The following is a 56,953-nucleotide window of genomic DNA, read 5'->3' on the forward strand; positions in this document are numbered from 1 at the left end:
TCTCGAGGCGGCGCTGGTCCGAATGCGAAACTTTAATGGAGATACCGGGGCGCATGTCCCGGACTCGCATACCAACCCGTCCGGGGGGAATCCCTAATCGGACTCAACCGTCAGGTTCTATCCACTAGGTGGCGGGGTTATTTTGAAGGAAAGCTGACTTTCGAAGCTCGATCCAAAGGAGATCGGGCGCCGACCAACCCGCACAAGAAACGCCGATGTCTCCCCGTATCCATCTCTAGATTGCGTCGCGATAGAAGAATTCTATCATCACTTATGGCAGGGAGATGTATGCGACAGCCGTTATTGCGATCGAGCTTACTAAAGCGCTGGCCAGGGATCATAACGCTGCTTAGGGCATGGGCCAGTTTGTGGTGCTTGAACTATCCCGGTATAATCGATCGTTGTTTTCGATTTGCGGAGATGCTGATTATCATTTCATTGGTAACAGTGCTCCTCGGAGCCGTTGGGTCGCGACTGGAGATCCCCTTCCAAATAATTTCTTCTCTGGCGGCGAGTCTGTATTTGATTATCCCGTTAGGGAGTTGGTTCGTATCGATTGGATCAATCCGTAGGAGTAAGTATAGGCGGGTGTATTCCGCCATTTTATCTATACTCCATGCGCCTTTGGTGGTCCTATATACCGCGACGCTATCTTCAATGTTACTGGCGACGGTTGACATTGACAGGGAAAAAATAAGGGAAAAGTACTTTGAGGCAGAGCGTCGCCAGTTAACGGCCGGGTGCGTCAGCGTTAACCGATATGTCAGTTATGAAACGATGAAAAAGAATTGCGGCTTGAGACCTCCGCCGCAGATACCGGCTTTGCCATCACGTCAGTGAATGGTCGCAGTTGGCGAAACCCGTTAATCCACAAAGTGCGCGGTTGCGGCCCGGCGCATTTCTGGCGACTGATGCCCGCCCGTCACCCAGACAGCGCCACCGGTTCCTTTGCCGACAGCAGCCAGTCGAGCGCCTCGCCGTGGGTGGCGACGAAGCGGGTGAAGGACGGGTCGAAGATGCGGCGGAGCTGGAGGCGGGCCAGCATCGCGCCGGTCACGATCGCCACCGCGCGGGCGCGCGTCATGGTCGGCAGATGCCCGGCGATCGCGGCGATGGTGTCGGGCGCCTGGACCGGGCTTTGCGACACGTCGATGATGAGCCCGTAGCGTTCCAGCTGCGCCTCCGTGACCCGCGCGGTCAGGTCGCCGGCCAGCCGCTCGACGCTGTCGGCGGTCAGCATGCCGGTCACGTCGAGGCGAATCAGCGCATGAGTGCGGTCTACGACGATCTTGTACATCAGCCCCCCCGGTTTGCGCGCACCATGGCGGCGAAATGTTGAGGAGCGGTTGCCGACGTGCCGGATGTTGATCGTTTGTAACTGATTTCAGACGTTTTTCATCGACCGCGCCTCGCCGCGCCGCGCGTCACGGCAGCGTGTCGATCCAGCCGGGCAGGTCGGCGAGGCGCGTGAGCTGGCGGAAGCGCGGATGGTCGGCGGGTGTGGCGGCGGCTTCGTGGCTCCATGCCAGCGGCTGCGGGATGAACGCGCCCCACGCGCCCGCCTCCAGCGCCGGCAGGATGTCCGAACGCATCGAGTCGCCGGCCATCACCGCGCGATCGGGCGCACAGCCGTAGCGGTGGAAGACGCGCACGAACGTGTCGGCATGCTTGTCGCTGACGATCTCCACCCCGGTGAACAGCTGCCCCAGCCCGGAGGCGGCGAGCTTCACTTCCTGGTGCAGCAGGTCGCCCTTGGTCACCAGCACCAGCTTCGCACGGTCCGCCAGCGCCGCCACCGTCTCTCCGATGCCGTCGAGCAACTCGACCGGATGGTCCAGCAGCGTGCGCCCGATATCGAGGATGCGCGCGACATGCCCCGCGGGCAGCGCGTCGCCGGCCAGTTCCAGCGCGGTTTCGATCATCGACAGCGTGAAGCTCTTCGCGCCATAGCCGTAGCGCTTGAGGTTGCGGATCTCCACCGCCTCCATCCGCGCGCGCGCCGCGGCATCGTCGGCATAGGGCGCGACCAGATCGGCGAACGCCTGCTCCGCCGCGGCGAAGAAGCGCATGTTGTGCCACAGCGTGTCGTCGGCATCGAGGCAGATGAGGTCGATCGGCATGGCGGCTGGCCATAGAGCGTCCGGGCGGGTGCGGAAAGTCCGCGGGCGGCGGGCCGGATCATTTCGCCGCCGCATATCGTTACGCACCCAACCAACAACCGTCGGGAGAGATTTTCGTGAAGGCCATCATCACCCTGACCGCCACGGCCGCCGTCGCGCTGTCGCTTGCGGCGTGCGACCGGAAGACCGGATCGACCACCGTCACCACCAATGCGGCGACCGGCGAGGTGTCCGCGACCAGCAGCGGCACGGGCGCGCAGCCGGTGAAGCTGGAGCCGGGAAAGTGGGAAATCCGCACGCAGGTGAGCGACCTGAAGATGAAGAACATGCCCAAGGGCGTCGGCGCCAACCCGCCGCCCGCGACGATGAGCGTGTGCATCACCCCCGAACAGGCCGCGAAGGGGCCGGAGGAGATGCTGAAGCAGGCCGGGTCGGACTGCACCGTCACCAGTTCCAGCTACACCGGGGGCAAGATGGAATCGGAGCTGACGTGCAAGATGCCCGGCGGCGGGACGATGCACGCCAGGACGAAGGGCACGTTCAGCAGCACCGCCTTCACCACCGACCAGCAGATGGAGATCACCGGCACGACCGAGATGTCGCAGAAGGTGCATAGCGAGGCCAAGCGCGTCGGCGCGTGCGACGCGGCGAAGTGAGGCACGGGCGGCCGGGGATCGTGCGGGTTCCCGGCCGTCAGAATTCGCGCACCACCCGCATCCCCATCGCCGGGCGGACGCGCTGGCCGGCCGTCTTTTCCGCGCCGCCGGTGACCTGCACGTTGACGTGCCGCGTCAGCCGCTGGTGGACCTGCGGGAACAGGCGGACGCGGCGTTGCGCGCCGCCCGCGACGTTCAGTTCCAGCCCCGCGACCGTGCCCGCCGCGACGTCGTAGAAGGCGGTGCTGTTGAGCAGCGGGACGTTGCGCCCGGCGGTGCGGCGCCATGCGATATCGTCCAGCCCGACCATCGTCATCATGCTCCACCGCGGCGAGAAGCGGTGCCCGGCCATGTAGAGCAGGCTGTTGCTGTAATGCCCGCTGTCGCGATCGTAGATGCCCAGATACTGGACGCCGTGCGCGCTGCGCCCGTCCGCTGACGCGCCGAACGCGGCTTGCAGCCCCAGTTTCAGCGCCTCCAGCCGGGCGCCGTTGAAGGGCAGTTCGAATTCCACCGCCTTGCCGTCGGCAAAGGCATATTCCAGTTCCGGCGCCCATTCCGCCTCGCGCGGGCGGAACGGCGACGGGGTGAGCGCCAGCGCGTTCACCTCCAGTTCCCCGCGCGCCGCGCCCAGCGGGCGCATCATGTCGAACACCATCGGTTCGGGGATGACCGGATAGCGGCTTTCCGCGGCGGCGGGCGCGGCGGCGATGCCCGCGAACAGGAGCGTGGCGACGGCGATGCGCATGGCGATGTTCCCGATGATGATAGGATCGGGCCAATCTAGCCCCCGCGGCGCGGCGCAGCGTGAACGCCGTGTGACATTGCGTTGCGGAAGGGCATTGCGGGGCGCGCCCTTTCGCGGGGCGGGCGGTGTGCCTACACCCCCCGGCATGACCGAATCCGACTTCATCGCGCGGCTGCGCACGTTGCCGCTGCACCCCGGCGCGCGCGGGCTGGCGGACGACGTGGCGGTGGTGGGCGGGTTGATCGTGACCAGCGATACGCTGGTGGAGGGGGTGCATTTCCTGCCCGGCGATCCGGCGGCGGACGTCGCGTGGAAGCTGGTGGCGACGAACCTGTCCGACCTGGCCGCCAAGGGGGCGGCGGTGGAGGGGGTGATGCTCAACTATCCGCTTCGCGATGCCGACTGGGATGCGGCGTTCCTCGACGGGCTGGCGGCGGTGCTGGGGGCGTATGACGTGGCGCTGATCGGCGGGGATACGGTGTCCTTGCCGGCGGGCGCGCCGCGCGTGCTGACGTTGACCGCGTTCGGGACCGCGTTCGGGACCGCGTTCGGGACCGAGTTCGGGCGCGATGCGCGCGCGCCGGCGCGGTCGGGCGCGCGGGTGGGCGACGCCCTGTGGGTGACGGGGACGATCGGCGGCGCGGGCGCGGGGCTGGCGATCGCGCGCGCCGGCACCGGCGACGCGGCATTGCTGGCGCGATACCGCCGCCCGGTGCCGCGGCTGGCGGAGGGGCGCGCGCTGGCGCCGCTGGTCCATGCGATGATGGACGTGTCCGACGGATTGCTGATCGATGCCGCGCGGATGGCGGCGGCGAGCGGCGTGGCGGTGACGGTCGCGCTGGACGCGGTGCCGCTGCCCGCCGGGGTGGACGACGCGCTGGCGGCGGCGACCGCGGGGGACGATTACGAGCTGCTGTTCGCCGCGCCGCCGGGGTTCGTGCCGCCGGTGCCCGCGACCCGCGTCGGCGCGTTCGCGGCGGGCGAGGGGCTGGCGCTGACCCGCGACGGGGCGGCGGTGCCGCTGCCGCGTCAGCTCGGGTTCCAGCATGGGTTGTCCGGCATGGGTTGCGCTGACCCCCGGGCATGATAGCCTCCACCCCTCGCGCGAGGCACCGGCGACAGACCGGGTCCGCGCCAACAGGAGGGATGTGAGGCATGACGACCGTCTACCTTGCCATCGTCTGCGGCCTGATCGCCGTACTCTATGGCTTCGCCACCAGCCGACAGGTGCTTGCCGCATCGCCGGGCAACGAACGGATGCAGGACATCGCCAGCGCCATCCAGGAGGGCGCGCGCGCGTATCTGAGCCGGCAATATACCACGATCGCGATCGTCGGCGTCATCGTCGCGGTGGTGCTGTGGGTGACGCTGGGGACGCTGTCGACGGTCGGGTTCGCGATCGGTGCGATCCTGTCGGGGGTCGCCGGGTTCGTCGGCATGAACATTTCCGTGCGCGCCAACGTGCGCACCGCGGAGGCGGCGCGCGGATCGTTGCAGGGCGGGCTGACCATGGCGTTCCGGTCCGGCGCGGTGACGGGGATGCTGGTCGCCGGGCTGGGGCTGCTCGCGATCGCGGGGTTCTTCTGGTACCTGACCGGTCCGGCCGGGCGGCTGCCCAACGACCGCGAGATCGTCGAGGCGCTGACCGCGCTGGCGTTCGGGGCGTCGCTGATCTCGATCTTCGCGCGGCTGGGCGGGGGCATCTTCACCAAGGCCGCCGACGTCGGCGCCGACCTGGTCGGCAAGGTGGAGGCGGGCATCCCGGAGGACGACCCGCGCAACCCCGCGGTCATCGCCGACAATGTCGGCGACAATGTCGGCGACTGCGCGGGCATGGCCGCCGACCTGTTCGAAACCTATGTCGTGACGCTGGGCGTGACGATGGTGTCGATCGCGCTGCTGATCCAGGCGGACGCGGCCGAGCTGATGCGGCTGATGAGCCTGCCGTTGATCGTCGGCGGCGTGTGCATCGTCACCTCGATCATCGGCACGTACATGGTCCGGCTGGGCGCCAGCGGATCGATCATGGGCGCGCTGTACAAGGGGTTCTGGACCTCCGCGATCCTGTCCGTCCCCGCGATCTGGTTCGCCACGCAGATGACGCTGGGCGACATGAACAAGGTGATCGGCGGCGCCGGCTTCCTGGACGAGGGCGCCGATACCGCCACCGCGACCGCGGGATTCACCGGGCTGGACCTGTTCTGGTGCATGCTGATCGGGCTGGCGGTGACCGGGCTGATCGTGTGGATCACAGAATATTACACCGGCACCGCCTATCGCCCGGTCAAGTCGATCGCCAAGGCGAGCGAGACCGGGCATGGCACCAACGTGATCCAGGGGCTGGCGATCAGCCTGGAGGCAACGGCGCTGCCGACGCTGGTGATCGTCGTCGCGGTGGTGGCCGCGTACAAGCTGGCGGGGATCATCGGCATCGCCTTTTCCGCGACCTCCATGCTGGCGCTGGCGGGGATGGTCGTGGCGCTGGACGCTTATGGCCCGGTCACCGACAATGCCGGCGGCATCGCGGAGATGGCCGGGCTGGACGACGAGGTGCGGCACAAGACCGACGCGCTGGACGCGGTGGGCAACACCACCAAGGCGGTGACCAAGGGCTATGCGATCGGCTCGGCCGGGCTGGCGGCGCTGGTGCTGTTCGGCGCCTATACCACCGACCTCGAAACCTATTTCCCGGACCTGACGGTCGATTTCTCGCTGAGCAACCCGTACGTCATCGTCGGGCTGCTGCTCGGCGCGCTGCTGCCGTACCTGTTCGGCGCGTTCGGGATGACCGCGGTGGGCCGCGCGGCGGGCGCGGTGGTGGAGGAGGTGCGCGGGCAGTTCCGCGACAACCCCGGCATCATGGAAGGGACCAGCCGCCCCGATTACGCGCGCACCGTCGACCTGGTCACCCGCGCGGCGATCCGCGAGATGATCGTGCCCTCGCTGTTGCCGGTGCTGTCGCCGATCGCGCTGTATTTCATCGTGCGCGCGGTCGACGGGCAGGCGGCGGGCTTCGCCGCGCTGGGCGCGATGCTGCTGGGGGTGATCGTGTCGGGGCTGTTCGTCGCGCTGTCGATGACCAGCGGCGGCGGCGCGTGGGACAATGCCAAGAAGTATATCGAAGACGGCAACCACGGCGGCAAGGGATCGGAAGCGCACAAGGCCGCGGTGACCGGCGACACGGTGGGCGACCCGTACAAGGACACCGCCGGCCCGGCGGTGAACCCGATGATCAAGATCACCAACATCGTCGCGCTGCTGCTGCTGGCGGCGCTGGCGGCGAACGGGGGGTGAGGGGGAGCGTCCCCGGTGCGGCTGGCGTGCCGGGGACACCCGCCGATTGATCCGTAACGGCGCGACCGGCACGGTCGCCGCCATAATGGCGCAAGAGAGACGCGCGTCTGTCCGACATCCGCGCTGAAATGCGTGCATGGCCGCATCCTCCAACCGCCCCGCCAATCACCTGTATTACGGTGACAACCTCGACGTCCTGCGCCGCGAGATCGCGGACGGCAGCGTCGACCTGGTCTATCTCGACCCGCCGTTCAATTCGAACGCCAACTATAACATCCTGTTCAAATCGCCGACGGGTGCTGCCGCTGATGCACAGGTCGAGGTGTTTGGGGACACATGGAAATGGACGGATGCATCCGAGATTGCGTTCGATGAGGTAAGATACAGCGGCAATTTGCGTGCATTTGAGCTTTTGCGTGCGATGCGGACGTTTCTTGGCGATAACGACATGATGGCGTATTTGTCGATGATGGCGATCCGGATGATCGAAATTCATCGAAAACTGAAAGAAACGGGAAGTGTATTCCTCCACTGCGATCCGACGGCTAGCCATTACCTGAAGCTTCTGCTCGATGCGGTCTTCGGAGCGCGTCGTTACCGCAATGAGATCATATGGTGCTACACCGGACCAGGATCGCCAGGGATGAGGCAGTTCATGCGTAAACATGACGTGATTTTCTGGTTTAACAAGGGTGATAGCTGGACCTTTAATGGGGACGCCGTGCGCGTGGCGCACAGTCCGAAGACACGCGAGAATTACAAGCCCGGCCTTACTGGCTCGGGATTTGTCGGGGCGGATCACGTAATCCACGAGCGAGGCAAGATTCCGGAAGATTATTGGACTTACGCGATTGCGCCGCGGGGTAGGGAGTATCTGGGCTACCCCACCCAAAAGCCCGTGGCCTTGCTCGAACGGATCATCGCGGCGTCGTCCAACGAGGGCGATGTGGTGCTCGATCCGTTCTGCGGGTGCGGGACGGCGGTGCATGCGGCGCAGAAGCTGGGGCGGCAGTGGATCGGGATCGACGTGACGCATCTGGCGATCTCGCTGATCGAGAAGCGGATGCAGGCGGCGTTTCCGGGCGTCGCCTTTACGGTGGAGGGGACGCCCAAGGATCTGGAATCGGCGATGGATCTGGCGCGGCGCGACAAATACCAGTTCCAGTGGTGGGCGGTGTCGATGGTCGATGCGATGCCATACGGTGGGAGGAAGAAGGGCGCCGACGGCGGGGTCGACGGCATCATCTACTTCAAGCCGGACGGGAAGCGGACCGAACGGGCGATCGTCTCGGTCAAGGGCGGCGACAATGTCGGTGTCGGGATGATCCGCGACCTGCATTCCGCGATGGAGCGCGAGAAGGCGCCGGCGGGCATCTTCCTGTGCAAGGCGACGCCGACCGGGGCGATGGAAAAGGAAGCCGCCGCGGTCGGACGGTTCGCCGCGGCGGCGACCGGCAAGACCTATCCGCGGCTCCAGATCATCACACTGGCCGAGCTGTTCCGCGGGAAGACCCCCGACCTGCCGCTGGTTGATCCGACCGCCGCTTTCCGCCGCGCCGCGCGGGAGGATACCGCGCGGCAGGCGTCGCTGTTCTGAACGGCCCCTTGCGCGGCCGGCGCGCGCTCGCCATCTTTCGTCGTGACGCGCGGGGAACGCCGGCAGCGCGCCCGCATGATGCGGCGCGCGCTTGCCTTCCCTTTTGCCGCCATCTGGGCTATGGTGCCGCGCATTGAACGCGAAAGAGACACCGTTTGGCGAAAGAAGAACTTCTCGAGATGCGCGGGCAGGTAGTGGAACTGCTGCCCAATGCGATGTTCCGTGTCCGGCTCGAAAACGACCATGAGATCCTGGGGCATACCGCCGGCAAGATGCGCAAGAACCGCATCCGCGTGCTGGTGGGGGACGAGGTGCTGGTCGAACTGACCCCCTATGACCTGACCAAGGGGCGGATCACCTATCGCTTCATGCCCGGTCGCGGCGGCCCCGGCCCGTCCTGACGACGACCGTTCCGCCGGATCGGCACGATGCCGGCCGGCGGCATGACCGCGGGTCACCCATGACGACGCTCGTCCTCGCTTCTTCCTCCCCGCGCCGCCGCGACCTGCTGGCGCGGATCGGCGTGGTGCCCGCGCGCATCCATTCCCCTGACATCGACGAGACGCCGCACCCGCGCGAGCTGCCGCGCGCCTATGCGCTGCGGCTGGCGGAGGAGAAGGCGCGCGCGGTGCCGCGCGCGGCGGGCGAGGCGGTGCTGGCGGGGGACACGACGATCGCGGTGGGGCGGCGCATCCTGCCCCCGGCGGAGAGCGAGGCCGTGCAGCGCGACCTGCTGCGGCTGCTGTCCGGGCGGCGGCACCATGCGCTGTCGGCGGTGTGCGTGATCGCGCCCGACGGGGCGGTGCGCACCCGGCTGGCCGATACGATCGTCGCGTTCAAGCCGCTGTCGGACGTCGAGATCGACGCCTATGTCGCGTGCGGCGAGGGGCTGGGCAAGGCGGGCGGCTATGCGATCCAGGGACGCGCGGAGGCGTTCGTGCGCTTCCTGCACGGCAGCCATTCGGGGGTGATCGGCCTACCGCTGTTCGAGACGCGCGCGTTGCTGGCGGCGGCGGGCATCCTGCTTGGCTGAATGGCTGTATGAGGACGGGGTGGGCGAGGCGCGCGCCGCGCTGGTCGCCGACGACCGTATCGTGGCCGCGCGGATCGAACTGCCCGACACGCTGCGCGTCGGCACGGTGGCGCGCGCGCGGCTGACCGAGCGGATGGTCGCGACGCTGGACGACGGGCGCGAGGTGATGCTGGACCGCGCGCCGCCCGGCGTGACGCTGGGCGCGGCGCTGACCGTCGAGGTGGTGCGCGAGGCGATCCCGGAGCCGGGCCGTGCCAAGCGCGCCCGCGCGCGGGCGAGCGATGCCGCCCCGGCCCCCGGCCCCGATTTGCTGGCGCGGATCGCCGCCACCGGGCATCCCGTGCGCCACCTGCGCGCGCATGAGGCGGATGCGCTGGAGGCGGCGGGCTGGTCAGAGGTGCTGGAGGAGGCATCGGGGGGCGAGATCGCGTTCGCGGGCGGCATGCTGCGGCTGTCGCCGACCCCGGCGATGACGCTGTTCGACGTCGACGGCGACATGGCCGGCGAGGCGCTGGCGGTGCGCGCGGCGACCGCGGCGGCGCTGGCGATCCGCCGCCACGGCATCGGCGGGTCGATCGGCATCGACTTCCCGACCGTGACCGGCAAGGCCGCGCGCCAGGCGGTGGCGGCGGCGATCGACGCCGCGCTGCCGCCGCCGTTCGAACGCACCGCGGTCAACGGCTTCGGCTTCCTGCAGATCGTGCGCCCGCGCCCGCGCGCGTCGCTGCCCGAACGGCTGCGCGACGATCCCGTCGGCGCGGCGGCGCGGGCCGCGCTGCGCCTGATCGAGCGGACGCCGGTGTCGGCGCCGGCGCGCTTCCGCCTGCCCGATGCGGTGCGCGCGCGGATCGAGGCGACGCCGGCATGGATCGGGGCGATCGTGCGCCGGACGGGTCGCGCCCCCATATTCGACCGATGACGAAACGCTGCCCGATCTGCGCCGCGCCGGCCGTGCGCGATCATGCCCCCTTCTGTTCGCGCGGCTGCGCGAGCCGCGACCTCTTGCGCTGGCTGGAGGAGGGCTATCGCCTGCCCGGTGCGCCCGCCGATCCGGAAATGATCGACGCGGCGGGTGCGGAGGGGCTGGACAGGCGCCGCGACACCGATTAGGGACCGCGCCTCATCGCTGTTCGCGATATGCCCAAGTAGCTCAGTTGGTAGAGCATGCGACTGAAAATCGCAGTGTCGGTGGTTCGATCCCGCCCTTGGGCACCATTTTCCCACATCGTCGTCGTGCAACGCCGCACACCGCGGGGGTGACGGCGGGACGCGCACGCACGCGCCCCGCCGTTCGGGGTCAGACCAGCGCGAATTCGTCGAACTTGATCGGATCGCGCGCCGGATAGCGCGTGTCGAACGCGTAGCTGCTGATCGTTCCCGTGCCGGTGTCGAGGATGCTGTAGGCGGTGATGTCGTTGCTCGACACGAACGGCACCGAGGTGGTCGACCCGGCCAGCTCGACCATCGGCTGACGCAGCGAGGGAAAGATCGCCGCGCGGTCGTGCGGGTCGCCTTCGCGCGGATAATCGTCCTGGTTCCAGGTGAAGGAGGTGCCCGAGGGCGATCCGGCCGCGGGCACCGCGGTACGGCGCGGCGCCAGGTTTTCGACATAGGCGCCGTAGCTGTTCCCGACGTTCGACGTCTCGATATAGTTGAGCGTCCCGACCTTCGACCGGCACCACAGGTGCGAATGGCCGACATGGACCAGCTGCACCCCCGCGCCGATCAGCAGCGGTTCGATGTCGCTGCGCCACAGGTCCTGCGACAGCGGATAATCGTATTTCACGAAGCGCATCCGCCCGGCATCGACGATCGGCTGGATCTGCGTGTTCCAGGTCGTCGCGTCGATCGGGAAGGGGATCGGCCCCAGGGTGCGGACCGCGCCGCCCGCGTCGGCATATTCGAAGCTGGCCTGCGTCTGCGCCATGACGGGCACGGCATTGTCGCCCAGCCCGAACACCGACTGGTGGACCATCACCACCTTGTACCTGGCGGTGCGGAACGCCTCGCTGGCCAGCACGCCCTGCAGCCAGGCATATTGGCGCGATCCCTTCGCGAAGGGATGGAACTGGAAGTCGCCGAAGCCCCATTCGGCGGGCTTGTTCATCGATGCGGTCGCTTCGGACAGCTTGCCGCGCCCGGTCGCCCCCCAGCTGCGCCAGATGCGGTTGCCGTCCATCGCGATCAGGAACAGGTCGCCGATCCGCTGCGCATAGTAGCGTCCGCCCCCCGGCCCCTGCGGCAGGGTGAAGATTTCGTTGTAGGAGACGATCTCGAACGAATTGTCCTGGATCCAGCGTTCGCGGATCGCATCGCTGCCCGACGGGTTCACGGTCGCCTTGACCTTCTCATAGGCGATTTCGGCATACCAGCGCGGCTGCGGATCGTTGAACATGGTGTTGAGCGTGTTGGCCGCGTTCCAGCGCCCCGAATATTCGTGATTGCCCAGGATCGGATAGATCCAGCCGTTCTGGAGCAGCGCGCCGCCGGTATAGGTGGAGGTCGGCTGCCATTTTCGCATCGTCCCCTGCAACGCGCCGAAGAACGGCGGCAGGTTGAGGACGCTGTTGTCGAACCATTCCGACGCGCGATTGGGCACGTTGACCAGATCGCCGGCGAAGAAGATGCCGTCGATCGGCCCCTGCGTTTCGAACACGCGTTCGTAATTGGCGGAGGCCATCTTCTTGAGCTGGAGGTCCGAGGTCAGCAGGATGCGCGTCTTCTGCCCGGCGGCGGGCAGCGGCTGGAGCGTCGCCTCGCCGCTGCGCATCGTCTTCACCCCGTCGTTGCTGATCGCGACATAGGGGATGCGCTCGCCCGGCTTCAGCCCGGTGACCAGCGCCTCGTGCTTCCAGATGTCGCGCTGCGTCAGGCCGGTGTAGCTGCGCCCCGCGACGGTCGAGGCGGCATCCTCGTACATGCGCGACAGCGGGGTGGAGGTGGCGGCGACCTGTGCGCCGAAATTCGCGCCGTAGCGCACGGCGTGGTCGCGGCCCTTGAACTCGGTGAACCACACGACGCGCACCGAATCGGCGGTCGGCAGCTGGAGCATCGGTTCGCTGAGCACCAGCGGCTCGCTGGCGAAGGCGGCGGTCGGCAGCGGGGCGGCGGTGGGCGTGGGGGAGGGCGCGGGCGCCGGGGCGGCGTTGTCGCCGTCGCCGTCGCATGCCGCGACCATCCCGCTGCCCGCCGTCGCGATCGCCAGCAGGCTGGCGCGGCGCGTGAATTCCCGTCTGTTCATGTCGTGCCCCCCGGTTGAGTGCCGGAACGGTGGGACATTGACTCTACATTGGCATGAAGTTTCGATGACGTCGCAATGTCACCGTCATGTCGAAGCGTTGCCGTCCCACGCCGCGACCAGCGCCTCGCCCGTTTCGGGGCGCAGGGTGAAGATGCCGCTGTCGGCGTGGCGGGTTGGGTGGACGCGGTTGGTCAGCAGCGTCCACGCCAGCCCGCGGTCGTGATCGACCCACAGGCCGGTGCCGGTGAAGCCGGTATGGCCGATCGTGCCGGGGGAACAGGCCTGGCCGCCCGACCAGCCGGGGTGGCGGATTTCCCAGCCGTGGGTGCGGTGCCCCTCCACCGGGGTGCGGATCGCGTCCAGCATCGCGGGCGACGCGCCGCTGCCGTCGAGCAGCCCGCGCGCGAAGTCGAGGACGCCGTCGACCGTCCCGAACAGCCCGGCATGGCCGGTGCGCCCGCCCATCGCGAAGCAATTTTCGTCATGCACCTCGCCCTGGAGGACGCGGCCGCGCCACGCGCAATGTTCGGTGGCGACGGCGGGGCCGGGGGGCGGTCCCCAGCTCAGCCCCGCGCCCAGCGGCTGTGCGTCGAGGCCGGCGCCGGTCAGCCGCTCCACCACGATGCCCAGCAAGATGAAGTTGATGTCCGAATAGACCGGCGGCCCGTGGCGCCATTCGCGCTGGAGGACGAACGCGCGCAGCCGGGCCGGATCGTCGCCATAGGTGTAGATCGGTTCCACCGCGGGCAGGAAGGTGCGGTGGACCAGGCAGTCGCGGAACGTCAGGCGGCGTTCGGGCGCGCCGGCGACGTCATACTGGCGCAGGTCGGGGATGGCGTCGGTCAGCGGGCGGTCGAGGTCGAGGCGCCCTTCGTCCGCCAGTCGCAGGACGAAGCTGGTGGTGGCGATCACCTTGCTGACCGAGGCGAGGTCGAACCAGTGGGCCGTGGTCAGCGGCTCGGGCGTCGGCACGCGCCGCGCCAGCCCGGTGCAGCGCACCGCGCGGCGCCCGTCGGCGGTGACGAGGCCCAGGATCGCGCCGGGGATGCGCGCGGCATCGACATAGGCGCGCGCGGGCGCGAAGGCGGCGTCGGCGATGGTATCGAGGTCGGTCATGCGTGATCCTCCGGCCGGGCGACGACGCGCGCCAGCAACGGCAGCAGCGGAATGGCGGCCAGGCTGACGAACCCGGACAGCAGGAAGAAGCCGTCATAGCCGATCGCGCCGACCATCGTCCCGCCCGCGCCCGCCAGGAGCCGCGGCAACAGGAAGGCGAAGCCGGTCAGGAACGCATATTGCGCGCCCGGATAGCGCGGGTTCACCAGCAGCGAGAGATAGACGACGAACACCGCGCCGGCAAAGCCGTTGCCGAACTGGTCGGCGGCGGTGGAGACGTACAGCAGGGCTTCGTCGACGCGCTGATGCGCGAGCCACACGAAGCCGAAATTGCCCGCCGCGGCGACGACCGCGCCCAGCGCGAGCAGCCAGGTCATCCGCCAGCGCGTCGCCAGCCAGCCGCCCAGCCCGACGCCCGCCATGCTGGCGACCAGCGCGACCAGGCTGTCGGCGCGGCCGATCTGCGTCAGCGAATAGCCCAGCCCCTTGATCATCGGTTTCGACAGGTTGAGCGCCAGCACGTCGCCCATCCGGTACAGCGACACGAACGCCATCAGCAGCAGCGCCGCGCCGCCGTAGCGCCAGAAGAAATCGACATAGGGGCCGAGCACCGTCGAGGTGCGCAGTCGCGACGTCGGCGGTGCGTTGCGGATCCACGGCAGCGCCGCGCCCATCGCCAGGAACGGCACCATGCACAGGACGAGGACATAGGGCGTCACGTTGCTGCCCGCGCCGATCCCCAGCCCCGCGGCGGCCGACAGCGCGGCCCAGCCGACCGCGGCGGTCAGCAGCGCGGCGGCGCCGAGGATGACGAGGCTGGCGACCAGCCCGGTGGCCAGGGCCACCCAGCGCCCGCCGCCGCCCCCTTCGCCGTCCGGGCGCATCGCGACCAGCAGCGGGAAGGGCAGGAACGCCGCGACCGCGATCAGCAGATAGGCCGCGACCCAGCCCGCGCCGTCGGCGACGATCAGCGCCCCCGATCCCGCCGCGACCATCGCGGTGCGATAGCCCCACAGGTTCGCCGCGACGATCGGCCCCTGTTCGTCCTGCGTCGGATACAGTTCGATGCGCCAGGCGTCAGCGGCGACCTCCAGCGTGGTCGTCCAGAAGGCGAGCAGCACCGCGAACAGCGCGGTGACCGCCAGGCTGGCATCGCCCGCGGTCAGCGCCATCGCGATCATCGCGGAGAAGATGCCGAGCTGCGCCAGCATGATCCAGCCGCGCCGCTTGCCCCAGAACCGCCCGAAGCCGGGGATCGAGTAGCGATCGAGCAGCGGCGCCCAGACGAACTTGAGCGTCGGCAGCAGTTGCACCCAGGCGAAGAAGCCGATCACCGCCAACGCGACGCCATGCGCCTGCAACCGCAGCGTCAGCACGGTCGAGAACATGTAGAAGGGCAGTCCCGCCGCAAACCCCAGCAGCGCGTACAGCGCCATGCCGCGCGGATCGCGGGGGCGGGGCGTGTCGGCAGGTACGGGCGCGGCGTCGGTCATCGGCACATCCGGGGGCAGGGGGGACGGCGGCACGGTCCGCGCTTCGCCCGACCGCGTCAATCCCGCCCCCAACCCGCGGTTATGGCCAAGTGCCGCCAATTCATGGCACAGGGCGCGCGCGCCACGGCAAGGGACGGACATGACGACGACGCGCTACTTCCTGGGGATCGACGCGGGCGGCAGCCATTGCCGCGCGCGCATCGCCGATGCGACCGGCCGGGTGATCGGCAGCGGCGCGACCGGCCCGGCCAATGCGCGCGTGGGGATGGAGCAGCTGCGCGCGACGCTGGACGCCGCGATCGCGCAGGCGGCGGCGCAAGCGGGGCTGGACGCCGACGACCTGCGTCAAATGAGCGCGGGGATGGGGATCGCCGGCATCTCGCGTCCCGGCGTGCGCGAGGCGCTGGCGGCGCTCGACTGGTCGTTCGCGTCGGTCGCCTACGTCACCGATGCGGTGATCGCGAACCTGGGCGCGCATCGCGGCGCGGACGGCGCGATCCTGATCCTGGGGACGGGCAGCATCGCGCAGCTGCGCATCAACGGCACCGACGTGGCGATCGGCGGATACGGCTTCCCGATTTCCGACGAGGGCAGCGGCGCGGCGTTGGGGCTGTCGGCGGTGCGCCATGCGCTGCGCGCGCTGGACGGGCGCAGCCAGCGCACGCCGCTGAGCCTGGCGGTATCGGACCGTTTCGGCCATGCCATTCCGCAGGCGATCGCCTGGATGGATCGCGCGACCCCGCGCGATTATGCCGCGCTGGCGCCGCTGGTGATGGACCATGCCGAGGCGGGCGACGCGATCGCGCGCTCGATCGTCGAGGACGCGGCGGCGCATGTCGAACGTTTCATCGAGACCATTTTCGAACGCGGTGCGCCGTCGTGCGTGCTGATGGGCGGGTTGGCACCGCGGCTGCGCCCCTGGCTGCGCGCGCGTACCGTCGCGCAGCTGGGCGAGGCGCAGGGCGACGCGCTGGACGGCGCGCTGTTGCTGGCGGGGCTGGAAACGGCGGCCTGACGCCGGCCGGACTCCGGAATGTTCAGCCGGCGCGGCCGGGCGCCCCGCCGCGCACCGCCGCCAGCAGCCGTTCGGCATTGTACGGCTTGGTCAGCAGCAGCGCGCCGGGCAGGCGCGGGGCGACCCCGCCGGTGTCGCCGCTGGCCACCACCACGCGGATGCCGGGACGGATCGCCTCCGCGCGCTGCGCCAGTTCGATCCCCGACGTGCCGGGCAGGTGGATGTCGGTGACCAGTACTTCGACGCGCGCGGTTTGCAGCGTGGCCATCGCCTCCTCCGCGCTGGCGGCCTCGATCACGACATGCCCGCCGTCGCGCAGCGCCTCCGCAGTGGCGGTGCGGATCAGCGCGTCGTCCTCGACCAGCAGCACGGTCAACCCGGTGGCGGCGGGCGGCGGGGGCGGGGCGTTCGCCGGGCGGGCGATCGACTGGTTGCGCTGGCGCTGGTTGGCCAGGACGTGGCGGAATTTCCGGGCCAGCGCCTCGCGCGTGTACGGCTTGGACAGCAGCTCCACGCCCGCGTCCAGCCGCCCGCCGTGGACGATCGAGTTTTCGGTATAGCCCGAGGTGAACAGCACCGCGAGGTCGGGCAGCCGCTGCCGCGCCTTGCGCGCCAGTTCCGGGCTTTTGAGCGCGCCGGGCATCACCACGTCGGTGAACAGCATGTCGATGGCGATGCCGCTTTCGATGACGTTGAGCGCGCTTTGCGCGTCCACCGCCTTCAGCACGCGATAGCCGAGGTCGGTCAGCATCTCGACCACGGTGGCGCGCACCTCGTCGTCGTCCTCCACCACCAGCACGGTTTCGGTGCCGCCGGTGATCGGGCCGGTATCGACCGCGACCTCGATATCCTCGCTCTCCATCGCGCGCGGCAGATAGAGGCGGATCGTGGTGCCGTGGCCGACCTCCGAATAGATCTTCACATGGCCGCCGGACTGTTTGACGAAGCCGTAGACCATCGACAGGCCCAGCCCCGAACCCTTGCCCTCCGCCTTGGTGGAGAAGAACGGCTCGAACGCCTTTTCCAGCACGTCCGACGCCATGCCGCTGCCGGTGTCGGTGACCGCCAGCATCACGTACTGGCCGGGCGTCACCTCGTCATGGGTGCGGGCATATTCGTCGTCGAGATGGGCGTTGGCCAGCTCGATCGTCAGCCGTCCCTGGCCCTCCATCGCGTCGCGCGCGTTGATCGCCAGGTTCAGCAGCGCATTCTCGATCTGGCCCGGGTCGATGAAGGTGTTCCACAGCCCGCCGCCGAAGACGGTCTCGATCTCCACCCCCTCGCCGATCGCGCGGCGCAGGATGTCCTCCATCCCCTGGACGAAGCGGGTGACGTTGACGACCTTCGGCTCCAGCGCCTGGCGCCGGCCGAACGCCAGCAGCTGCGCCGCCAGCCGCGACCCGCGCGCCACGCCCGCCAGCGCGTTGGCGACGCGCGTTTCGGCGCGCGGATTGCCCGCGATATCCTTGGCCAGCAATTGCAGGTTGCCCGACACGACCTGCAGCAGATTGTTGAAATCGTGCGCGACGCCGCCGGTTAGCTTGCCGACCGTCTCCATCTTCTGCGCCTGCGCCAGCTTCGCCTCGGCATCGCGGCGGGTGGCGATTTCGGCGATGACGCGCGCCTCCAGGTTCTCGTTGAGCTGGCGCAGCTGCTCCTCGGCGCGCTCGCGGTGCAGGATCTGGCGTTCCAGCTGCTCGGCATGTTCGCGCAATGCCGCCTCCGCCGCGCGGCGGTGTGTGATGTCGGTGTGGACGCCGACCCATTCCACGATCTCCCCCGCGTCGTCCAGCAGCGGGACCGCGCGGATCGCGAAGGTGCGCCACTGGTCGCCGGAGCGGACGCGATGTTCGAACACGAACGTCGATTTGGACGCGACGGCGCGTTCCCACGCTGCGATCGTCGGGGCGCCGTCGTCGGGATGGACCGCATCGGCCCAGCCATAGCCCTGGTATTCGGCCTCGCTCTGCCCGGTCAGCGCGGCCCAGCCGGCCTGTTCGCCGATCATCCGGCCGGCGGCGTCGTTGGTCCACAGGACACCGTGCATCGCGTCCATCGCCGCGCGGAAGCGGGCGTTGGCGGTGGCCAGCGCCTCTTCCCGCTGGGCGCGTTCCTCGACATCGAACACCAGCACGTGGAAACCGGAGACGCTGCCGTCCGGATCGCGCCGCGGCAAGTAGCGCACGTCGGCGCGCCGCCAGCTGCCGTCGCCATGCTGGATCGTGGCGTCGGACGCGATCGTCTCGCCCGCCAGCGCCCGTTCCATCATGGCATGCCGCGCGGTGTAGTTCGCCTCCCCGATCACCTCGCGTGCGTGGCGCCCGACGATCTGGGCCGGGGTAAGCCCGAACCACTCCCGGTAATATTCATTCGCGAAGCGATAGACGTGATCGCGGTCGATGAACGCGACCAGCACCGGCAGCACGTCGGTGACGGCGCGCAATTCCGTCTCGCTCGCCGCCAGCCGGCGTTCCAGCTGCAGCCGGTCGGTATTGTCGAGCACGGTGCACATCACCCCGCCGACGGTGCCGTCCGCTTCGTACACCGGGGTGTAGAACAGATCGAGATAGACCTGTTCGGGAACGCCCGAGCGCAGCAGCGTCATCGGCTGGTCGCGGAACGACTGGATCTCGCCGCGAAAGCCGCGTTCCAGCATGACGCGGTTCCAGTCCCAGATCTCTGGCCACACCCCCGGCACCGAGCCGCCCAGCGCGCGCGGATGGTTGGCGCCCGCGATCACGGCATAGGCATCGTTGTAGATCATGATGTGGTCCGGCCCCCACATCAGCACCTTGGGCACGGGCGAATTGAGGACGTTCGACGCGGTGGTGCGCAGCGTCGGCGACCAGCCGTCGATCGGCCCCAGCGAGGTCCGCGACCAATCCACCGCGCGCACCAGCGCCGCGGCCTCGCCGCCGCCCACCGGCCAGGCCGCATCCCCGGCGCCGCGCGAATGTAACGTGCTCATGACGGCGGTGTGATGCCGGTGCCGGTTGGCGTCAATATCCTTCGCTAAGTTGTTATCGCTGCACGGTTGTTTCCTGCTGGCCGGTCCCCAGCCAGGCCTGGCGGAAGCGGCGCTGGGCCGCGGTCAGCGGGACCCCCGCGGCTTCGGCGCGCACCACCTCCAGCGCCGGATCGGACCGGACGCGCAGCATCGCCTGCCGCTCGCGCCCGTCGCGCGGGACGAAGCGCAGCGCGACGTCGCTGCCCGGCGCCAGCCGCGCCAGCGCCGCGTCCCAGTCCGCCACCGTGGCGAGCGGCGTGCCGCCCAGCGCGACGATCCGGTCGCCCTTGTCGGCGCCGGCGGCATAGAGCGGCGATCCCGGCGGCGGCGCGGACGCGAGCGTGACCGCGCCGTCGGCCGTGGCCGTCGCCGTGCGCGTGCCGATCCAGCCGTGCGCTGGATGGGCGGGGCGCAGCACCAGCCCCGCCTGCGCCAGCAGCGGTGCCATGTCGGGCAGCGCATGCCCCTCGACCGTCTGCGCGAAGAACCGGTCGGCGAAGGCGGCATCGCCGGTCAGCGTCGCCAGCGCGGCGCGCAGATCGGCGGTGACATAGGGCTTTTCGGTGCGGCCATGCGTGCGCCACAGCAGCCGCATGTAATCGTCGAGCGTCAGCCCGGGGAATTGCCGGCGCAGCGACAGGTCCAGCGCCAGCGCGACCACCGCGCCATAGGGGTAATAGGACAGGAAGACGTTGGGGCTGACCGGGTCGATCGAGGTCGCGGCATCGGCGAAGGGCGCGCGCAGGCTCATCTCCATCGGTCCGGCCAGCTGCCGGGCGGGCGCGTTGACGACGGCATCGAGCGTGCGCGACATGCCCGACAGCCACGCATCGGTGGTCGACAGGGCGGCGCGGTGGATCAGCAGCGGGCCGTAATATTGCGTGAACCCTTCGGCGAACCACAGCGACGGCGTGGGATTGGCGCGGGTGAAGTCGAACGGTTCCAGCTCCGCCGGGCGCAACCGCTCGACGTTCCAGGCATGGACGAATTCGTGCGCGACGGTGCCCAGCTGGTCGGCATTGCCGCCGTGCAGCGGTGCGGTGCCGGTGACGATCGTGGAGTTGCGATGCTCCATCCCGTCGCCGCTGGCCTGCGGCATGTAATCGGCGATGAACGTGTAGCTGCCATGGTCGAAGCGCGGCCATTCCCCGAACAGCGCGCGATGCTGCGGCACCAGCGCCTTGATCTGCGCGGCGAAGCGGTCCGCGTCGGCGGGGGTGCCGGGGTGATGCACCGCCAGCCGGATCGTATAGCGGTCCGCGCCGTCGCCGACCTGCCATTCGCGCACGTCGTGGCGCGACAGCTCGGTCGGGCTGTCCATCAGATATTGCAGGTTGGCGGCGCGGTAGCGGCCGGGGGTGTTCGTCGCGGCCAGTTGCGTCGCGACGGTCCAGTCGGGCGCGGCGGGGGTGAAGGTGAGGTCGATCGGGCGATCGTCATAGCCGGTCGCCCACAGGATCGTGGCGGGCATGTTGAGATGCGCGTGGGTGGTGTCGATCTGCGCATAGGTGCCGTCGCCGCGATCGCCGTACAGCGTATAGGAGACGCGCACCGTCCCGTCGTGGCCCGCCACGCGCCAGCCATAGGGATCGGTGCGTTCCAGCGGCAGCGCGCGGCCCGCGCCGTCGGTGGCGGAGACGGCATAGACGTTCTTGGCGAATTCATGCAGCGCGTAGCGCCCCGGCGAGGAGCGCGACATCTGGACGCGCAGCGGCCCGGCCGGCACGCCGCGCCACGTCGCGACGATGCGTGCCTGGTGATGCGCGGCGTCGGGGAAGGAGATGTCGTAGCTTACGGGCGCGTCGGTTTCGGCAGAGGCGGGCGCGGCGGCCGCAAGGGCCAGCAGCAGTGCCGCCGGTCGTGTCAGGATGCGCATCGTCCGTTCCCCCGCAAGATCATGCCGCCCTGCTATCGCGTGCGGCGCGGCGTCGTCACGCGAATTTCGCGGCCATGTCGCACTCGGGGGCAACGATGGCGATGCTGCGATGTTGTCAACGCACTGTTTTGCCGCGTGAAAGGAATGCCCCATGCCCGTCCGCCTCAAACCGATCGACCGGCAGGTGATCGTCGTGACCGGCGCCAGTTCCGGGATCGGGCTGGCCACCGCGCGGATGGCGGCGGCGCGCGGGGCGAAGGTGCTGCTGGTGTCGCGCGACGGCGACGCACTGGCGCGGATCGTGCGCGAGATCGACGCGGCGGGGGGCAGCGCCGACTTCGCGACCGGCGATGTCGGCGACCTGCGCGATGTGCAGCGCGCCGCGGCGAAGGCGGTGGAGCGGTTCGGGCGGATCGACAGCTGGATCAACGTGGCGGGCGTGGCGATCTACGCCAAGCTGGTCGATACGCCGATGGACGAGCACGAGCGGCTGATGCGCACCAATTACTGGGGCGTCGTCAACGGATGCCTGACCGCGATCGAGCATCTGCAGCGCGCGGGCGGGGCGCTGATCACCGTCGGGTCGATCGTGTCCGACATCCCGTCGCCGGGGATGGGCGCCTATGCCGCGTCGAAACATGCGATCAAGGGCTATGTCGGCGCGTTGCGGATCGAGGTGGAGGCCGACCGGCTGCCGATCGCGATCACGCTGGTCAAGCCGTCGGGGATCGACACGCCGATCGCGCAGCACGCCGCCAACCATCTGGACGGCGAGGCGAAGCTGCCGCCGCCGGTCTATGCCCCCGAACTGGTCGCCGAGGCGATCCTGCGCGCGGCGCAGCGCCCCACGCGCGACGTGACCGTCGGCGGCGGGGGCAGGATGCAGGTGCTGGTGGCGCAGCATGTTCCCGCGCTGCTCGACCGGCTGGGCGGCACGCTGCTGCCGATGCTGCGCGACCCGCGCCGCGCGCCGACGCCGCAGGACAATCTGGACGCGCCGAACGACAATGGCCGGGTGCATTCGGGCATCCAGCCCGGGCGGCGCGTCAGCGCGTACCAGGCGGCGCAGCGCCATCCGCTGGCGACGGCGAGCGTGGTCGGCGCCGCGCTGGGGCTGGCGGTGCTGGCACGCTGGGGCACGCGGCGCGGGTAAGGGCATTGCCGCGGTGGGGCGATCCGGGGCACAAAGGCGCACATGACGATGTGGCGTATCGGGCTGGCGTTGATGCTGGCCGTCGTTCCCGTGGTGCCCGCGCCGGCCGTGGCGGCCGCGCCATCGCTGCTGGAGGTCGACCGGCGGCTGGCGGGGATCGCGTGGCGGCTGACCACCGCCAATGCCGCGCTGTGCCGCGATACGCAGCCCGTGACCGGCGCGACACTGCACGCGATCGACCAGTATCCGGCCGAGGTCGCCGCCGGCGGGCAATATGCCGCGCCAGTGATGGTCGAGCTGGTACTGCCCGATACCCCCGCGGCGCGCGCCGGGCTGGCGGAGAATGACGGCCTGCTGGCGGTGGCCGGGACGCCGGTGCCCGCCCCGGAGGCGACCGGCACGGTGACCAGCGCGACCCGCAACGCGGCGCAGGCGCTGATCGCGGTGCGCCCGGTCGCCGCGCCGCTGCCGCTGACGATCCGCCGCGGGGTGGGCGCGGCGGCGCGGACGATCACCGTCGCTCCGGTGCCCGGGTGCCGCGTGGAGTTCGAGGTGCTGGCGGGCAACAAGCTGGGCGCATCGTCCGACGGGCAGGTGGTGCAGGTGGGCGGGCGGCTGTTCGAGCTGTTCGACGACGACCAGATCGCGGTCGTGGTGGCGCACGAACTGGGCCATGCGGTGCTGCGCCATCGTGCGCGGCTGGAGGCGGCGGGCGTGCGCTGGGGCGTGCTGTCCGAATTCGGTCGCAACGGCCGGCTGTTCCGCGAAACCGAGACGGAGGCGGACCTGATGGGCGCATATCTGCTGCGCAATGCCGGCTGGGACCCGCGCATCGCGGTCACCTTCTGGCGCGAACAGGGGGGCAAGATCGACGGCGGGCTGTTCCGCAGCCGCACGCATCCGTCGTCCGCCGCGCGCGCCGCCGCGATCGAGCGCGAACTGGCGACGATGCCCGCCGATGCGCCGACCCCTTATGTGCCGCCGCTGCTGGAGCGCCGCGATGCCCCGTTGCGATAGGCGCGCGGCGGTGCGGGTGCTGCTGACGGGGGCGGTGCTGGCGGTGGCGGCGTGTTCGCCGGGGCCGGGGGGTGACGCGTCCCGGGCGCAGGGCGAGGCGCAGGAGGCGTGGGACCCCGCCCCGCCGAGCGCGGGTGATGCGCTGGCGTTGCTGAAGCGACATTTCGCGGCCGAGCCGGCGTGCGGTGCGTTCTTCGCGATGCCGTGGGACGTGTCGACCGACAGCGCGCACAACCGGGGCCGCGCCGAGGCGCTGGTGCAGGCCGGGCTGCTGCGTGCCGGCGGGGAAAGCCGCCTACCGGGCGCGGGCGGCGGGCAGCCGGCGATCCGCTTCGTACCGACCGAGCGCGGCGCGGCGACGTTCCGCGCGCCCGCCGCCGGGGAGGGCGGGGTGCCGGGGCTGATCTGCTACGGCACGGTGGTGGTGGAGGATGCCACGGTCACCGATGCGGACCCGATGATGCGGCGCGCCGCGATCCGCTATCGCTACCGGCTGGGCGACGTGCCCGGCTGGGTGCGCGAACCGGCCGTCGCCGCGATCTGGCCGTGGCTGTCCGAACGGCTGGCCGCGCCGGGCGAGGACAATGCGCGGCTAATCTGGCGCGACGGCGAATGGCGGCTGGACGGAACGCCGCGCCCCGGTGCGTTCGACCTGCGCGACCTGACCCATTAGAGCGGTTCGCGACCAGGTTGAACCATCGTCATCGCCCTGCGGGCGCCCGCTTCGCGGCGGGACGCTGTCGATCCGGTGCGGCGTTGCTTGTCGGTCACGATGCCCCGGCATCGCTCCCTCCGCGCGCCTTGCACCGAACCGACAACGCCTCCGTGCCGATAATTCAACCTGATCGCAAACCGCTCTAAATCGGAACGGGTTGATCCGATTGGCGCAATCGACTAGGTCGCCGGCAGCTCTTGGGGAGTAGCCACCCGCTGTCGCGGGGCCATCGTCAACACACTCGATCGGAAACGGTCGTGGCGGCGGCAGCGGTCGAGTGACCGCCCGGCGAGACCAGGGACGCCGCCGCTTCGCCATGGGTCCGGGAGCGGCGCTGCGTCCTGTGGTCGTCGTCGGTCCCCGGGAAGATTGTCATGCCAGGTATCATCACGCTGGGCGCGCTGGGCGCCAGCCTGTCGGTCGATGCGTTCGCCGCGGCGCTGGGCAAGGGCGCGCAGCAGCAGCGCGCGCGGTGGAGCGACGCGCTGCGCGTCGGCCTGGTGTTCGGCGTGTTCGAGGCGGCGACCCCGGCGGTCGGCTGGCTGCTGGGCTATCTGGTCAACGACTGGATCGCCGACTGGGACCATTGGGTATCGTTCGGCCTGTTGCTGGCGATCGGCGGGCACATGATCGTGCAGGCGCTGAAGGGTGACGACCCCGACGCGCCGGCGGCCGTGGTCCCCGCGCCGGGCGAGGCGCCCGATTACCTGCGGCTGTCGCTGACCGCGATCGCGACCAGCATCGACGCGGCGGCGGTGGGGGTCACGCTGGCACTGATGGACGTCAACGTCCTGGTCGCGTGCATCGTGATCGGGGCGACGACCAGCGTCGTGGCGACCGCCGGGGTGATGCTGGGCAAGCGCGTCGGCGCGTATCTGGGCCATTACGCGACCGTCGCGGGGGGCGTGGTGCTGATCGCGGTGGGTAGCGCGATCCTGTACCAGCACCTGACCGCGTGACCCGCGGCACATGAAAAACCCCGGTGGACGATCGGGTCGTCCACCGGGGCCGAATGCCTTATGCGGCTTCCTTCGCGCGGCTGGCGCGCTTGCGCTCATGCGGGTCGAGGTGGCGCTTGCGCAGGCGGATCGACTTGGGCGTGACTTCGACCATCTCGTCGTCGTCGATATAGGCGATCGCCTGTTCCAGCGTCATCTTCTTCGGCGGGGTGAGGCGGATCGCATCGTCCTTGCCGCCGCTCGCGCGGAAGTTCGTCAGCTGCTTGGCCTTCATCGGATTGACCTCCAGGTCATCCGTCTTGGCGTTCTCGCCGATGATCATGCCTTCGTACAGCGCCTCGCCGTGGCCGACGAACAGGATGCCGCGATCCTCGAGCGGGCCGAGCGCATAGCCCTGCGCCTCGCCCGCGCCGTTCGAGATCAGGACGCCGTTCTTGCGACCTTCGATGTTGCCCTTGTGCGGGCCATACTTCTCGAACAGGCGGTTCATGATGCCGGTGCCGCGCGTGTCCGACAGGAATTCGCCGTGATAGCCGATCATGCCGCGCGACGGGGCCGAGAAGGTGATGCGCGTCTTGCCGCCGGTCGACGGGCGCATGTCGGTCATCTCCGCCTTGCGCAGGTTCATCTTCTCGACGACCGTGCCCGAGTGTTCCTCGTCCACGTCGATGATGACGGTTTCGTACGGCTCGGTCTTCTTGCCGTTCTCGTCCTCGCCGAACAGCACGCGCGGGCGGCTGATGCCCAGCTCGAACCCTTCGCGGCGCATCGTCTCGATCAGCACGCCCAGCTGAAGCTCGCCGCGGCCGGCCACCTCGAAGCTGTCGCGGTCGGCGGCCTCGGTCACCTTGATCGCGACGTTGGTCTCCGCCTCGCGCATCAGGCGGTCGCGGATCATGCGGCTGGTGACCTTGCTGCCCTCACGCCCCGCCATCGGCGAATCGTTGACCGCAAAACGCATCGACAGCGTCGGCGGGTCGATCGGCTGGGCCTGGATCGGCGTCGACACCGAGGTGTCGGCGATCGTGTTGGCGACGGTCGCGACGGTCAGCCCGGCGAGGCTGATGATGTCGCCCGCGCGCGCTTCCTCGACCGGCACGCGCTCCAGCCCGCGGAAGCTCATCAGCTTCGACGCGCGGCCGGTTTCGATGACATTGCCCTGGTTGTCGAGCGCGTGGATCGGCTGGTTCAGCTTCACCACGCCCGACTGGACGCGGCCGGTGAGGATGCGGCCCAGGAAGTTGTCGCGGTCGAGCAGCGTGACGAGGAAGCTGAACGGCGCGTCCTGGTCCAGCGACGGCGGGGGCACGTGATCGACGATTTTCTGGAACAGCGGGGTCAGCGTGCCTTCGCGACGGTCCATGTCCTCCGACGCATAGCCGTTGCGGCCCGAGGCGTAGAGCACCGGGAAGTCGAGCTGTTCGTCATTCGCCTCCAGCGCGACGAACAGGTCGAACACCTCGTCCAGCACTTCCTGGATGCGCGCGTCCGACCGGTCGACCTTGTTGACGACGACGATCGGGCGCAGGCCCAGCGCCAGCGCCTTGCCGGTCACGAACTTGGTCTGCGGCATCGCGCCCTCGGCCGCGTCGACCAGCAGGATCACGCCGTCGACCATCGACAGGATGCGTTCCACCTCGCCGCCGAAGTCGGCGTGGCCGGGGGTGTCGACGATGTTGATGCGCGTGCCTTCCCACTCGATCGAGGTGGGCTTGGCCAGGATGGTGATCCCGCGCTCCTTTTCCAGGTCGTTCGAGTCCATAGCCCGTTCCTCGACCCGCTGGTTGTCGCGGAAGGTGCCGGACTGGCGGAAAAGCTGGTCGACGAGGGTCGTCTTGCCATGATCGACGTGCGCGATGATGGCGATGTTGCGCAGGTTCATACGGGTTCCTGAGGGTGGCCCGCGAGCGCCGCAGGCTGTTATCGCCGGCGCCCATAGCGGAAACTCGACGCGAGCGCCAGTGGGGCAGACGTGTCGCCCTCACCCTTCCGGCGCTGCGCGCCTCCCTCCCTCTCCCGCCGGGAGAGGGAAGGGGGTAGCGGCGGTCGTCAGTAGCGCGCCGACAGTTCCACGCCGTAGAAGCGCGGCTCGCCCGCGATATAGGTCGGCCCGCCGAACCCGCCGCCGGTGTTGCCCGCGTCGAGCAGGTAGCGCTTGTTGGTGACGTTCCGCGCGAACCCGCCGATCGTGTAGCGGCCGTCGGCCAGCTCCACGCCGGCGCGGGCGTTGACCAGCGTGTAGCCGCCCTGGCTGATCGCGTCGTTGTTGGGCAGTTCGAAGAACACCTTGCTCTGATAGGTGGCCGAGGGTGTGGCGTAGAAGGTCATGCCCTCACCCAGCGGCAGGCGCAGCGTCGCGCCGCCCGAGGCGGTGTACTGCGGCTGCAACCGAAAGCGCGCGCCCGAGAAGGCCGGGGCGAGATTGTTGCCGCGGTCGATCTTCCCGTCGAGATAGGCGAAGGCGCCGAACAGCGACAGCGCCGATACCGGCCGCCACGTCGCCTCCAGCTCGACGCCGGGGTTCTTGGCCGACCCGGCGCTCTGCGTGCGGGCGACGCCGTCGGCGCCGATCACCGAGACCTGGAACCCGCGATAGCTCTGGTAGAAGGCGGACAGCGTGCCGGTCAGCGTGCGGCTGGCGACCTTCACCCCGGCCTCGAAATTCCAGACGTTCTCCTCGGGCACCAGCTGGACGCGCGGGATGACGACGCCGCCCGCATTCTGCGCGTCGAGCTGCACCACCGGCGAACGGCGGCCCTTCGCCACGGTGCCGTACAGGTTGAGCGTGTCGGACACGCGCAGCAGCGCGTTGACGCGCGGCAGGATCGCCGAATAGCTCTGCACCGCGGAGAAGCGGCGCCCGGCGGTATTGGCCGTGCCCAGCAGGCTGGAGGCGATGCCCAGCCCCGCCAGGATGCGCGAGTTGGGCTGGACGTTCTCATAGCCCGAGCGGCGCTTTTCGATCAGCACGCGCGCGCCGGCGGTCAGTTCCAGCGCCGGCGTGGGCAGCCAGGTGGCGTCGGCGAACACCGAATAGGCCTGGTTGCGGCCGAAGTTGGTGAAATAGGAGGCGTAGGGGATCTGCGTCGCGGCGCCGCGCGTCAGCAGCGCGGTGGCGCGCGTGGCGGGGATGGTGCCGTTGGCCGCGACGCAGGCGGTGCCGGTCGGCAGCCCGGCGGCGTTCAGCGCGGCGCGGATCGGCGCGTAGGCGGCGGACACGGAGCAGGCCAGATAGGTGCCCTCCTCGGTCGAGAAGGGCACGCGCTGGAAGCCGTCCTCGAAGAAGCCGTTCCAGCCGAACGAGGCGCGGTAGCGGTCGCCCTCGAAGTTGAAGCGGCCTTCGTGGCTCCACTGGTCGCCCTGCGCGTCCTCGGCGAATTCGAGGTACCAGGCCGGGCCGCCGTCGGCGTCGAACACCTCGTTGCTGTTGAACCGGCGATAGCCGTTGACGGTGGTGAAGGTGACGCCCGGCGCCAGATCGACCGAGAGGGTCAGGTTCGCGTCATAGACGTCGCGCTTCAGCCCCAGCTTGCGCGCGCCCAGCACCTGCGCGCTGTACGGCGAGCCGGACAGTTCGGCCACGCCGAAGTCGCCGGTTTGCCCGCCGGTCGGCGCGAACACGCGGCTCTTGAACGGGGTGCCGGTGTTGCGCTGGCCGTCATAGGTGAGGATCAGGTCGGCGGTGACGGCATTGCTGGGCGTGTAGCGCAGCGACAGGCGCCCGCCGGCCTGCTTCTGCCCGTACAGGTCGTCCTGGTCGACGCGGCCCTGGTTCTGGTTGGGGACGTTGGGGTCGCCCGCGATGTTGCGGACATAGCCGTCGCGATACTTCACCCCGAAGCCGAGCCGCGCGGCGAACACGTCGCTGCCGGCGTTGACGAAGCCGGTCACCTGCGTGCGGTTGAAATTGCCGTAGGTCGCGGTGATCGCATCCGAGAAGCCGGCGCGCGGCTTGGCCGAGATGATCGACACCGCGCCGACCGCCGCGGCGGTGCCGAACAGCGTCGCCTGCGGCCCCTTCACCACCTCGACCCGCTCCAGGTCGTACAGGTCCTGATAGGCGCCGCGCGAGCGCGAGATGTCGACGCCGTTGTAGTAGAGCGTGACGCGCGCGCCCTGCTGCGCCGATCCGCTGTCGGAGGTGATGCCGCGGATCACGATGCCGGGGTTGTTCGCGCTCTGCTCCTGGATGCGCAGGCCCGGCACGTACATCGCCACTTCCGCCAGCGAATTGACGCCGATGTCGGCCATCCGCTGTCCGGTGACCGCCGACACGGTCAGCGGCACGTCCTCGATCCGCTGCTCGGTCTTCTGCGCGGTGATGATGATGTCGTCGCCGTTGGCGGTGCCGGGCTGGGCGGGCGCCGACGACGACGCTTGCGCGAAGGCGGGCATGGAAACGGTCAGCAGCAGCGTGGCGACGCTGCCGGCGAGAAGGCGCGACATGGATGATTCCCCCGGTGATGTTCGTGTGTTGTCTTGAGGGCGCCGCTAGCGTGACTTCGTGACACATCCGTGTCGTGTGCGCCGCCCTCGACACCGCGGCCACGGCGTCTTACATCGCTAATACGGTTGAAACGGGCGCGCGGTCGGTGGACAATGCGCCGGTACGCGAAGCGAAGCGAAGGAAGAAGGTTCATGGCGACGACGCCCGACACGGCACCTGCAACGGCCGAGCCAGCGCTGGTCCTGACCCCGCCGGACCCGATCCCGACGGTGCAGGCCGAACGCGCCGCCGGGCTGGTGCCCGTCGACCAGGGGACAAGGACCGAGCTGGAGAAGCGCGTCGACCAGTTCGTCGACCAGCTGATCGCGGAGGACGTCAACAGCCCCGAATTCGGCAAGCGCGTGGATGCCATCACCGCGATGGGGCAGAAGGAGATCCGCGACGCGGCGGGCCAGTCGAACCGCTTCCTCGACCGTCCGGTCAAGGCGATGGACCAGGACAGCGGGGTGGGCAAGGATTTGGCCGAACTGCGCCGCGTCGTCGAGGATCTGGACCCGGGCAAGAAGGGCAATCTGACCGCGCCGCAGAAGCTGTTCGGGATCATCCCGTTCGGCAACCGGATGCGCAATTACTTCGACAGCTACAAATCGTCGCAGACGCACATCAGCTCGATCCTGAAGAGCCTCGGGTCGGGCAAGGACGAGCTGTTGATGGACAATGCCGCGATCGATACCGAGCGCGCCAACCTGTGGACCGCGATGGGGCGGCTGGAACAGATGATCCACCTGTCGCGCACGATGGATGCGCGGCTGGAGGACAGGGCCAACGACCTGGACGCGACCGATCCGGCCAAGGCCAAGGCGATCCGCGAGACGGCGCTGTTCTACGCCCGCCAGCGCACGCAGGACCTGCTGACGCAGATGGCGGTGACGGTGCAGGGCTATCTGGCGCTGGACCTGGTCAAGAAGAACAACGTCGAGCTGATCAAGGGCGTCGACCGCGCCAGCACCACCACCGTCGCCGCGCTGCGCACCGCCGTCACCGTGGCGCAGGCGCTGACCAACCAGAAACTGGTGCTGGAACAGATCACCCAGCTGAACACCACCACCGCCAACATCATCGATTCGACCGGCAAGCTGCTGCGCCAGAACACCGCGCAGATCCACGAGCAGGCCGCCGCCAGCACGATCCCGCTGGAAACGCTGCAACGCGCGTTCCAGAACATCTACGACACGATGGACGCGATCGACACGTTCAAGCTGAAGGCGCTGGACAGCATGAAGACTACCGTCACGACGCTGGGCAACGAGGTGGAGAAGTCCAAGGGCTATATCGCGCGGGCCGAGGGCGCGGCGCAGAACCGCGTCGCCGGGCCGGCCGACCAGTTCAAGCTGGAGGCGCTGTGACGTTGCCGCCGAGCGGGGAGACCGACCAGGCGGTGGCGGCGGCGCGCGCCGCGTCGGACCGGATGGCGGGGCGCGACGCGACCGGCGGGCTGATCCCGCTGCAACGCCGCCCGCGGCGCGGGCGCGGCGGGCTGGCGCAGCGCGTGGCGTTCATCGCGGCGGCCAACCTCATCATCCTGATCGCGGCGGGCATCGTCGGCGGGGTGGTGATGCCGCTGGGGATGTTCGGCGCGCTGGCGGTGATGATGCTGATGGCAGCGGTGACGCTGGCGATCGCCTTCGCCCCCGCCCCCGCCACCCCGGTGCCTACGCCGGAACGGATCGCGCGATCCGAGCTGAAGGCGCTGCCGATGCAGACCGCGCGCTGGCTGGACGCGCAACGCCCGGCGCTGCCCGCACCGGCGGTGACCGTGCTCGACCGGCTCGACCAGCGGCTCGACACGCTGGGCGTCCAGCTGGCGGCGCTGGACGAGGACAGCCCGGCGGCGGCCGACGTGCGCCGGCTGGTGGGCGAGCAGCTGCCCGATTTCGTCCGCGACTATCAGCGCGTCCCCGCGCCGCTGCGCGGCACTTCGCGCAACGGCCGCACCCCGGACCAGCAGCTGATCGACGGCCTGTCGGTGATCGAGCGCGAGATCGGCGAGATGAGCACGCAGCTGGCGCAGGGCGATCTCGACACGCTGGAGACGCGCAGCCGGTTCCTGGAGATCAAATACCAGGGCGAGTGACGCGGGGCGAGTGAGGGCGCTTAAGCGATCCGCAACCGCGCCGCGCTAAACCCCGCGCGATGGTTCAATACGGGATATACGCCCTGGCCGCGGCGATGGTCGCCGGATCGGTCGCGCGGATCGCGTTCCTGCTGATCTGTCGCCGCCCCGTCGCGGCGCGGGTCTGCGGCACCGACGAATCGGTGCTGGAACGCGCGCATGACGCCGCGACGTATCGCTGGTCGCGCTATCGCGACCCGCTGGGCGATCACGATCGCTGGAAGAGCGTGCGCGTGCGCGTCGCCTATGTCGTCGACGCGGTGGAGCATCGCGCCGACGTGCGCCATACCGTCGACCGCGCGCGCGACATGGGGGCGGCACTTCCCGATACGCACATCATGCTGTGGTACGATCCGGCCGCGCCCGATCGCGTCACCACCAGCGGGCCGGGCGCGGCGATGCTGACGATCGCGTGCGCGGCGCTGCTGGCGATCGCCGCGCGGGGCGTGCCGTTCTGATTTCAGCGGGGCGCGTCGTCGGCATCCGCGGCGTTCAGCCACTGCACCGCCTCCGCACGATCGCCGAAGAAGCCGTAGCCGGGCGCGACGCGCCGCGCCTGCATCCGCAGCAGCGGCGCCGGTCCGATCACCGCGATGCGGCGCGACGCGATGCCGGGATCGGCCGCCAGCCGTGCGAAGCCGGCCGCCACCTCGGGCACCTGGACGATGAAATCGGACAGGTCGAACAGGGTGCGCTGGCGCCCGATCGCCGGAAGACGCGTCAGGTCGCGGCGCAGATCGGCTTCGAATCGTCGGATCGTGTCATGGTCCCACAGCCCGATCAGTTTGATATCCACCCATTCGCGCAGCGGATCGACCGCGATATGATAAGCCTCCCCCTGCACCTGTCTCTCCTGCGCCGGTCGGGCATCATAGCGGAGCGGCGTTAGCAACCCGATAATGCGGTGGTTATCCCGCTACATAGCCCCACAGCAGATAGCCGTTGAGGACGACGATCACCGCCGCGATCGTCCAGGCCAGCGCCGACAGCCAGCGCGGCGCGGCGAAGCGGCCCATCAGGCGGCGGTTGGCGGTATAGGCGACCAGCGGGACGACCGCGAACGGCAGCTGCAGGCTGAGGATCACCTGACTGAGCACCAAAAGGTCGGTGGCGCCGCGGTCGCCCGATCCGGCCACCACGATCACCGCGGGCACGATCGCCAGCCCGCGAGTCACCAGCCGCCGCAGCCACACGGGCAGGCGGATGTCGAGGAACCCTTCCATCACGATCTGCCCGGCCAGCGTGCCGGTGACGGTGGAATTCTGCCCACTGGCGAGCAGCGCGATGGCGAACACCACGCTGGCGCCGCCCACCCCCAGCATCGGCGCGAGCAGCGCGTGCGCATCCTCGATCTCGGCCACCTCGAACCGCCCCGCGCTGTGGAAGGCGGCGGCGGCGAGGATCAGGATCGCGGCGTTGATGAAGAACGCCAGCCCCAGCGCGACCGTCGAATCGATCGTCGCCATCGACAGTGCCTCGCGGCGGTCGGCCTCCCCCTCGCCATAGGCGCGGGTCTGCACGATCGAGGAATGGAGGTAGAGGTTGTGCGGCATCACCGTGGCGCCCAGGATGCCGATCGCCAGATAGAGCATCGCCGGGTTGGTGACGATCTCCGCCCGCGGTACCAGCCCGCCCGCCGCGGCCACCCAGTCCGGCCGCGCCCAGAACAGTTCCAGCGCGAAACAGCCCGCGATGACGATCAGCAGGCTGGCGATGAACGCCTCCAGCCGGCGAAAGCCGTAGCGTTGCAGCGCCAGGATCAGGAACACGTCCAGCCCGGTGACCACCACGCCCCAGACCAGCGGCAGGCCGAACAGCAGCTTGAGCGCGATGGCGGTGCCCAGCACCTCCGCCAGATCGCAGGCGATGATCGCCACCTCCGCCAGCGCCCACAGCAGCCAGCGCAGCGCGGGCGAGGAGTGGCGGCGGCATGCCTGCGCCAGGTCCAGCCCCGCGCCGATCCCCAGCCGCGCCGACAGCGATTGCAGCACGATCGCCATCAGGTTCGACAACAGCACGACCGACAGCAGCGTATAGCCGAACGCCGATCCGCCGGCGATGTCGGTCGCCCAGTTGCCGGGGTCCATATAGCCGACCGCGACCAGCCAGCCGGGGCCGACGAACGCCATCAGCCGCCGCCAGAACCCCGCATCGCGGGGCACGGGGACGGAGGCGAAGCTGTCGTCGAGCGAGCGGGCGCGGGCGGTCATCGCGTGTCTGAATGCGGGAGAGCGGCGGCGGTTTCAACCGCGCTGCGCCGCGACTGTTGCGCGGCGCGCGCGATTGTCGCACGTCAGCGACATGAAGCACCTGCTCCCGCTCGCCGCCGCCGCCGCGCTCGCCACGGCCGCCGCCACCCCCGCCAGCGCCGCGACGCCGATCGCGGGCCGCTACCTGACCGAGGACGGGGCGGGGGTGATCGTGGTGGGGCCGTGCGGGAACACCGTGTGCGGCCGGCTGGCCACCATCCTGAAGAGCGAGCCGGGCGCGGCGAAGACCGACGTCAACAACGCTGACCCCGCGCTGCGCACGCGCCCGATCCTGGGGATGCCGATCCTGTCCGGCTTCACCGATGCCGGCAGCGACTGGCGCGGGCGCATCTACGATCCGCGCAACGGCAAGACGTACAAGTCGATCGTCAGCCGCAACGCCGACGGATCGCTGAAGGTGAAGGGCTGTATCGCGTTCTTCTGCCAGACGCAGACGTGGCGCCCGGCGAAGTGAGGTAGGCGCGCCGTCCGGCGGGGCGGCATGGCCGACCGCCGGGGACGGGCCTTTTGCCTGGGAACGGAAGGCGCGCCGTCTTTGGCGCCGCATCCGTCAACCCCCGCGAACGCGGGACCTTTGCAAGACCCACGCCGTCATGCCGGACTTGTTCCGGCATCCACGTTTCTGCACATAGGCAAGCGCCTGATTTCGCGGCACCATGGACCCCGGAACAAGTCCGGGGTGACGGAGGGGAGCGGCGGGCGTACCGACTTCTTCAAAGGTCCTGCGAGGCTGGACCATGTTCCCGCAAAAGCCATGGCGTGTGCGATCGCGGAAGCATGGATGCCGGATCAGGTCCGGCATGACGGAAGAGGTTTTCGCAGCGTTCCGGACGGGTCCGGCAGGGCCGGACCCGCGCGGTTCGCCCGCCCTTAGCGGAAGCGGCCTGCGAAGGAGACGCCGATGATGCGCGGTTCGTTGAACACCGCGGCGTTGTAGTTCTCGATCACGCCCTTCAGGTTCTTCTCGTTGGTGATGTTGCGCGCGAAGGCGGCGAGTTCGTACTTGCCGTCGGCGGTGACGTAGCCGGCCTTCAGGCCCAGCTCCAGATTGCCGTCGGCGTAGAATTCGCGCGTCTTGTACAGCACCAGATTGGTGTAGCCCTGCATGTTGACGTCGCTCGCCACGAACAGGTTGCCGTCGTTCGTCAGCGGGATGTCATAACGGACCGCGGCATCGACCTGCCAGCGCGGGGCGTTGGGCAGGGGGTTGCCGTCGATCTGCGCATAGGTGCCGCCGCGCACCACGATCGTCGGATCGTTGACCGAGCAGGTCACCAGCCCGCCGAACGAGCAGACCAGCGCATAGACGCGCTTGTCCTTGATCTCGGTATGGATCGCGCTGCCGCCCAGCGAGAAGGTGATGTTGCGGATCGGGCGCCATTCCGCCTCCGCCTCGACGCCATAGGCATTGGCGTGATCGGCGTTGAACAGCACGCCGTTGCCGTTCACGTCGTTGCCGTTCAGCTGGATGTCGTTCACGCGATAGGTGAAGGCGGTGGCGTTGAAGCGCAGCGTCGAGGTGGGCCGCGTCTTCACGCCCACTTCATACGACATGATCGTTTCGCTGTCGGCGGTGGTGAAGGCGCTGTTGAACACCGCCGAGCGCCCCTGGATCGTCGGCCCGCGGAAGCCGCGCGCGACGCGGGCGTAGAGGCTGGCGGTCGGGTCGATCTCGTACAGCGCCGACACGTCCCAGCTCGGCTCCTTGCCGGCCAGCCGCACCGTCTTGGGCGCGGTGGGATTGTTGAGGACGAACTGGTCGACCGTGCCCGCGGCGTTGAACACGGGCTTCACCAGCTCGGTGCGCTTGCGATCCTCGGTATAGCGCGCGCCGGCGGTCAGCGTCAGGCGATCGGCGATACGATAGCTGGCCTGGCCGAACACCGCCCAGCTGGTGTTGACGTCGTGCAGCCGCACCCAGTTGTTCGGGTTGCGGGCGGCGTTGCCGGGCGTCAGGAAATAGCTGCGCTGGTAGAATTCGGTGATGTCGCGGCTGTCGAAATAGAAGCCGCCGACCTGCCACTTGAACGCGCCGTCGCCGTTGCTGGCGAGGCGCACTTCCTGCGTCCACTGATCGAGATCGGCGATCCGCCCCATGCTCTGGCCGAAGCCGACGCCGCCGAAGTTCACCGCCGCGCCGCCGTCGGTGTCGCCGCGGCTGTAGCCGGCCGTATGCTCATAGGCGGTGATCGAGGTCAGCGTCGCCGGACCCAGATCCAGCGCGGCATTCACCGAGGCGCCCTGCGTGCGATACGCCTGCGGGTTGTTGTCCGCCTCGTCCAGCGCGATGCGGTCGCGCGGCTCGGCCTGGGCGTTGTTCGACCCGCGCAGCAGCGCGCCGCGGTGGAAGATCGTCGAGGTGCCGCGATAGTCGCGGACATGGCCCGACAGGTTCACCGACAGCGCGTCGGTGGGGGTGAACAGCAGCTGGAGGCGCGCGTCGCGCTCATCGAAGCCGCCCATCACGTCCTTGCCGCCGCGCGTGCCGTCGGCACCGGTGCCGGCGAAGGTGTTGTCGACCCAATCGTCGCGGTGCTGGAGGAGAGCGGAGGCGCGGAACGCGATCTTGTCCTGCACCAGCGGCCCGCCGACGCCCATGTCGAGCGTCACGGTGTTGTACGTGCCGTAGCTGGCCGAAATGCGGCTGTCGAAGGTCTGGCCCGGGCGGATCGTGTCGAACTTGATGATGCCCGCGGTGGTGTTGCGCCCGAACAGCGACCCCTGCGGCCCTCGCAGCACCTCGATATTGGCGACGTCGTAGACCGGGTTCGACTTCAGCACGACATGTTCCAGCACGACGTCGTCCTGGATGATCGACACCGGCTGCGACGCGCCGAGGTAGAAGTCGATATTGCCCAGGCCGCGGATGTAATAGCGCGGGAAGATGCGGCCGGTGGTGGTTTCGGCGTAGAGGCCCGGGACGCGCCCGGCGAGTGCCAGCGCATCCTCGCCGCCCGCCTGGAAGGCACGCAGGTCGTCGCCGCTGACGACCGCGACCGACACCGGCACGCGCTGGATATTCTCCGATCGGCGCTCGGCGGTGACGACGATCTCGCCCAGGCCGTCCTGATCGGCGGTGTCGGCGGTGGTCGCGCCGGTCGCCGTGGTGGTCTGGGCGCTCACCGGGGCGGCGAGCAGCGCCGCGAGGGCGGCGGCGCCGGCAAGCAGGGTCGAGCGGGTCGAGATACGCATATTGTCCTCACTGAAGCAGGTGGCCGGGGCTTGTCCTGTCGGGGAAAGCGCGCACGTCGACCGCCCTGCCGCGCGGATGGCGCGACAGTCCCTTTCGGTCGTCCGGTGCGTTCCCCCGCCCCGTTGCCGGCGCGCTAGACCGCGATTGTGTCGAGATCATGAAATGTTACGAATTATGTCCGCTGCGCGAGCGCCATGATCGCGTCCCATTGCGCCGCGGTCACCGGGCTGACCGACAGGCGCGACTGGCGCAGCATCGCCATGTCGGCGAGCGCCGGCGCGGCCTTCATCGCGGCCAGGGTGACCGGGGCGGGCAGCGGATCGAGCGGGCGGATCGCGACCGAGACCCAGTTGCCGGCATCGCCATCGGCGCGCGCGGCGCGCGTCACCTCCGCCACGCCGACCGCGGCCTTCTGCTCACCGCTGTGATAGAACAGCACGCGGTCGCCCGGCGCCATCGCGCGCAGATGCGCGGCGGCGGCGTGGTTGCGCACGCCGTCCCACTCGGTCGCGCCGTCGCGGACCAGATCGTCCCAGCCGTAGCTGCCCGGTTCGCTCTTCATCACCCAGAATGCCATGTCCCGCTCCCTAAACGCCCCATGAACGCCGCATTCCGGTTCGGTTCAGCGCGAATCGGCGACAAGGCGCAACAGGCTCGCTGATCTGCGCGTTCAGTCCAGCATCGCGAACCCTTTGAACCGGAGGAGTAGTCCGAGATGACGGGTATGTGGAAGAAGGCGACGCTCGGCGCGGCGATGGCGGCGACCGTGCTCGCGACCGCGGCGCCCGCGGAGGCGCAGCGTTACTGGCGTCACCGCGATCGCGGCGGCGATGCGGCGGCGGGTGCGATCATCGGCGGCGTGATCGGACTGGGGCTGGGCGCGGCGATCGCGTCGAGCAACCGCGACCGCTATTACGACCGCGGCTATTATTACGATCGCGGCTATTACAACGACCCCTATTACGCCCCGCCGCCGCGCGTGGTGTATCGCGATCGTTATTATGCCCCGCCGCCCCCGCGGGTGTACGAGCGCGATTATTACTATAACGCGCCGCGCGGTTACTACGGATACGGCTGGTAAGCCGCACGACGGCACGGGAGCGATGGTTCCCGTGCCGTTTTTTGTGGCGGTCGCCGCGCGATTGCGGCAACAGCGCGCGCCATGAGCGATACCCCTCCCGACCATCTGTCGATCGACCCGCGCAGCCCGTATTTCGACCAGGCGGCGCTGGAACGCGGCGTCGGCATCCGCTTCAAGGGCGCCGAGCGCACCGACGTCGAGGAATACAGCATCTCCGAAGGCTGGATCCGCGTCGCGCTGGGCAAGAAGATGGACCGTCGCGGCCGCCCGCTGACGATCAAGCTGACCGGCCCGGTCGAGGCATGGTTCGAGCGTCCGGCCGATGGCGCCGCCGAAGGGGCCGCGACCGACGGCGAATGATCGCGCGCACCGGGGGCATCTTGTCGCCCCCGTGCCGCATCCGCTAGGTAAGGTTATGGAACCTGCCGCTGCGCCGCCGATCCCGCGATCGCATATCCCGCCCTCGCTGTTCGCCTTCTCGATCTTCTACGGCGGGATGGTGTGCATCGCCGGGGTGCTGGGCAACAAGCAGGTGTCGCTCGGCCCGATCTCGCGGCTGGGGCCGGTGTTCGGGCTGCCGCCGCTGGCGGTGGAGGCGGGGATCTTCGCGTTCCTGCTGCTGGTCGTCACCTCCAGCGCGATCGCCGAGCTGCACGGGCGCGCGGTCGCCAACCGGCTGGTGCTGATCGGGTTCGTGCCGCTGCTGATCTCGATGGCGCTGACGCTGATCGTCCTGGTCCTGCCGCCCGCGCCGGAGATGGACCGCGGGCACCTGGCCGCGTTCAACCAGATGATGGGCGCGACGCCGTGGATCTGGGCCGGCGGGATCGTCGCCTATGGCGTGTCGCAGACGCTGAACGTCACGATCTTTTCCTGGCTGAAGGGGCGCGAGGGCGGGCGGCTGCTGTGGTTCCGCGCCGCGACCGCCAGCGCGCTGAGCCAGATCGTCGATTCGGTGCTGTTCATCTCGATCGCGTTCGGGCTGTCGGCGATCGGCTGGCTGATGGCGGGGCAGATGCTGGCGAAGGTGGTGCTGTCGATCGCGCTGGTGCCGCCGCTGATCTACCTGATGGTCGCGCTGGGACGGCGGCTGGACGGCTGACCCCGCTTGCCCTTATGGCGCGGCGATGACCGACGCCACACTCTCCCCCGCGCTGAAGGCCGAGACGCTCGTCGAGGCGCTGCCCTACCTCCAGCGTTATGCGGGCCAGACCTTCGTCGTGAAATACGGCGGCCATGCGATGGGCGATCCCGAGGCGCAGGCCGATTTCGCCGAGGATGTCGTGCTGCTGAAGGCGATCGGCATCAACCCGGTCGTGGTCCATGGCGGCGGCCCGCAGATCGGCAGCATGCTGAAGCGGCTGGGGGTCGAATCGCGCTTCGTCGACGGCTTGCGCGTCACCGATGCCGAAACCGCGCAGATCGCCGAGATGGTGCTGGCCGGTTCGATCAACAAGGAAATCGTCGGCTGGATCGGCCGCGCCGGCGGGCGGGCGGTCGGCATTTCCGGCAAGGACGCCGGGCTGGTGCAGGCCGAGAAGGTCGGGCGCAACCAGCCCGACCCGCTGCAGGGGATCGAGCGCAAGGTCGACCTGGGCTTCGTCGGCGAACCGGTGGCGGTAGACCGGCGGATCATCGATTCGCTGAGCCGGGAGGGGATCATCCCGGTGATCGCGCCGATCGGCATCGGTGCGGACGGCCACACCTACAACATCAACGCCGACACGATGGCGGGCGCGATCGCGGCGGCGCTGGGCGCATCGCGCTTCTTCCTGCTGACCGACGTGGCCGGGGTGCTGGACAAGCAGGGGCAGCTGCTGTCCGATCTGGACCCCGCCGCGGTGCGCGCGCTGCGCGAGGACGGGACGATCAGCGGGGGGATGATCCCCAAGCTGGAAACCTGCGTCGCGGCGGTCGAATCGGGCGTGGATGCGGCGGTGGTGCTCGACGGGCGCGTGCCGCATGCGATGCTTCTGGAAATCTTCACCAAGCGCGGTGCAGGGACGCTGATCCGCAAGGGCTAGCACCTCGCGTACCTGGTGCCTTATATGTGCGACACACCTTTTCGGAGACGCCCGGCGTGCTGACGCTTACCATCATCCAGATCCTTCAGGTGATCTTCCAGGTCGTGCGCTGGATCATCCTGATCCAGTTCGTCCTGTCGCTGCTGATCGTGTTCAACATCATCAACACGTCCAGCCCGTTCATTCGTTCGCTGCACGAAGGGTTGGATCGCGTGACCGAGCCGCTGTACCGCCCGATCCGCCGCTTCCTGCCGGCCAGCAGCGGGATCGACTTCGCGCCGATGGTGGTCCTGTTGCTGCTGGTCATCCTCAACATCATCCTCAACAACGTCGCGGTCAGCGTGATGTCGGGCGGCGCCGCGATCTGAGCGCCTGGCGCGAAACCGCGGACGGCATTGCGATCGCGGTGCGCGTCACGCCGCGCGGCGGGCGCGACGCGCTGACCGCGGGGACGGACGCGCATCTGGCGGCGAGGCTGGCGGCGGCGCCGGTCGACGGCGCGGCGAACGAAGCGCTGGTCGCGCTGGTGGCGAAGCATTTCGGCGTGCCGCGCCGCGCGGTGACGCTGGTGGCGGGGCAGAGCGCGCGGGTGAAGCGGCTGGCGATCGCGGGCGATGCGACCGCTCTGGCGCGGATCGCCGCTAGCCTCTATGCGCCCGCGTCATGACCGCACGCACGATCGACGGAAAAGCCTTTGCCGCCACCCTGCGCGCCCGCGTGGGCGATGCCGCGGCCGATTTCACCGCGCGCGCCGGGCGCAAGCCCGGGCTGGCGGTGGTGCTGGTGGGGGAGGACCCCGCCTCGTCCGTCTATGTCCGGTCGAAGGGCAAGGCGACGCTGGCCGCGGGCATGGAAAGCTTCGAGCACCGCCTGCCTGCCGACACCGGTGAGGACGCGCTGATCGCGCTGGTCGACCGGCTGAACGCCGACGATGCGGTCGACGGCATCCTCGTCCAGCTGCCGCTGCCGCGCCATATCGACGAGCGCGCGGTGCTGACGCGGATCGACCCGGACAAGGACGTCGACGGTTTCCATCCGGTCAACGCCGGGCGGCTGGCGACCGGGATCGACGGGCTGGTGCCGTGCACGCCGCTGGGCTGCGTGATGCTGCTGAAGGACCTGCACCCCGACCTGTCGGGGATGGAGGCGGTGGTAATCGGCCGGTCGAACATCGTCGGCAAGCCGATGGCGGCGCTGCTGCTGAAGGAAAGCGCCACCGTCACCACCGTCCACAGCCGCACCCGCGACGTCGCGGCGCATGTGCGCGGCGCGGATATCGTCGTCGCGGCGGTGGGCATCCCCGCGTTCGTCAAGGCCGATTGGGTGAAGCCGGGCGCGACGGTGATCGACGTGGGCATCAACCGCACCGACGACGGGCTGGTCGGCGACGTCGACCCGGCGGTCGCCGAGGTGGCCGGCGCGCTGACCCCGGTGCCGGGCGGGGTGGGGCCGATGACGATCGCGGTGCTGATGCGCAACACGCTGGTCGCCGCGTGCCGCCGCGCGGGGCTGCCCGCCCCGGCCGGCCTGTGACGGCGCGCGCGCTGTGATCGAGCTGTTCGTTTCCGCCTTCGTCACCTTCTTCGTGGTGATCGACCCGCCGGGCTGCGCGCCGATCTTCGCCGGACTGACCGCGGGCGCCTCGCCGGAGCATCGCCGCGCGATGGCGATCCGCGCGGTGGTGGTCGCCGCGATCATCCTGGTGCTGTTCGCATTCATCGGCGAGCCGCTGCTCCACGGGCTGGGCATCGAGCTGGCGAGCTTCCGCATCGCGGGCGGGATCATGCTGTTCGTGATCGCGCTGGAGATGGTGTTCGAAAAGCGCACCCAGCGCCGCGAGGACCGCGCGTCGAAGATTTCGCCGGAGGAGGCCGACGACGTGTCGATCTTCCCGATGGCGATGCCGATGATCGCGGGGCCGGGATCGATCGCCACCATCATGCTGCTGATGTCGCGCAACGACGGGGTCGAACGGTCGGCGGTGGTGCTGGCGGCGTTGGGCGCGAACCTGATCCTGATGCTCGCCGCGCTGCTGGCGGCGGGGCCGCTGATGCGGATCATGGGCGCCAAGATCGAGGCGGTCATCACCCGCCTGCTGGGCGTGCTGCTGTCCGCGCTGGCGGTGCAGTTCGTGATCGACGGCGTGATGGAGCAGCTGCGCTAGGTCATCGGTGTGTCGTCGCCCCGGCCAAGGCCGGGGTTCAGGTGGCCACGAAAGAATGTCTCCGGGATCGGCGCCTCACTTGATCCTGAACGCGCGGAACGGCGAGCGGCCGGGAACCGCGACCGGTTCCAGCCAGTCGAACCGCGCGCCATGCGCCAGCTGGCCGTAGAAGCCCTTGGGCGCGCGGGCGCGATAGTTGGTCGATTCGGTCATGTTCGGGCAGATCAGCAGGATCGTCGCGCCATGCCGCTTCATGATCGCGCGCGCTTCCTCCGGCGATCGTTCGAAGGCGTGGTGGACGTCCAGGATCGCATCGCCGTTGCGGTGATAGGGGCCGGCGACCGCGCGGTGGTGAGTCAGCGTGATGAGCCGCGGGCCGAGATCGACGAAGGTGAACATCGTCTGCGCCGGCCAGCGGTTGAGCGGCGCCATCGCCGGGATCGTCAGGCAGCGCCCCGTCGCACGGTTGACGCGCTGGACATAGGGTTTGGGCGGGTCGATCGCGAACCAGCGGATCACCACCGGCACCATGCTGCCCGACAGGATCGCGAACGCCGCGACCGCCGCCGCCGCCTTCGCCACGCGATGGCTCGGGGCGACCAGCCACGGCACCATCGCCCAGATCAGCGCCGCCGCGCCGGGGATCGCCAGCAGCTGCGCCGCCGGCCCGGCACGCGCCTGCCACAGCAGCATCAGCGCGGCGAAGGCGCCGAACAGCGCGACGCACGCCCAGCCGAGCAGCCGCGCATCGCGGCGCGCGCGGATCGTCGCAATCGCCGCGCCGATCAGCCCGATCAGCGGCAGTGCGACGATCGGCAGTGCGACGCGCAGCGGGTGGGCGTAGATCGGCTTCGCCTCGCGCACGTGCGACAGCCAGCTGTCGTAGAGTTCGGGCGACACCTGTTCCGGGCGGCCCAGGCATTGCGGGAAGGTGTGCGCGAAGAACGCGGCCACCGCCGCCCCCGCCGCCACCGCGAAGCCCAGCCGCAGGCCTGCGCGCCGCGGCGACCACCAGGCGAGCGCCAGCAGCAGCGCCGCCGCCAGCACCAGCGTCGACATCCACACCGGGGTCAGCGCGTCGCAGCGCAGCACGCGATTGGCGTAGGAGGTGAACCCGGCATAGCCCGCCGCGATGCCGCCCCCCAGCGCCAGCGCATAGGCCGCCAGCCGCGGGCGTTCGGCCACGTCCCAGATCCACGACAGCGCGATGATCGCGCCCGCCATCGCGGCATAGGGCAGCATTTCCAGCCCGATCGTGAACGACACCGCGGTGGCGATGCCGACCAGCGCGCCGCCGCGCGCGCGCACCGGATCGCACAGGCCGGCGACGGTGACCGCCAGCATCGCCAGCTGCCAGCCGTGGTGGTCGATCCGTTCGGGCATGTACATGCCCAGGCACACCGTCGTCGCCAGGAACAGCGCGATGCCCAGCGGCCAGGCGAGCGGTGCGACCAGCCGGCGCAGCGTCGCCCCCAGCGCGACCAGCGTCACCCCCATCGGCAGCATCGGGGCGATCCCGCACGCCAGCTTCTCCGCCTCCACCGCGCCGACGAACGGGCGGAAGAGGAGGATCAGCGCGGCGATCGGCAGGTCGACCAGCCGCGACCAGTGGATGTCGAAGCCCACCGGCGGGTTGAGCCGGTAGTTGCGCAGATCGAACCAGCCCTGTCCGGCCAGCCACGCGCGCACCTGCATCAGCCGCATGTTGTCGTCGGTATCGCCCAGCGACAGCCACTGGATCGCGGGCCAGCGCTGGATCAGGTACCAGGCCATGATCGTCAGCCACGCCGCCAGCGTCAGGCGAATCCATTCGCGGTCCAGCAGGGGGGCAAGCCGGGCGACGGCGCGGCGCATCGGATCGGTGGTCAAAACGCTTCCTTCACCGGGCTTGCGATATTAGAGGCGCCCTGCGGCCGATGTGCTTACGCCTGCCGCCGTAAAGGGCAAGCAGGGTTGCTCAGGCACGCTTCGTGGGGACAAGACAAACGGTGGTGCGTTCCCTTTCTCCGGCCAGCGCGACGACGCGCGAGACGTTCTGGCAGCTGGTGCGCTTCGCCGTGACGGGGGGCGCGATGACCGCCTTCTACGCCGCGGTCTACTGGCCGCTGGCCACCTATGTCATGAACCCCAATCTGGCGGTGGTGATCGCATTCCTGGCGGCGACCGTGATCGGGCGGTTCGCGCATGGCGCGGTCAGTTTCCGCGGCTATGGCACCCGCAATGCGCGGACGGCGCGGCGATTCTTCCTTGTCCAGCTGTTCGGGTTCGTGCTTCAGCAGCTTTTCACCTGGGTGCTGGTGACCGGCCCCTTCTTCCATGGCCCGACGTGGTGGCCGCTGGTACCCGCCGTTTCGGTGGTGCCGCTGCTGACCTTCTGGCTGCAACGCAACTGGGTTTTCCGATAGACTATGGACCGGCGCGTCTACGATCGCATGGCGGAGCATGATTCCACCCATTGGTGGTATCGCGCGCGCCGCGACATCCTGGCCGATTTCCTGGAGCGCGAGGCGCGGCTGCCCGCCGATGCCGCGATCCTGGAGATCGGGTGCGGCACCGGGCACAACCTGCCGATGCTGGCGCAGTTCGGCACGGTCGATGCGATCGAGATCGATCCGGCCGCGCGCGCGATCGCCAGCCAGCGGCTGGGCCGCCCGGTGGGCGAGGCGCCGCTGCCCGCGCTGACCGGGGTGCCGCGCGGCACCTACGACCTGATCGCGGTGCTCGACGTGGTGGAGCATATCGAGGACGATGTCGCGGCGCTCGCGGCGATGCGCGAATGCCTGGCGCCGGGCGGCAAGATCCTGATCGCGGTGCCTGCGCACCAGTGGCTGTGGAGCGCGCACGACGTCGTCAACCACCACCACCGCCGCTATTCGAAGGGGGCGCTGGTGACGGCGATCCGCGCGGCGGGGCTGAAGGAGCGGGGGCTGACGTATTTCAACTCGCTGCTGTTCCCGCTGGCGGCGGCGGCGCGGGTCGCCGGGCGGCTGACCGGGCGCGACGACAGCGACGATTCGCCCCCCGCGGCGCCGGTCAACGCGCTGTTCGAGAAGATCTTCGGGCTGGAGCGGCATCTGGTCGGGCGCGTGCCGATGCCGATCGGGGTGTCGATCCTGACGCTGGCGGAGCCGGCATAGTCCAAGTGTCATCCCGGCGAGGGCTGGGATCCGGGGCGATCGCGTGCGCAGGAGCCGGCAGAGGCCCCAGCTTTCGCTGGGGCGACGGGAAGAGGTTATTCCCCGATGACGTGCAGCGCGATGTGGCGGCTGTGCGGGCGGGCGCGGTGTTCGAACAGGAAGATGCCCTGCCACGTGCCCAGCACCATCGCGCCGTCCGCGACCGGGATCGACAGCGACACCTGCGTCAGCGCGGTGCGCAGGTGCGCGGGCATGTCGTCCGGTCCTTCGTCGTCGTGCTCGTAGCCGGTCGATTCGGGCGCGGCCTGTGCGAAATAGCGCTGGATGTCGCGCTGCACTGCGGGCGCGGCGTTTTCGTTGATGAGCAGCGAGGCGGAGGTGTGGCGGCAGAAGACGGTCAGCAGCCCGTCGGCGATCCGCTGCGCCGCCAGCCAGTCCGCCACCCCGCGCGTGATCTCGACCAGTCCGGGGCCGCGCGTCGCGATCGACAGCGCGCCGTGGGACTGGCGCATCAGAACAGCCGCCCGCCGTTCGGCACCGGCACGGTCGGCGTGACCAGCACGACCTTCCCCGCCTCATCGGGGAAGCCCAGCGTCAGCACCTGCGACAGGAACTTCCCGATCTGGCGCGGGGGGAAGTTGACCACCGCGGCGACCTGCCGCCCGACCAGCGTGTCGATGTCGTAATGTTCGGTGATCTGCGCCGACGACCGCTTGACGCCGATCGTCGGGCCGAAGTCGATCGTCAGCTTGAACGCGGGCTTGCGCGCCTCCGGGAAGGGATCGGCGGCGACGATCGTCCCGACGCGCACGTCGACCTTCAGGAAATCGTCGAACGCGATCTCGGGCGCGGGCGCGGCGGCGGGATCGTGGGTGACGTGCATCAGAAGTCCGGATTCTCGTAATAGCTGGGCGGCTCGATCCCGCTGATCCGCTCGGCCAGAAGGGGGCGGAAGCTGCGGCGGCTCTTGAACGCGGAATACCATGCCTTGGTATGCGCGTGGCCGGTCCAGTCGATCCCGCCGAGATAGTCGGCGACCGAGATCTGCGCCGCGGCAGCCAGATCGGCGAGGCTGATCGTCGCGCCGGCGATCCATTTGCGGTGGTCGAGCAGGAAGTCGATGTAATCGAGATGCCCGACCGCGGACTTCATCGCCTCGCGCAGGCGCGCGGCATCGGGGGCGGCGCGGTGCGCGATCCGCTTGACCATCCGCTCGTCCAGCAGCGGCTGGGTGACGTCGCGATAGAAATGCGTGTCGAACCATGCGACCAGCCGGCGAATTTCCGCGCGATTGGTGGCGGTGCCGTTCAGCATCGCGACGCGGTCCACCGTCTCCTCGAAATATTCGCAGATCGCCATCGAATCGACCAGCACGATGCCGCGTTCGTGATCGGTCATCACCGGCGTCTGTCCGGCGGGGTTCATGTCGATGAACGAATCGCGCCGTTCCCACGGGTTTTCGCGCACCAGCTGATAGCCCACGTCCTTTTCATTGAGGAGCGTGCGCAGCTTGCGCGTGAAGGGGCACAGCGGGAACTGGTAGAGCTGCCACATAAGCCGATGCTGTTAGGCGCAAATATGGGGCGAGGGGAAGCGCTCTCGGCACGATACGGGCCGTTCTGGAAACCGGACCGTCGTGTTATGGAAAGGCGATGGGCATCAGCATCAAGCACGAAGAGATCGAACGCGCGATCCGCCGGCTGGCGAGCGAGCGCGGCCTGTCGCTGACCGATGCGATCGGGCTGGCGGTGCGCCACGAACTGGAACGGTCGGAGGAGCGCCCGCCGCTGCGCGAGCGCATCCGGCGGATCCAGGAGCGGGTGGCCACCTATGATCTCGATCCGAGGACGCCCGACGAGATCATCGGGTACGACGAGCACGGCCTGCCGCGGTGATCGCGCTCGATTCGTCGGCGCTGATCGCGATCCTGCTGCATGAACCGGAGGCGGATATGCTGGTCGATGCGATCGAGCGGGCCGACCATCTGCTGATCGGTGCGCCGACGCTGCTGGAATGTCGCATCGTCGCCGCCGGCAAGTCGCCCCGCCTGCCCGGCGACCTGCGCGAGTTGATCGACGGTATCCGCCCGGAAACCATCGACTTCACCGCGCGGCGTCTGGAGGCCGCGACCGATGCGTTCGAGCGGTTCGGGAAGGGGCGGCATTCCGCGGCGCTGAATTTCGGCGACTGCATGGCCTATGCCGTCGCGCGCGTCGCGGGATGCCCGCTCCTCTACAAGGGGCAGGATTTCGCGCGGACCGATATCCGGTCCGCGCGATAACCTCTTACTCCGCTGCTTCCAGCGCCTCGCTGTCGTCGAGCGGGTGGGCGAGGCGCGTCAGCATCTCGCGCGGGACGACCTGCCAGAAATGGCCGAGCGTGCGCTGCCAGTCCTCCAGCAGCCCGCGCGACCAGCGGCTGTCGGTGCTGGCGGCATGTTCGGCGATCAGACCGCGCAGCCTTTCCTCCCAATGCGCGGAGGCGACGCGCTGCCACACGATATTCTCCGGGTTGGCGCGCCGCGCGAAGGTGCCCGCCGCGTCGTAGACGAACGCCATGCCGCCGGTCATGCCCGCGCCGAAATTGGCGCCGACCTCGCCCAGCAGCACCGCGGTGCCGCCGGTCATATATTCGCAACCGTTCGCGCCGCACCCCTCGACCACCACATTGGCGCCCGAATTGCGCACCGCGAAGCGTTCGCCCGCCTGGCCCGCCGCGAACAGCTTGCCCGACGTCGCGCCGTACAGGACGGTGTTGCCCAGGATCGTGTTCTCATGGCTGACCAGCGGCGAGGAGACGGCGGGGCGCACGATGATCGTGCCGCCCGACAGGCCCTTGCCGACATAGTCGTTGGCGTCGCCGAACACCTCCAGCGTGATCCCGCTGCACAGGAACGCGCCCAGCGACTGGCCCGCCGACCCGCGCAGGCGGACGGTGACATGCCCTTCCGCCAGCTTCGACATGCCGAAGGCGCGCGTGATCTCGCTCGACAGGCGCGTGCCGACCGCGCGGTGCGTGTTGCGCACCGAATAGGTCAGCTGCATCTTTTCCCCGCGCGAGAAAACCGCCGCGGCATCCTTGATGATCTGCGCATCCAGGCTGTCGGGCACGTCGTTGCGGAAGGTCGACAGGCTGAAGCGGCGCTCCGCATCGGTCGCGTCGACCTTGGCGAGGATCGGGTTGAGATCGAGGTCGTCGAGATGCTCGGCACCGCGGCTGACCTGGCGAAGCAATTCGGTGCGCCCGATGATCTCGTCCAGCGAGCGCACGCCGAGCCGGGCGAGGATGTCGCGCACTTCCTCGGCGATGAAGGTCATCAGGTTGATGACCTTCTCCGGCGTGCCGACGAACTTGCCGCGAAGCGCCTCGTCCTGAGTGCACACGCCCACCGGGCAGGTGTTCGAATGGCACTGGCGCACCATGATGCAGCCCATCGCCACCAGGCTGAGCGTGCCGATGCCGAATTCCTCCGCGCCCAGGATCGCGGCGATCACGATGTCGCGCCCGGTCTTCAGCCCGCCGTCGGCGCGCAGCTTGATGCGTCCGCGCAGGCCGTTGAGCGTCAGCACCTGATTGACTTCGGACAGGCCCATTTCCCACGGCGTGCCGGCATATTTGATCGACGTCTGCGGCGACGCGCCGGTGCCGCCGACATGGCCGGAAACGAGGATGACGTCGGCATGTGCCTTCGCCACGCCCGCCGCGACGGTGCCGATCCCGGCCGAGCTGACCAGCTTCACGCACACCCGCGCGCGCGGGTTGATCTGCTTCAAATCGTAGATCAGCTGCGCCAGATCCTCGATCGAATAGATGTCGTGGTGCGGCGGGGGCGAGATGAGCGTCACGCCCGGCGTCGCATGGCGCAGCTTGGCGATGAACTCGGTCACCTTGAAGCCGGGCAGCTGCCCGCCCTCGCCGGGCTTGGCGCCCTGCGCGACCTTGATCTCGATCTCCTCGCAGGCGTTGAGATATTCCGCCGTCACGCCGAAACGGCCCGACGCGATCTGCTTGATGACCGAATTGGCATTGTCGCCGTTGTCGTACGGCTGGTAGCGGATCTTGTCCTCGCCGCCCTCGCCCGACACCGCCTTGGCGCCGATGCGGTTCATCGCGATCGCCAGCGTCTCGTGCGCCTCGGGCGACAGCGCGCCCAGCGACATGCCCGGCGTCACGAAGCGCTTGCGAATCTCGGTGATCGCCTCGACCTGGTCGACCGGCACGCCTTCCTTGGGAAAGTTGAACTGCAACAGGTCGCGCAGGTAGATCGGCGGCAGATCGCCCACCCCGCGCGAGAATTGCAGGTAGCTGGAATAGCTGTCGGTCGACACCGCGGTCTGCAACAGGTGCATCAGCTGCGCGGAATAGGCGTGCGCCTCCCCGGTGTGGCGCTGGCGGTAGAAGCCGCCGATCGGCAGCGTCGCCACCGCATCGTCGAACGCCGCGTCGTGCCGGTCGCTGGCATTGACGTGGAGCGAGGCATAGCCTTCGCCCGAAATCTTCGCGGGCATCCCCGGGAACAGATCGTTGACCAGCGCGCGGCTGAGGCCGACCGCCTCGAAATTGTAACCGCCGCGATAGCTGGAGATGACCGCGATCCCCATCTTCGACAGGATCTTGAGCAGCCCTTCCTCGATCGCCTTCTTGTGCCGCTTCAGGCATTCCTCGATCGACAGGTCGCCGAACAGCCCGCGTGCCTGGCGATCGGCGATCGCGGCCTCGGCCAGATAGGCGTTCACGGTCGTCGCGCCGACGCCGATCAGCACGGCGTAATAATGCGTGTCGAGGCATTCCGACGCGCGCACGTTGACCGAGGCGTAGGAGCGCAGGCCGCGTCGGACCAGGTGGGTATGCACCGCCGCCGCCGCCAGCACGCCGGGGATCGCGACGCGATCGGGGCCGATATGCTCGTCGGTCAGGAACAGCTCGCTCTTGCCCTCGCGCACCGCCTGTTCAGCCTGGTTGCGGATGCGCTGGATCGCGGCGCGCAGCTTCTCCGGCCCGCCGTTCGCCTCGAACGTGCAGTCGATGTCGGCGGCGGCATTGCCGAAATACGCCTTCAGCCGCGCCCAGTCGGTGGAGGTCAGCACCGGGCTGTCGAGCACCAGCACGCGCTCGCGCCGGTCCTCGGTATCGAGGATGTTCGCCAGATTGCCGAAGCGCGTCTTGAGCGACATGACATAGCGTTCGCGCAGCGGGTCGATCGGCGGGTTGGTGACCTGCGCGAAATTCTGCCGGAAGAACTGGCTGATGAGGCGCGGCTTGTCGGAGATGACCGCCAGCGGCGTGTCGTCGCCCATCGAGCCGATCGCTTCCTTGCCCGTCTCCACCATCGGCGACAGGATCAGCTCCATGTCCTCGATCGTCTGTCCGGCCGCGACCTGCCGCCGCGTCAGGTCGGCGCGGTCGTAGCGCGTGACGCTGTCGGCGGGGGCGGGGGGCAGATCCTCCAGCGTCGAGAATTCGCCGATCATCGCGGCATAATCCTGCTCGCCCGCGATCCTGTCCTTGATCTCGCGGTCGCGCAGCACGCGGCCCTCGGCCAGGTCGACCGCGATCATCTGCCCCGGCCCCAGCCGCCCCTTGGCGACGATGGTGCTTTCGGGGACGACGACCATGCCGGCCTCGGACCCGACGATCAGCAGCCCGTCGGCGGTTTCGGTATAGCGCAGCGGGCGCAGCGCGTTGCGATCGACGCCGCCGACCGCCCAGCGCCCGTCGGTCATCGCCAGCGCGGCGGGGCCGTCCCACGGTTCCATCACCGAGGCGAGATACTGGTACATCGCCGAATGGCTTTCCGGCGTGTCGGCGCTCTTCTGCCACGCTTCGGGCACCAGCATCAGCTTCGCCGTGGGCGCGTCGCGGCCCGAACGGCAGATCGCCTCGAACGTGGCGTCGAGCGCGGCGGTGTCCGATGCGCCGGCCGGGATCACCGGCTTGATATCCTCCGAATGTTCCCCGAACGCGATCGAGGCCATGCGGATTTCGTGGCTGAGCATCCAGTTCTTGTTGCCGCGGATCGTGTTGATCTCACCATTGTGCGCCAGGCACCGGAACGGCTGTGCCAGCCACCATTGCGGGAAGGTGTTGGTCGAATAGCGCTGGTGGAAGATCGCGACGCGGCTTTCGAAGCGCGGGTCGGTGAGGTCGGGATAGAAGACCGACAGGCTCTCCGCCAGGAACAGCCCCTTGTAGATGATCGAGCGGCACGACAGCGAACAGATGTAGAAGCCCTGGATCTGCGCCGCGATCACGCGCTTTTCGATGCGGCGGCGGACCAGGTACAGGTTCTTCTCGAACTCCTCGGCCGACACCTCGTCCGGCATCGGGCCGGCGATCATGATCTGCTCGATCTCGGGCCGCGTCGACTGCGCCTTCATCCCGATGACCGAGACGTCGACCGGCACCTGGCGCCAGCCGTAGATGGTGTAGCCCGCCTCGATGATCGCGCTTTCCACGATCGTGCGGCACGTTTCCTGCGCCCCCAGGTCGGTGCGGGGCAGGAACACCATGCCCACCGCCAGCCGGTTGGGCAGCAGCTTGTGCCCCGACGCGGCGACGCAATCGTCGAAGAAGCGCACCGGCAGGTCGACATGGATGCCCGCGCCGTCGCCGGTCTTGCCGTCGGCATCGACCGCGCCGCGGTGCCACACCGCCTTGAGCGCGTCGATCGCCGACTGGACGACGCGGCGCGACGGCTTGCCGTCGGTCGCGGCGACGAGTCCGACGCCGCAGGCATCGCCCTCGAACTCGGGACGGTACATGCCGTGTTCGGCGAGATACTGGCGCTGCTCGGTGCGGGGATCGGTCATCACTTGTTTCCCTCGATCGCCGGAGCGGCCGGCGGATCCTTCAATTTCTGTTCGCTGGTGCCCAGCAGCTGCGCCAGCTTCGCGCGCTCGGCAGGTGTCAGGTCGGACAGCTTGCGCGGCGGCGGCAGGTTCGCCGTGGCGGCCCGCGCCTTCTTTAGGATCGCCGGCAGCTGCTCCATGACCGCGGGCATCATGCCCTGCATCTCCTGCATCATCTCCGGGTCCATGAAGATGGTCATCGATTCGGCCGCGAAGGCGCCGCCGGTCGGCGTCGCGAAGAAGGCGTTCATCTCGCGCAGTTGCGGCGCGGTGAAGCGTCGGGCGTAGGCGGCGGCCAGTGCGGCGCGCATCCGCGGCTCGAACCGGCCCATCAACTCACCCATCGCCGCCATCATCGCGCGCATCTCGATCTGGCTGCGCTCCCGGTAATGCGGATCGTAGATCGCCATGATCTGATCCAGCGTCACCGGCGGCAGATCGGCGGCCTGTTCCGTGGACAGGCCGCCCATCGTCGCCAGTTGCGCGAGCGGCATCGTGCCGACGCTGCCCATCACGCTGTCCATCAGCTTGTCCATCGTGCCGGTCATCATCCGCTGATAGGTGCCGACGGGGAACAGCCGGGCGGCGACCTGCGTGCCGAGCGCCTGGCGTTCGGCGTCCGGCGCTGCGCTTGCGGACGGGGCGGGGGAGGGGGCAGGGGATGACGACTGCGCGGCGGCCGGCAGCGCGATCAGCGCGGCAAGCACGGCGGTAGCGGCGCGACGCATCACGCCGCCACCTTCGCGGCCTTCGCCTTCGCCTTCAGATAGCTGTGCATCGTCGCCGCAACGTCGCGCCCGTCGCGGATCGCCCAGACGACCAGCGAGGCGCCGCGCACGATGTCGCCGGCGGCGAACACGCCGTCCAGCGACGTCATCAGCGTCTTCGAATCGACCAGCACCGTGCCCCAGCGGGTGACGCCCAGCTCGGGCGCATCCCACAGATGCGGCAGTTCCTCCGCATCGAAGCCGAGCGCCTTGATGACCAGATCGGCGGGCATGTCTTCCGCGCCGCCGGGGTCGACCTCGGGCGCGCGGCGGCCGCTGGCGTCGGGGGCGCCCAGCCGCATCCGGTTGGCGCGCACGGCCGTGACGCGGCCATCGCTGCCGTCGAAGGCGGCCGGCGCGGCGAGCCACACGAACTCGACGCCCTCCTCCTCGGCATTGGCGACCTCGCGCTGCGAGCCGGGCATGTTGGCGCGATCGCGGCGGTACAGGCACTTCACGCTCTTCGCGCCCTGGCGGATAGCGGTGCGCACGCAATCCATCGCGGTATCGCCGCCGCCGATCACCACCACGTTCTTTCCGGCCGCGTTCAGGCTGCCGTCCTCGAACGCCGGCACCGCATCGCCGAAGCTCTTGCGGTTCGATGCGGTCAGATAGTCGAGCGCGGCGACGACGCCCGCCTGGCCATGGCCGTCGACCTCGATCGCGCGCGCGCGGTACACGCCGGTGGCGATCAGGATCGCGTCGTGTCGGCCGCGCAATGCCTCCAGCGTGGCGTCGCGACCGACCTCGAACCCTTCGTGGAAGACGATGCCGCCCGCCTTCAGCCGGTCGACGCGGCGCATCACCACCGGCTTTTCGAGCTTGAAGCCGGGGATGCCGTAGGTCAGCAGCCCGCCCGCGCGATCGTGCCGGTCGTAGACGTGGACCTCATACCCCTGCGCGCGCAGATATTCGGCGGTGGTCAGCCCGGCCGGGCCGGCGCCGATGACGCCGACCGACTGGCCGCGCGCCGGGCCGGGAACGAGCGGCTCGACCCAGCCTTCCGCCCAGGCGGTGTCGGTGATGAATTTCTCCACCGATCCGATCGTGACCGCGCCGTGACCGGAAAATTCGATGACGCAATTGCCCTCGCACAGCCGGTCCTGCGGACAGATGCGGCCGCAGATTTCCGGCATGGTGGAGGTGGCGTTCGACAGCTCATACGCCTCGCGCAGCCGCCCCTCGGCGGTCAGCCGCAGCCAGTCGGGGATATGGTTGTGGAGCGGGCAGTGGACCGAGCAATAGGGCACGCCGCATTGCGAGCAGCGCCCGGCCTGATCCTCCGCCGCGGGGGTGGCATAGCGTTCGGCGATCTCGCTGAAATCCTCCGCCCGCTCGGCGGCAGCGCGCTTCGCGGGATAGGATTGCGGGCGATCAACGAACTTCAGCATGTCGGCCATCGGTGTCCTCCGATGGCGTGCGTCTCACATTCCGTGGCGCGCTGTCACGCACTTTTACGTAGTTAGGTAAGCAATACTGCCGTTAAAACTGCAATATTGCACCGCAGCTGCAAGCTGGTCGCATGTAGGCGCCGCTATTTATGGCCGATATGGACTCAACGGGTGTAAAGGAATGCCAGCGCCGCGGCACCCGCAACGATTCGGTACCACGCGAAGGGTGCGAAGCCATGCTTGGTCACCACCGCCATGAACGCCTTCACCACCGCCAGCGCGACGACGAACGAGACGACGAAGCCGACCGCTATCAACTGTACGTCGCCGCCGGTGATCGCGTCGCGATGCTTGACCAGTTGCAGCACGGTCGCGCCGGTCAGCGTCGGCAACGCCAGGAAGAAAGAGAATTCGGCGGCGGTACGCCGGTCGATCCCCAGCACCATCGCGCCCATGATCGTCGCGCCCGATCGGCTGACCCCCGGGATCATCGCGATACTTTGCACGACGCCGATCTTCGCCGACTGGCCGGCGCTGACCCCGGAAATTCCGCCGACCTGGTGCGTGCGCGCCAGCCGTTCGATCACCAGGATCGCGATGCCGCCCAGGATCAGCGCCCAGGCGACCGTCACCGCGCTTTCCAGCAGCGCCTCGATCTGGTCGTTGAAGGCAAGGCCGAGTGCGACCGCGGGGACGAAGGCGATCAACAGGTTGCGCACGAACGCGATAGATGCCGATTCGCGCCGCACCAGCCCCATCGCCACCGCCCAGAACGTCCGCCAATACAACGCGACGATCGCCAGGATCGCGCCGGGCTGGATCGCGATGTTGAACACCGCCCATTTCTGCGGATCGTATCCCAGCAACTCGGTCGCCAGCACCAGATGGCCGGTCGACGACACGGGCAGGAATTCGGTCACCCCCTCGACGATGCCCAGGATGATGGCGGTCAGGAGGTCGGTCATGCAGGTTCCTTCATGGTCGTCGGGCGGATCGGCGCGCGATCACGCGGCGTTGGTGAGCGCCCCGAAACGACCCGCCTTGCGGAAGCGGACGAGCCAGCCGGGCGCGACCGAATCGAGCGGGGTGGGGGTGATGCCCAGCGCGGCCAGCCCCTCGGCATGGGCGCCGACGACCGTGTCGTGCTGCAGCATCTTCCACTGATCGGCGGAGATCGGCGTGCCCGGCATGCTAGCGATCAACCCGCCCAGCGCGTCGGGCAGGGCGGCGAAATGCGGCGAACGGCCGATGTGCGCGGCGATCCGCTGATGCAGTTCCAGCATCGTCAGCACTTCCGGCCCGCCCAGTTCGAACGTGCGCCCGCCGAACGTCGCCGGATCGCCGATCGCGCGCAGGACGGCATGCGCGACATCGGCGGCGTAGACCGGCTGGAAGCGCGCGCCCGCGCGCAGCACCGGCACCACCGGCAGCGTCGCGATCATCTGCGCGAAGCGGTTGATGAACTGGTCCTCGCGCCCGAACACGGTCGAGGGGCGCAGGATGGTCGCGTCGGGCGCGGCGGCGCGCACCGCGCCTTCGCCCGCGCCCTTGGTCCGCGCATAGCCGGAATCGCCGGCCGCATCCGCACCGATCGCGGAGATGTGCACCAGCGCGGCGCCTTCGTCCTGCGCCGCCTCGGCGACCGCGCGCGCGCCGTCGACGTGGATGCGCTGCTGATCCTTGCCGAACACGCCGACCAGGTTCACGACCGCGGTGGCGCCCTGCACCGCGCGCACGATCGTGTCGGGGCGGGTGACGTCGGCGGCGACGAACTGCGTCTGTCCCAGCCCGCCCAGCGGCTTGAGGAAGAACGCCTGCCGCGGATCGCGCTGCGCCACGCGGACGCGCGCACCTGCCTGCAACAGCGCCTGCGCGACATAGCGGCCCAGGAAGCCGCCGCCCCCGATCAGCGTCACCAGTTCGTTGTTCATCTGCCTCGTCATCCGAAATGCCACAGCGCCCCGCTGCCCTAGCCGCTCCGTTCCCGCGAAGACAAGGGCGCGGTGCACCGCAGCGAAGCGCGGAGGCCGTACCGGGCACGGTGCGCCGCGAAAAAGAAATGCGGCTGCGCGCAAAGATGCTGTTGACAGCCGCCCGACCTTACCCCTAGAGGCGCCGGCCTACCCCGTGCCCAGATGGCGGAATTGGTAGACGCACCGTCTTCAGGTGGCGGCGCTGGTAACGGCGTGGAGGTTCGAGTCCTCTTCTGGGCACCACCTTCCTTTCGGGGAAGGATACCCGCGGCGAGCGCGGAACTGGTGCGGCGAGCGGTATCGCCCGACGTCGTAATCCCACCGATGTTATCTCTTGATCGACGCCGAAACGCCTGCGCGATGTCGGTAATGGGCGCGCCGTCTGCGGACCGCGGCTCCTCTTTCATATCAGCAGCGATATCGCGGTGCCGGGTCGGTGGCGCAG

General features: G+C 69.2%; 52 protein-coding genes and 2 tRNA genes. 31 read left to right on the forward strand and 23 right to left on the reverse strand.

The genetic code is table 11. The features are described from left to right. Positions 1-922: 922 nt before the first annotated feature. Together COA07_RS09795 and COA07_RS09800 are read right to left on the reverse strand one after the other, a co-directional pair. Positions 923-1,297, reverse strand: coding sequence for a hypothetical protein (locus tag COA07_RS09795; protein WP_066712891.1), 375 nt, complete (start codon positions 1,295-1,297; stop codon positions 923-925). Positions 1,298-1,424: 127 nt separating this feature from the next. Next, entirely contained in the window at positions 1,425-2,120 is a 696-nt protein-coding gene (locus COA07_RS09800; RefSeq protein ID WP_066712893.1) for an HAD family hydrolase, read from the reverse strand. A 116-nt stretch (positions 2,121-2,236) separates the two neighbouring features. Between COA07_RS09800 and COA07_RS09805 the strand changes: the two genes are divergently transcribed. Next, positions 2,237-2,776, forward strand: coding sequence for a DUF3617 domain-containing protein (locus tag COA07_RS09805; protein WP_066712895.1), 540 nt, complete (start codon positions 2,237-2,239; stop codon positions 2,774-2,776). A 37-nt stretch (positions 2,777-2,813) separates the two neighbouring features. On the opposite strand, the gene COA07_RS09810 is transcribed toward COA07_RS09805, so the two are convergent. Next, positions 2,814-3,524, reverse strand: coding sequence for a hypothetical protein (locus COA07_RS09810; RefSeq protein ID WP_245842103.1), 711 nt, complete (start codon positions 3,522-3,524; stop codon positions 2,814-2,816). A 145-nt stretch (positions 3,525-3,669) separates the two neighbouring features. Here COA07_RS09810 and thiL point away from each other — a divergent pair, with 145 nt between their 5' ends. The 8 genes from thiL (at position 3,670) to COA07_RS09850 (ending at position 10,663) form a co-directional block, all read left to right on the forward strand. Further along, positions 3,670-4,611, forward strand: a complete 942-nt coding sequence (gene thiL, locus COA07_RS09815) for a thiamine-phosphate kinase (RefSeq protein ID WP_096640923.1) — start codon at positions 3,670-3,672, stop codon at positions 4,609-4,611. A 68-nt stretch (positions 4,612-4,679) separates the two neighbouring features. After that, positions 4,680-6,818, forward strand: coding sequence for a sodium-translocating pyrophosphatase (locus COA07_RS09820; protein ID WP_066712432.1), 2,139 nt, complete (start codon positions 4,680-4,682; stop codon positions 6,816-6,818). A 136-nt stretch (positions 6,819-6,954) separates the two neighbouring features. Continuing rightward, the gene (locus COA07_RS09825) at positions 6,955-8,415 is read left to right on the forward strand and encodes a DNA methyltransferase (RefSeq protein ID WP_066712429.1); all 1,461 of its coding nucleotides are present in this window, start codon (positions 6,955-6,957) and stop codon (positions 8,413-8,415) included. A 155-nt stretch (positions 8,416-8,570) separates the two neighbouring features. Then, positions 8,571-8,816 carry a translation initiation factor IF-1 gene (gene infA / locus COA07_RS09830; protein ID WP_022685627.1) on the forward strand — a complete coding sequence of 82 codons (246 nt, stop codon included), beginning with the start codon at positions 8,571-8,573 and terminating at the stop codon, positions 8,814-8,816. Between the two features lie 59 nt (positions 8,817-8,875). After that, a complete protein-coding gene (locus tag COA07_RS09835; protein WP_066712425.1) occupies positions 8,876-9,448 on the forward strand; it encodes a Maf family protein in 573 nt (190 codons plus the stop codon). Beyond that, the gene (locus tag COA07_RS09840; RefSeq protein WP_096640925.1) at positions 9,441-10,367 is read left to right on the forward strand and encodes a ribonuclease; all 927 of its coding nucleotides are present in this window, start codon (positions 9,441-9,443) and stop codon (positions 10,365-10,367) included. The genes COA07_RS09835 and COA07_RS09840 overlap by 8 nt, the downstream gene beginning before the upstream one ends. Beyond that, entirely contained in the window at positions 10,364-10,558 is a 195-nt protein-coding gene (locus COA07_RS09845; RefSeq protein WP_066714039.1) for a DNA gyrase inhibitor YacG, read from the forward strand. Before COA07_RS09840 ends, COA07_RS09845 begins: the two co-directional genes overlap by 4 nt. A 29-nt stretch (positions 10,559-10,587) precedes the next feature. Further along, a tRNA-Phe gene (locus COA07_RS09850) sits at positions 10,588-10,663 on the forward strand. A gap of 82 nt (positions 10,664-10,745) precedes the next feature. Here the strand turns inward: COA07_RS09850 and COA07_RS09855 are convergent. The 3 genes from COA07_RS09855 to COA07_RS09865 all read right to left on the reverse strand — a co-directional run bounded on the left by COA07_RS09855 (position 10,746) and on the right by COA07_RS09865 (position 15,298). Next, complete coding sequence (locus COA07_RS09855) at positions 10,746-12,689, reverse strand: fibronectin type III domain-containing protein (RefSeq protein WP_066711510.1); 1,944 nt, start codon at positions 12,687-12,689, stop codon at positions 10,746-10,748. Positions 12,690-12,773: 84 nt separating this feature from the next. Beyond that, positions 12,774-13,805, reverse strand: coding sequence for a serine hydrolase domain-containing protein (locus COA07_RS09860; protein ID WP_066711509.1), 1,032 nt, complete (start codon positions 13,803-13,805; stop codon positions 12,774-12,776). Beyond that, a complete protein-coding gene (locus COA07_RS09865; protein ID WP_245842104.1) occupies positions 13,802-15,298 on the reverse strand; it encodes an MFS transporter in 1,497 nt (498 codons plus the stop codon). The genes COA07_RS09860 and COA07_RS09865 overlap by 4 nt, the downstream gene beginning before the upstream one ends. Before the next feature lie 139 nt (positions 15,299-15,437). Here COA07_RS09865 and COA07_RS09870 point away from each other — a divergent pair, with 139 nt between their 5' ends. Then, positions 15,438-16,313 (forward strand): glucosamine kinase nucleotide-binding domain-containing protein, encoded by an 876-nt coding sequence (locus tag COA07_RS09870; protein ID WP_066711507.1) that lies wholly within the window; start codon positions 15,438-15,440, stop codon positions 16,311-16,313. 22 nt (positions 16,314-16,335) lie between these two features. On the opposite strand, the gene COA07_RS09875 is transcribed toward COA07_RS09870, so the two are convergent. Together COA07_RS09875 and COA07_RS09880 are read right to left on the reverse strand one after the other, a co-directional pair. Next, positions 16,336-19,281, reverse strand: a complete 2,946-nt coding sequence (locus COA07_RS09875; protein ID WP_066711506.1) for a PAS domain-containing protein — start codon at positions 19,279-19,281, stop codon at positions 16,336-16,338. Positions 19,282-19,333: 52 nt separating this feature from the next. Then, positions 19,334-21,196 carry a M61 family metallopeptidase gene (locus COA07_RS09880; protein WP_096640927.1) on the reverse strand — a complete coding sequence of 621 codons (1,863 nt, stop codon included), beginning with the start codon at positions 21,194-21,196 and terminating at the stop codon, positions 19,334-19,336. Between the two features lie 151 nt (positions 21,197-21,347). Here COA07_RS09880 and COA07_RS09885 point away from each other — a divergent pair, with 151 nt between their 5' ends. From COA07_RS09885 to COA07_RS09900, 4 genes are all read left to right on the forward strand, one after another. Further along, on the forward strand, positions 21,348-22,349 hold the full coding sequence (locus COA07_RS09885) for an SDR family oxidoreductase (RefSeq protein ID WP_066712712.1): 1,002 nt from the start codon (positions 21,348-21,350) through the stop codon (positions 22,347-22,349). A gap of 42 nt (positions 22,350-22,391) precedes the next feature. Beyond that, positions 22,392-23,366 carry a M48 family metalloprotease gene (locus tag COA07_RS09890; protein ID WP_083956993.1) on the forward strand — a complete coding sequence of 325 codons (975 nt, stop codon included), beginning with the start codon at positions 22,392-22,394 and terminating at the stop codon, positions 23,364-23,366. Further along, positions 23,350-24,039, forward strand: coding sequence for a hypothetical protein (locus COA07_RS09895; protein ID WP_141396503.1), 690 nt, complete (start codon positions 23,350-23,352; stop codon positions 24,037-24,039). The genes COA07_RS09890 and COA07_RS09895 overlap by 17 nt, the downstream gene beginning before the upstream one ends. Positions 24,040-24,455: 416 nt before the next feature. Further along, the gene (locus COA07_RS09900; RefSeq protein ID WP_066711813.1) at positions 24,456-25,040 is read left to right on the forward strand and encodes a manganese efflux pump MntP; all 585 of its coding nucleotides are present in this window, start codon (positions 24,456-24,458) and stop codon (positions 25,038-25,040) included. 58 nt (positions 25,041-25,098) lie between these two features. On the opposite strand, the gene typA is transcribed toward COA07_RS09900, so the two are convergent. Next, on the reverse strand, positions 25,099-26,922 hold the full coding sequence (gene typA, locus COA07_RS09905) for a translational GTPase TypA (RefSeq protein ID WP_066711812.1): 1,824 nt from the start codon (positions 26,920-26,922) through the stop codon (positions 25,099-25,101). Positions 26,923-27,089: 167 nt separating this feature from the next. After that, a complete protein-coding gene (locus COA07_RS09910) occupies positions 27,090-29,486 on the reverse strand; it encodes a TonB-dependent receptor (RefSeq protein ID WP_066711811.1) in 2,397 nt (798 codons plus the stop codon). A 192-nt stretch (positions 29,487-29,678) separates the two neighbouring features. Here COA07_RS09910 and COA07_RS09915 point away from each other — a divergent pair, with 192 nt between their 5' ends. From COA07_RS09915 to COA07_RS09925, 3 genes are read left to right on the forward strand one after another with little or no spacing between them, the layout of a single operon-like run. Next, positions 29,679-30,893 (forward strand): toxic anion resistance protein, encoded by a 1,215-nt coding sequence (locus tag COA07_RS09915; protein ID WP_066711810.1) that lies wholly within the window; start codon positions 29,679-29,681, stop codon positions 30,891-30,893. After that, positions 30,890-31,621 (forward strand): hypothetical protein, encoded by a 732-nt coding sequence (locus COA07_RS09920; protein WP_211280957.1) that lies wholly within the window; start codon positions 30,890-30,892, stop codon positions 31,619-31,621. Before COA07_RS09915 ends, COA07_RS09920 begins: the two co-directional genes overlap by 4 nt. Before the next feature lie 59 nt (positions 31,622-31,680). Next, positions 31,681-32,118, forward strand: coding sequence for a hypothetical protein (locus tag COA07_RS09925; protein WP_066711385.1), 438 nt, complete (start codon positions 31,681-31,683; stop codon positions 32,116-32,118). Positions 32,119-32,120: 2 nt separating this feature from the next. Here COA07_RS09925 and COA07_RS09930 read toward each other — a convergent pair whose 3' ends face one another. Together COA07_RS09930 and COA07_RS09935 are read right to left on the reverse strand one after the other, a co-directional pair. Then, a complete protein-coding gene (locus COA07_RS09930) occupies positions 32,121-32,504 on the reverse strand; it encodes a hypothetical protein (RefSeq protein WP_066711384.1) in 384 nt (127 codons plus the stop codon). Between the two features lie 64 nt (positions 32,505-32,568). Next, complete coding sequence (locus COA07_RS09935) at positions 32,569-33,870, reverse strand: Nramp family divalent metal transporter (protein WP_066711383.1); 1,302 nt, start codon at positions 33,868-33,870, stop codon at positions 32,569-32,571. A gap of 91 nt (positions 33,871-33,961) precedes the next feature. Here COA07_RS09935 and COA07_RS09940 point away from each other — a divergent pair, with 91 nt between their 5' ends. After that, positions 33,962-34,384 carry a DUF2147 domain-containing protein gene (locus tag COA07_RS09940; RefSeq protein WP_066711382.1) on the forward strand — a complete coding sequence of 141 codons (423 nt, stop codon included), beginning with the start codon at positions 33,962-33,964 and terminating at the stop codon, positions 34,382-34,384. Positions 34,385-34,800: 416 nt separating this feature from the next. Here the strand turns inward: COA07_RS09940 and COA07_RS09945 are convergent, their stop codons facing one another. After that, positions 34,801-37,122, reverse strand: coding sequence for a TonB-dependent receptor (locus tag COA07_RS09945; RefSeq protein ID WP_066711381.1), 2,322 nt, complete (start codon positions 37,120-37,122; stop codon positions 34,801-34,803). A 173-nt stretch (positions 37,123-37,295) separates the two neighbouring features. After that, on the reverse strand, positions 37,296-37,700 hold the full coding sequence (locus COA07_RS09950; protein ID WP_066711380.1) for an EVE domain-containing protein: 405 nt from the start codon (positions 37,698-37,700) through the stop codon (positions 37,296-37,298). Between the two features lie 138 nt (positions 37,701-37,838). Here COA07_RS09950 and COA07_RS09955 point away from each other — a divergent pair, with 138 nt between their 5' ends. From COA07_RS09955 to COA07_RS09990, 8 genes are all read left to right on the forward strand, one after another. After that, entirely contained in the window at positions 37,839-38,204 is a 366-nt protein-coding gene (locus COA07_RS09955) for a hypothetical protein (RefSeq protein WP_066711379.1), read from the forward strand. A gap of 81 nt (positions 38,205-38,285) precedes the next feature. Continuing rightward, a complete protein-coding gene (locus COA07_RS09960) occupies positions 38,286-38,564 on the forward strand; it encodes a DUF3297 family protein (RefSeq protein ID WP_066711378.1) in 279 nt (92 codons plus the stop codon). A gap of 55 nt (positions 38,565-38,619) precedes the next feature. After that, positions 38,620-39,306, forward strand: coding sequence for a queuosine precursor transporter (locus COA07_RS09965; protein ID WP_066711377.1), 687 nt, complete (start codon positions 38,620-38,622; stop codon positions 39,304-39,306). A gap of 25 nt (positions 39,307-39,331) precedes the next feature. Continuing rightward, positions 39,332-40,228, forward strand: coding sequence for an acetylglutamate kinase (gene argB / locus COA07_RS09970; RefSeq protein WP_066711376.1), 897 nt, complete (start codon positions 39,332-39,334; stop codon positions 40,226-40,228). Positions 40,229-40,284: 56 nt separating this feature from the next. Beyond that, complete coding sequence (locus COA07_RS09975; protein WP_066711375.1) at positions 40,285-40,596, forward strand: YggT family protein; 312 nt, start codon at positions 40,285-40,287, stop codon at positions 40,594-40,596. 26 nt (positions 40,597-40,622) lie between these two features. After that, positions 40,623-40,895: a DUF167 domain-containing protein gene (locus COA07_RS09980; RefSeq protein ID WP_281254088.1), complete on the forward strand. Its 273-nt coding sequence runs from the start codon at positions 40,623-40,625 to the stop codon at positions 40,893-40,895. After that, complete coding sequence (folD, locus tag COA07_RS09985; RefSeq protein WP_066713377.1) at positions 40,892-41,761, forward strand: bifunctional methylenetetrahydrofolate dehydrogenase/methenyltetrahydrofolate cyclohydrolase FolD; 870 nt, start codon at positions 40,892-40,894, stop codon at positions 41,759-41,761. Before COA07_RS09980 ends, folD begins: the two co-directional genes overlap by 4 nt. A gap of 13 nt (positions 41,762-41,774) precedes the next feature. Beyond that, on the forward strand, positions 41,775-42,392 hold the full coding sequence (locus tag COA07_RS09990; protein WP_066713374.1) for a MarC family protein: 618 nt from the start codon (positions 41,775-41,777) through the stop codon (positions 42,390-42,392). 75 nt (positions 42,393-42,467) lie between these two features. Here COA07_RS09990 and COA07_RS09995 read toward each other — a convergent pair whose 3' ends face one another. Next, positions 42,468-44,246: a hypothetical protein gene (locus tag COA07_RS09995; RefSeq protein WP_096640991.1), complete on the reverse strand. Its 1,779-nt coding sequence runs from the start codon at positions 44,244-44,246 to the stop codon at positions 42,468-42,470. A gap of 137 nt (positions 44,247-44,383) precedes the next feature. Between COA07_RS09995 and COA07_RS10000 the strand changes: the two genes are divergently transcribed. After that, positions 44,384-44,797 carry a GtrA family protein gene (locus COA07_RS10000; protein WP_245842106.1) on the forward strand — a complete coding sequence of 138 codons (414 nt, stop codon included), beginning with the start codon at positions 44,384-44,386 and terminating at the stop codon, positions 44,795-44,797. Between the two features lie 3 nt (positions 44,798-44,800). Next, positions 44,801-45,529 carry a class I SAM-dependent methyltransferase gene (locus tag COA07_RS10005; RefSeq protein WP_066709336.1) on the forward strand — a complete coding sequence of 243 codons (729 nt, stop codon included), beginning with the start codon at positions 44,801-44,803 and terminating at the stop codon, positions 45,527-45,529. A 95-nt stretch (positions 45,530-45,624) separates the two neighbouring features. Here COA07_RS10005 and COA07_RS10010 read toward each other — a convergent pair whose 3' ends face one another. Genes COA07_RS10010 through COA07_RS10020 form a run of 3 tightly spaced genes read right to left on the reverse strand, consistent with a single transcriptional unit; the run spans position 45,625 to position 47,083 of the window. Beyond that, positions 45,625-46,041, reverse strand: coding sequence for a secondary thiamine-phosphate synthase enzyme YjbQ (locus COA07_RS10010; protein ID WP_066709333.1), 417 nt, complete (start codon positions 46,039-46,041; stop codon positions 45,625-45,627). After that, positions 46,041-46,412, reverse strand: coding sequence for a tRNA-binding protein (locus tag COA07_RS10015; RefSeq protein ID WP_066709327.1), 372 nt, complete (start codon positions 46,410-46,412; stop codon positions 46,041-46,043). The genes COA07_RS10010 and COA07_RS10015 overlap by 1 nt, the downstream gene beginning before the upstream one ends. Beyond that, on the reverse strand, positions 46,412-47,083 hold the full coding sequence (locus tag COA07_RS10020; RefSeq protein WP_066709324.1) for a glutathione S-transferase family protein: 672 nt from the start codon (positions 47,081-47,083) through the stop codon (positions 46,412-46,414). The genes COA07_RS10015 and COA07_RS10020 overlap by 1 nt, the downstream gene beginning before the upstream one ends. A gap of 98 nt (positions 47,084-47,181) precedes the next feature. Between COA07_RS10020 and COA07_RS10025 the strand changes: the two genes are divergently transcribed. Beyond that, positions 47,182-47,424, forward strand: a complete 243-nt coding sequence (locus COA07_RS10025; RefSeq protein ID WP_066709322.1) for a type II toxin-antitoxin system VapB family antitoxin — start codon at positions 47,182-47,184, stop codon at positions 47,422-47,424. Continuing rightward, the gene (locus tag COA07_RS10030; RefSeq protein ID WP_066709319.1) at positions 47,421-47,810 is read left to right on the forward strand and encodes a type II toxin-antitoxin system VapC family toxin; all 390 of its coding nucleotides are present in this window, start codon (positions 47,421-47,423) and stop codon (positions 47,808-47,810) included. Before COA07_RS10025 ends, COA07_RS10030 begins: the two co-directional genes overlap by 4 nt. Positions 47,811-47,814: 4 nt before the next feature. Here COA07_RS10030 and gltB read toward each other — a convergent pair whose 3' ends face one another. The 5 genes from gltB to COA07_RS10055 form a co-directional block, all read right to left on the reverse strand. Further along, positions 47,815-52,338 carry a glutamate synthase large subunit gene (gene gltB / locus COA07_RS10035; protein ID WP_066709317.1) on the reverse strand — a complete coding sequence of 1,508 codons (4,524 nt, stop codon included), beginning with the start codon at positions 52,336-52,338 and terminating at the stop codon, positions 47,815-47,817. Beyond that, positions 52,338-53,105: a DUF2059 domain-containing protein gene (locus COA07_RS10040; RefSeq protein WP_141396504.1), complete on the reverse strand. Its 768-nt coding sequence runs from the start codon at positions 53,103-53,105 to the stop codon at positions 52,338-52,340. The genes gltB and COA07_RS10040 overlap by 1 nt, the downstream gene beginning before the upstream one ends. Beyond that, entirely contained in the window at positions 53,105-54,544 is a 1,440-nt protein-coding gene (locus COA07_RS10045) for an NAD(P)-dependent oxidoreductase (protein ID WP_066709311.1), read from the reverse strand. Before COA07_RS10045 ends, COA07_RS10040 begins: the two co-directional genes overlap by 1 nt. A 155-nt stretch (positions 54,545-54,699) precedes the next feature. Beyond that, complete coding sequence (locus COA07_RS10050) at positions 54,700-55,500, reverse strand: undecaprenyl-diphosphate phosphatase (RefSeq protein ID WP_066709309.1); 801 nt, start codon at positions 55,498-55,500, stop codon at positions 54,700-54,702. Between the two features lie 39 nt (positions 55,501-55,539). Next, positions 55,540-56,466 carry a complex I NDUFA9 subunit family protein gene (locus tag COA07_RS10055; RefSeq protein WP_066709307.1) on the reverse strand — a complete coding sequence of 309 codons (927 nt, stop codon included), beginning with the start codon at positions 56,464-56,466 and terminating at the stop codon, positions 55,540-55,542. A 198-nt stretch (positions 56,467-56,664) separates the two neighbouring features. On the opposite strand from COA07_RS10055, the gene COA07_RS10060 reads away from it, so the two are divergent. Beyond that, positions 56,665-56,751 (forward strand) — tRNA-Leu (locus COA07_RS10060). The last annotated feature ends 202 nt before the right edge of the window (positions 56,752-56,953 follow it).

The organism is Sphingomonas adhaesiva (genome assembly GCF_002374855.1).
In the GTDB taxonomy this organism is placed as follows: Bacteria; Pseudomonadota; Alphaproteobacteria; order Sphingomonadales; family Sphingomonadaceae; genus Sphingomonas; species Sphingomonas adhaesiva.

Coding starts and splice junctions, on each gene's coding strand:
- COA07_RS09795 (WP_066712891.1), bottom strand. CDS start 1,297: ATGTACAAGATCGTCGTAGACCGCACTCATGCGCTGATTCGCCTCGAC.
- COA07_RS09800 (WP_066712893.1), bottom strand. CDS start 2,120: ATGCCGATCGACCTCATCTGCCTCGATGCCGACGACACGCTGTGGCAC.
- COA07_RS09810 (WP_245842103.1), bottom strand. CDS start 3,524: ATGCGCATCGCCGTCGCCACGCTCCTGTTCGCGGGCATCGCCGCCGCG.
- thiL (WP_096640923.1), top strand. CDS start 3,670: ATGACCGAATCCGACTTCATCGCGCGGCTGCGCACGTTGCCGCTGCAC.
- COA07_RS09820 (WP_066712432.1), top strand. CDS start 4,680: ATGACGACCGTCTACCTTGCCATCGTCTGCGGCCTGATCGCCGTACTC.
- COA07_RS09825 (WP_066712429.1), top strand. CDS start 6,955: ATGGCCGCATCCTCCAACCGCCCCGCCAATCACCTGTATTACGGTGAC.
- COA07_RS09835 (WP_066712425.1), top strand. CDS start 8,876: ATGACGACGCTCGTCCTCGCTTCTTCCTCCCCGCGCCGCCGCGACCTG.
- COA07_RS09845 (WP_066714039.1), top strand. CDS start 10,364: ATGACGAAACGCTGCCCGATCTGCGCCGCGCCGGCCGTGCGCGATCAT.
- COA07_RS09855 (WP_066711510.1), bottom strand. CDS start 12,689: ATGAACAGACGGGAATTCACGCGCCGCGCCAGCCTGCTGGCGATCGCG.
- COA07_RS09860 (WP_066711509.1), bottom strand. CDS start 13,805: ATGACCGACCTCGATACCATCGCCGACGCCGCCTTCGCGCCCGCGCGC.
- COA07_RS09865 (WP_245842104.1), bottom strand. CDS start 15,298: ATGACCGACGCCGCGCCCGTACCTGCCGACACGCCCCGCCCCCGCGAT.
- COA07_RS09870 (WP_066711507.1), top strand. CDS start 15,438: ATGACGACGACGCGCTACTTCCTGGGGATCGACGCGGGCGGCAGCCAT.
- COA07_RS09875 (WP_066711506.1), bottom strand. CDS start 19,281: ATGAGCACGTTACATTCGCGCGGCGCCGGGGATGCGGCCTGGCCGGTG.
- COA07_RS09880 (WP_096640927.1), bottom strand. CDS start 21,196: ATGCGCATCCTGACACGACCGGCGGCACTGCTGCTGGCCCTTGCGGCC.
- COA07_RS09885 (WP_066712712.1), top strand. CDS start 21,348: ATGCCCGTCCGCCTCAAACCGATCGACCGGCAGGTGATCGTCGTGACC.
- COA07_RS09890 (WP_083956993.1), top strand. CDS start 22,392: ATGACGATGTGGCGTATCGGGCTGGCGTTGATGCTGGCCGTCGTTCCC.
- COA07_RS09895 (WP_141396503.1), top strand. CDS start 23,350: ATGCCCCGTTGCGATAGGCGCGCGGCGGTGCGGGTGCTGCTGACGGGG.
- COA07_RS09900 (WP_066711813.1), top strand. CDS start 24,456: ATGCCAGGTATCATCACGCTGGGCGCGCTGGGCGCCAGCCTGTCGGTC.
- typA (WP_066711812.1), bottom strand. CDS start 26,922: ATGAACCTGCGCAACATCGCCATCATCGCGCACGTCGATCATGGCAAG.
- COA07_RS09910 (WP_066711811.1), bottom strand. CDS start 29,486: ATGTCGCGCCTTCTCGCCGGCAGCGTCGCCACGCTGCTGCTGACCGTT.
- COA07_RS09915 (WP_066711810.1), top strand. CDS start 29,679: ATGGCGACGACGCCCGACACGGCACCTGCAACGGCCGAGCCAGCGCTG.
- COA07_RS09925 (WP_066711385.1), top strand. CDS start 31,681: ATGGTTCAATACGGGATATACGCCCTGGCCGCGGCGATGGTCGCCGGA.
- COA07_RS09935 (WP_066711383.1), bottom strand. CDS start 33,870: ATGACCGCCCGCGCCCGCTCGCTCGACGACAGCTTCGCCTCCGTCCCC.
- COA07_RS09940 (WP_066711382.1), top strand. CDS start 33,962: ATGAAGCACCTGCTCCCGCTCGCCGCCGCCGCCGCGCTCGCCACGGCC.
- COA07_RS09945 (WP_066711381.1), bottom strand. CDS start 37,122: ATGCGTATCTCGACCCGCTCGACCCTGCTTGCCGGCGCCGCCGCCCTC.
- COA07_RS09950 (WP_066711380.1), bottom strand. CDS start 37,700: ATGGCATTCTGGGTGATGAAGAGCGAACCGGGCAGCTACGGCTGGGAC.
- COA07_RS09955 (WP_066711379.1), top strand. CDS start 37,839: ATGACGGGTATGTGGAAGAAGGCGACGCTCGGCGCGGCGATGGCGGCG.
- COA07_RS09960 (WP_066711378.1), top strand. CDS start 38,286: ATGAGCGATACCCCTCCCGACCATCTGTCGATCGACCCGCGCAGCCCG.
- COA07_RS09965 (WP_066711377.1), top strand. CDS start 38,620: ATGGAACCTGCCGCTGCGCCGCCGATCCCGCGATCGCATATCCCGCCC.
- argB (WP_066711376.1), top strand. CDS start 39,332: ATGACCGACGCCACACTCTCCCCCGCGCTGAAGGCCGAGACGCTCGTC.
- folD (WP_066713377.1), top strand. CDS start 40,892: ATGACCGCACGCACGATCGACGGAAAAGCCTTTGCCGCCACCCTGCGC.
- COA07_RS09995 (WP_096640991.1), bottom strand. CDS start 44,246: ATGCGCCGCGCCGTCGCCCGGCTTGCCCCCCTGCTGGACCGCGAATGG.
- COA07_RS10005 (WP_066709336.1), top strand. CDS start 44,801: ATGGACCGGCGCGTCTACGATCGCATGGCGGAGCATGATTCCACCCAT.
- COA07_RS10010 (WP_066709333.1), bottom strand. CDS start 46,041: ATGCGCCAGTCCCACGGCGCGCTGTCGATCGCGACGCGCGGCCCCGGA.
- COA07_RS10015 (WP_066709327.1), bottom strand. CDS start 46,412: ATGCACGTCACCCACGATCCCGCCGCCGCGCCCGCGCCCGAGATCGCG.
- COA07_RS10020 (WP_066709324.1), bottom strand. CDS start 47,083: ATGTGGCAGCTCTACCAGTTCCCGCTGTGCCCCTTCACGCGCAAGCTG.
- COA07_RS10025 (WP_066709322.1), top strand. CDS start 47,182: ATGGGCATCAGCATCAAGCACGAAGAGATCGAACGCGCGATCCGCCGG.
- gltB (WP_066709317.1), bottom strand. CDS start 52,338: ATGACCGATCCCCGCACCGAGCAGCGCCAGTATCTCGCCGAACACGGC.
- COA07_RS10040 (WP_141396504.1), bottom strand. CDS start 53,105: ATGCGTCGCGCCGCTACCGCCGTGCTTGCCGCGCTGATCGCGCTGCCG.
- COA07_RS10045 (WP_066709311.1), bottom strand. CDS start 54,544: ATGGCCGACATGCTGAAGTTCGTTGATCGCCCGCAATCCTATCCCGCG.
- COA07_RS10050 (WP_066709309.1), bottom strand. CDS start 55,500: ATGACCGACCTCCTGACCGCCATCATCCTGGGCATCGTCGAGGGGGTG.
- COA07_RS10055 (WP_066709307.1), bottom strand. CDS start 56,466: ATGAACAACGAACTGGTGACGCTGATCGGGGGCGGCGGCTTCCTGGGC.